The following is a 57671-nucleotide window of genomic DNA, read 5'->3' on the forward strand; positions in this document are numbered from 1 at the left end:
GGTCATTGTCGAATGCGAGCGGATGATCATAGTTCGTAAGCAGACGCTCTTCAAATGGCATATGACTTTGATTTTTGTAATATAAATCTTGCTGAAGCATGAGGATGGAATGTCCTTTAAATTTTTCATAGATTGAATTGGTGACGCTCGTTTTACCTGAACCTGAGCCGCCAGCAATCCCAATGACAACTGGTTTACTCCTCATGTGCCTGTTATTTCCCCTTTCTCATCATGTTGCTTGGGTATACTTTTTGATCTAGCTTGAATTTGACGATTTGTAGCGGATGACGAGCGGCATCTAGTTCATTTCCTTTTTCATCCCAAATCGTCTCAATTTTGCATGTGAAATTCTCAATTTCTGGTCCGAAAAATTCGACTTCGTCACCAGCTTTAAAGAAGTTACGCTGCTGCAATGTGACGATTTGTTCTTTTTCATCATAATGAAGAACGAGACCTGCGAAATCAAAAGTCGTTTTCTTTCCATGAATGCCAAACATTTGCTCATCCGTTCCTGGTACACCTTCAAAAAAGGCTGGTGCTGTGTCACGGTTTGCACATTTATCTAATTCATCTAACCATTCCTGCTCAATGACAAAATTGTCCGGGTCCGCACAATAGGCGTCGATGACTTTGCGATACACACTCACGACAGTTGCCACATAATGAATTGATTTCATTCGCCCTTCGATTTTCAAGCTGTCAATTCCCATTTCGATCATTTGAGGAATGGATTCGACAAGCTTTAAGTCTTTTGGACTCATCGCAAATGATGCGTCTTCCTCTCCAAATAATGGCGCTTCCTCAGAACCTTCTAGTTTATAAAGATCATAATCCCAGCGGCAGGACTGGCAGCAGCCCCCGCGGTTAGAATCTCTTGCCGTCATATGGTTACTGAGCACGCAGCGGCCAGAGTAAGCAATACACATCGCACCGTGAATGAACGTTTCAATTTCAATATCGACCTTTTCTTTCATTTCTCTAATTTCAAGCGCACTTGTCTCGCGAGCCAGCACCACACGCTCAAGCCCTTCTTCTTTCCAAAACTGAACAGCTTTCCAGTTCGAAAGAGATTGCTGTGTGCTTAAATGGACTTCAAGCTTCGGTGCGACACGTTTACACGTTTCAATGATCAGCGGGTCAGCCACAATAATGCCCGCTACTCCAGCGCCTTCAATCCCTTGAAGGTATTCCTCCAGCCCGTCCATGTTTTCGTTGTGGGCAAAGATATTTGTCGTCACATAAATTCGTGCACCGTATTTTTTTGCAAATGCAACACCTTCAGCCATTTCTTCAATTGAAAAGTTATCGGCATTTGAGCGAAGCCCAAATTCTTTTCCGCCAATAAAGACCGCGTCTGCTCCGTAATGTACAGCAATTTTCAGTTTTTCCAAGTTTCCTGCTGGTGCAAGCAGTTCTGGTTTTTTTGTAATGACACGTTTCCCGTCAATCATTTCAGAAATATCATCTTTCAATAGTGCCATTTCCTCTGCCTCCTCTTATATTAATAAACCGTTTCTTTAAAGAAGAACCCTGTATCAATCGAACGATTCACTGGCTGAATCTCTTCAATCCGCTCCACCCAGTCCTCTTTCTGATCTTCATACGCGTCTTTGTCAGTCGCTAATAAATCAATTGCTTTTCTATATAGAGACGTCACCTCTGTCATATAAGAAAGTGACTTTAAAATTCCGTCAATTTTAAATGAGTCAATGCCTGCATCAACAAATTCCTCTAATTCATCAATCATACACACATCATTTGGACTCATAATATGAGTGCCGTTTGCATCCTCGAAAATAGGGTATTTGTTTTGACGCTCTTGATCATGAAGGAATAGTCCTTCCTCCATATTTCTGCCTTCGACGTCCATTTGTTTGCCCTGATATTCAAAGTAGTTGCCAATGAGCGTACGTTTTGATTGGAACATACATGTCATGCCATGGACTTGAATTTCGATTTCCACCTCGGCATTTTCTTTGATGTCTATGACACTGTCCATATTCAGTTCTTTGGCAAGAACAGCACGCGTTGCACCTTTTCTGCCCCAGTAGTTACAAGTGTAGTAGTTTGTCCCAGTCGTTTCTGTACTCCAGTGGAGATTCAGGCTTACCCCTGCTTCTTTGGCGGCCATGATCACAGCTGGGTCTCCAAAGACGACGCCGTCTACGTTTAATGCGTCGAGAAAGGTTAAGTAATCTCCAAGCAGCTGCACACGATCATTATGAAAAATCGCATTCATCGCCACATACACTTTTTTGTGATGCGCATGTGCAAGCTCAACTGTCTGTTTCACATCTTCTCTTGAAAACTCGCCTGCAAGACGAATACCGTATGTTTGTTCGCCTATTAAGAATGCATCAGCTCCCGCCTCGATTAATGGCAGTACATCTGACACCTTGCTTGGCGTCACAAGCAATTCTGGTTTTTTCATGATTGGTCACCTCTTTTTGTACTAATGGCGATCCCGTCTCCCACTGGAATAATGCACGTTTGGAAATCGGGGTTTGACATAAGCCATTGATTGTATCGATCAATTTTTCCAATTAATTGTTTTTTTCTTTTATCTTCTATTTCTTCTTCATAGTTCGTTGCCACTAAGCCTTTAAATAATACGTTGTCTGTAATAATCATTCCGTCATGAGCAAGCATCGGTTCAAACAGCTCAAAAAAACGTTTGTACTGCCCTTTTGCGGCATCAATAAAGATCACATCATAGGGCGCCATCGTTTGGACTGTTTTAGCCGATTCCATGGCATCACCAAAGAACACGTGTATTCTTTCTTTTAACTTTAATTCCTCAATGTTCCGTGTCGCTTCTTCATAGCGTTTCGCATTTCGCTCAATCGTAAAAATTTCAGCAGCTGGTAGAGCTGTCGCCATTCGAATGGCGGAGTAGCCTATCGCTGTCCCAACCTCAAGAATTTTCTTCGACTTTTTCATCGACAGCAGCTGCAGTAAAAGTTCAATGCTCACCTTTTCCATAATTGGCACATGATGCTCTTTTGCATATGCCTCTAATTGAGCGATTGCATCAGGACTTGGGTGAATTAAATGTTCAATATAATCATTCATTTGATCATCTTCGATAGTCATTATTTGTCTAGCTCCTTCATGACCTGAAAAAGAAGAGTCCTGCCTGTTGCAGCTCTCTTTCTCGTCAATCTTTCGTTCATCTAAGTAAAACAACCCGATATATTTTACCACAAAGAAGTGGTAATTGCGAACCTATAAAATGGATATTCCAACGAAAAAAACTGCAGGCAATCTTGTATTGTCTACAGTCTTTTTCGATTCACATGTACATTAATTGCTGCCTGTGATGTATTTGGCTTTCGCTTTGTTGTGCTCATTTAACGTTTTTGTAAAGACGACTTCTCCATTTTTCTTCGCAAGGAAGTACACATAATCTGTTTTATCTGGATGCAGTGCAGCTTTCCATGAAGATTCGCCAGCATTTGCAATAGGTCCAGGCGGCAGTCCCTTGTTGTTATACGTATTATAAGGCGATTTCACCTTAAGGTCTTTGTAATAAACACGGGATTTATGCTCACCTAGTGCATAGAGAACGGTTGGATCGGTTTGAAGCGGCATGTCCTTTTTCAACCGGTTATAAAAAACACTGGAGATTTTTGCACGATCCGTCTTTTCCGTTGCTTCCATTTCAATCAGTGATGCCATCGTTAACACATCATGTATGGACATGTTTCTCTTTTTCATGTCTTTTTCATACGTTTTCACGTATTGATCTGTTTGTTTAATCATTGTTTCAATGATCGTTTCGAGTGATTCATCCTCACGATAAAATGGATACGTCGCAGGGAATAAATAACCTTCTAACGGATGTTTCACCTGTTTGCCATTTACCTGTGAAGTCACCGTTTTCGGATATTTTTTCATTAACGTTTGAATAAACGCTGGATCATCTAGCTTCGCTTCCACTTCCTTCGCTGAAAAATTCGTCTGGTTTGCAATAACTGCCGCAATATCAGACAGCTGTTTTCCTTCTGGAATCACAAGCTGAAAGGCGTAGTCTGTCCCTCCAGATGTCAGCTTTTGAATCAGCGTGTCTGCGTCCATCGTTTGTTTCAAATGAAAGTATCCTGCTTTAAAGCCGGACGCATTTTTGTATTTTGCATAATAAGTAAAAATCGTGTCATTCGAAATGAGCCCATTTTCTTTTAAAATGCCCGCAATCTCACGGACTGATGTCCCATTAGGAATATGAATATTAATCGTTTGTTTGCTTTTTTGATCGACCGGTCCAAGTGCTGATTTAACATATAAAAAGCCTGATAATGCTGCAATGATGATGACAGCAAGGACAGATAACAGGACGATCCCCATTTTCCTTTTGAAAAATGGTCGTTTCTTTTGTTCTGAAAACATGCATGGCCCTCCTCACATCTAGCTTTTATAGTACATGATTCGACGGAGTTCGGCAATTACTTGCTCATGCATGTCATGACAGAACTTGACATAATACGGCTAAACCAACGCCGCCACCGCTCCCAATAGCAGCTATGACATAGCTTCCAATCGGTAAGGTGCGCGCTTCGTAAAATAGTCTCACCATCATCGCAGCGCCCGATGCGCTATATGGATGCCCAAGACAAAGTGCACCGCCTCTTTTATTGATTCGGTCATAAGGAATATCCAGCGTACGAGCAATCAGCGCTATTTTCAGAGCAAAAGCTTCATTGATTTCAAACAGTGCGACATCCTCTGCCTTGATTTTCTCTTGATCTAGAAGTTTTTTGATCGCATCAATCGGTGCAGCAGCTGGAAAATCGGGATGCATCGCCGCAACAGCACTTCCGGCATATCGCAGCATTCGCTGAAATCCATTCGCCTCCGCTAGCGCTCTTTCCATCACAACGACCGCTGCTGCACCATCTGCTTCTTTGCAGCTATTGGCGGCAGTCACAGATCCTTTTCCCGGTGAAAATATAGGCTTTGCCCGCTGGATCAGTTTCGCCATCGGTCTTATTTTCGCGGCCGCTTCATCTATGCTCAGTCCGTCAATCGAAACGATTTCTTCAGAATATGTACCACGTTTGATTGCGTCTATACTTCTTTCCCAGCTTAAAAGTGCATAGTCATCTTGTTCTTTTCTTGTGACGGAAAATCTAGAAGCCGTTAGCTCTGCTGCTTCTCCCATAGACGGATCTCCTATCCACTCCGGAGAAAAGCGTGCTCTTTCTTTCATTGGTGATCTGGATATGCTCTCAGTCCCGCCAGCGATATACATTGAGCCTTCCCCTGATCGAACCATGACGCAAGCTGTTCGGATTGCTTCTAGACCAGAGGCACACTGCCTATCAACCGTCATACCGGGCACTCCTAAAGAAAGCCCTGCTTCTAATGAGGACAGACGGGCCATATTTCCGCCGCCTCCTACAACATTTCCTAATATGATGTCGTCCGGTGTCATCCCTTTAGACAAATACTGAATAAGAGGCGCAGCTAATTGCTCTGGACGATAATCCTTCAGCATCCCGTTTTTATCACCGAAGGGTGTCCGTTTTGCTTGTACGATTACTGCTTGCATGACAATTGTTCCTCCGCCCACTTTTTCATGCTGGCACGTGCTATTTTTCCGCCGGATGTTTCAATTATTTGATCAATGACAAGCCATTTTTTAGGCACCTTGTAGGCCGCAAGTTTTTCTTTGACAGCTTGCCGAACCGTCTTTGTGTGCTGTCCTTGTTCAATAATGGCAACAGGGATTTCACCCCAATATGGGTCAGGAACGCCAACTACAACCGATCGCTTCACCTCTGGCTGTTCATTTAGCACACGCTCAATTTCCTCTGGAAAAATATTCAGCCCTCCATAGACGATCATGCCATTTTCACGGCCGCTCATATACAAATAGCCGTCTTCATCCAGCCAGCCCATATCATAAACGGTTATCCACTCTTCCGGCGGTTTCACTTCATGTAAGTAGCCTGCAAAAGACATCGGGCTCTTCACATAAATTCTTCCTGTCTCATTTGGCTGGCAGACAGTTTGATCAGCTCGCCTCACTTCAATTTGAATGGGAGAGAAAAGCCGTCCGACAGAAGAAGGCTTTTGTAGAAAGTCATTTGAAGATAAGTAGGAAACAAAGCTTAGCTCTGATGTGCCGTAAAAATCAAAAAATGTCACATGCGGATAGTTGGTCACGAGTTGTTTCTTTGAAGGAATGCCCCAATCTGCTCCAGATGATATGACAAGAAGCGAATTGTCTCTCGCAAAAGCGTCTATTTCCAGCAACGATTCTGTCATTGTCGGGACAGTATACATCACAGTAATGTCTCCTGTCTGTAAGGTTTTTTTCGCTTTCACTGGCGTAAATTTTTCTAAAAGCGTCACTGTGCCGCCAAAGTATAATGTACTGATGGCACCATATAAAAAGTGAGAGGATAAGAGTGTACCTGCTATCAGAACATGATCTTGATGAGTGATTCCAAATGTACCGGCTGTCGTTCGAAAGCTTTCGATCCATGACTGCTGACGCCTGATAAAGGCCTTAGGTGAACCCGTTGATCCTGACGTAAATCCCATATAAAAGATAGGGTCGATCTCGCTGTCGCATTTGTTAAATGGACCTTGTGTGATGAGGCTCATTTTTTCCTTCCATTCAGATAAAGAAAGAACCTGCATGTCTTCGCTGTACTTTTCAAATCTATTTAAATATCGATCCTCGATAATGACGAGAGCTGCCTCACTTAACAAAAGCTTTTCAACACACTCCTCACGGCTCCATCTCGTATCAAGCGGGATAGCTGTCCACCCTGCAGAAGCAGCGCCAGCAAATATTTGGAGAAAAGAAGCACCATTTGATAATAAAAAAGCGACTCTTTTTTGCTCATGAGCCGTTTGTTGTAACCATTGCGCCGATAGCCGGACACGCTCATACCAATCTTGATAAGTGATCCTTTCTTGTCCATCAATGATGGCGATATGATCTGGGTTCATTTCTGCATGTGATGCATAGCATTCCGTTATTCTATTCAAACTGCACGCCTCCCTTTATGCACATCCCTTTTTCGATATGACATGGCCGAAATGATTTTCACCGTGAGAACGGCACATATGCCCGATTTGATGAGATCACCTGGAATATAAATCAGACTAAGAAGAGCTGCCTGAGTGACCTTGATATCCATCATCATCGCTTGAAAAGGAATGCCGCATACATACAAAATTCCGATACTGCATACCGCAAAGATCATAAAAAGACGCAGAGCGGTTATTTTTTTCAGTCGGTTGATCCACAAACTAATCATGAAGGCAGCCACTGGATAAGCAAGTAAAAATCCACCGCTTGGACCAAAAAAGACCCCTATTCCGCCTCTGCCACCTGACAAAAGAGGTGCGCCTGCTGCCACAACCAAGAGAAACAGAAGTAAACTGATCAATGCCTGTTTTGGCTTTAACAGACCCCCAGCAAGCAAAAGACCTGCCGTTTGCAATGTGATGGGTACAGGTGTAAACGTAAGTAAAATCGGCGGGATCAATCCTAACATCCCGATAACCGCAGTCATTAGCGCCATTTGCATCATATCTTGAATTTTCAATTTCCATACCCCTCACTCAATACATTGTTAAAAATAGAGTAAAAGGTACAGTTTATTATGTCAACATAAAATAAAATAAAGTTAACATATTGATCGCAAAAAAAGACCTGTGAAGAAAGATCACTAAGATCCGTTCACAGGCCTTTTATTCGTTCTATTCTTCGTCTTCTTCTTGATCTAAGAACGTATTTAACGTTTCTTCAATCATGTCCCACTCTTCATCCGTTTCAATAGGCTCTAGCTCGCCATCTTCACCGTTTTCGTTCGGCGTGAAGCTTGATGCATGAATTTCAATTTCTTCATTGTCTTGCTCAGAAATTGGGTAGTAAAGAACATATGATTTGTTAAAATGGTCGCTTTCAAAAGTAAATAGTACTTCGCAAAGCTGTTCATTTCCATTATCATCAACGATTGTAATTTGCTTTTCTCCGTGTTCCATTTGATTCACCTCATTTTAATTTAAGCTGTCTAAGTACCCTTGCAGGATCATAACAGCCGCCATTTTATCAATGACTTTTTTACGCTTTTGTCTGCTCACATCTGCAGAGATGAGCATTTTTTCCGCTGCCATTGTCGACAGGCGCTCGTCCCAAAGCACAACAGGAACATTGTACGTGTTTTCTAACACTTTCGCAAATGATTGGCTGGCTTCGCCTCTAGGACCGACCGTACCGTTCATATTTTTCGGAAAACCAAGTACAATTTTATCCGTTCCATATTGCGAGACGATCTCGGACAGGCGGCTGAGACCGAAGTCTCCGCCTGCTTCATCAATTTTAATTGTTTCAATCCCTTGCGCTGTCCAGCCCATTTCATCACTGATCGCAACACCAAGGGTTTTCGTGCCTAAATCTAAGCCTAAAATTCTCATGTTTTACGCCTCTTTATGTGTCTCTAAGTACGATTTAACCAATTCCTCAATTAATTCGTCTCGTTCTAGTTTACGAATTAGGTTGCGAGCATCCTGATGTCTTGGAATATAAGCAGGGTCGCCTGACAGCAAGTATCCGACAATTTGATTGATCGGGTTGTATCCTTTTTCTTGGAGTGCGTCATGTACTTTAATGAGCACTTCATTCACATTGGTTTCAGCTGAATCATCAGAGAAGTTAAACTTCATTGTCTTATCAAATGAACTCACTGCTTCTTGCACCTCTCTTCCAACATTCTACTAGCAAGCTTTTTTCTAACCGCTCATCTAATACCATTATTCTACACTACATCGCCTGATTATAAAACGGATTTGACAGATTCTTCGACAATTGCCAGTGCTTCTTCTAGCTTTTCCGGTTGTTTTCCGCCTGCTTGTGCCATGTCTGGGCGTCCGCCTCCGCCTCCGCCGCAGATTTCAGCTGCCTGTTTCACAAGTTTCCCTGCATGCAGACCTTTTTCGATGACGTCTTTTGTCACTCCTGCTGAAATGTTTACTTTTCCGTTTTGAACGGCTCCGAGCACAATGACAGCTGATCCTAATTTGGCTTTTAAGTCATCAACCATTGTTCTTAAATGGTTCATGTCTTTCGCGTTTACTTTTTCAGTTAACACTTTCACTCCGCCGATTTCTGTCACTTTTTCTAAAATAGAGCCTGCTTCAGCCTGGCTTAATTTTGCAAGAAGAGATTCGTTTTCTCTTTGAACCTCTTTTAAATCTGCCTGCAATGAAGCGATACGTTTTGGTACATCCTTCGTATTTGACTTCAGCTCACTCGCTGCCTGCTCTAAAATCGTCAGCTGGTCATTTAATTCTTCGTATGCCCCTTTACCAGTCACCGCCTCAATCCGTCGTGTTCCAGCACCAATACCCGATTCAGATGCAATTTTAAACAACCCGATTTCCGCAGTATTTTGCACATGACAGCCGCCGCATAGCTCGATGCTGTAATCGCCTACTTGGACAACTCGGACAATATCACCATACTTCTCGCCAAAGAGCGCCATTGCACCCATTTCTTTTGCTTCAGCAATCGGCTTCAGGTCAATAGCAACAGAGATGCCTTCCCAGATCTTTTCGTTCACAATTTTTTCAATCTGAGACAATTCTTCTTTTGTGACTTGTCCAAAGTGAGAGAAGTCAAAGCGAAGTCTATTTTCATTCACCAATGATCCTGCCTGGTTCACGTGGCTGCCCAAAACGTCTTTTAGCGCCTGATGCAAAAGATGTGTCGCTGTATGGTTTTTCACAATGCCTTTTCGAAGAGCTGATTCCACTTCCGCAGTGACTTCAAGTCCTTTTTTGGCTGTACCGCTTACGACTACTCCCTCATGAACATGCTGACCATTTGGCGCCTTTTTCACATCTTTGATGTCAATGTTCACTTCAGCGCTTTTCAATGTCCCTTTATCAGCCACTTGTCCGCCGCTTTCCGCATAGAAAGGTGTTTCATCTAACAAAATTTGCACTGTATCGCCTTCATGTGCTTCTGTGACAATTTCACCGTTTTGAAGCAATTCGACAATATGGGCATCTGCCGTTAGATTTTCGTAGCCAACAAATGTGCTTTCTACTTTAATATCTCCTAAAGCGCCACCTTGAACCTGCATACTGCCGACATCTTGTCTCGCATTTCTTGCACGTTCACGCTGCTTCTCCATCTCAGCCTGGAAGCCTTCTCGATCCACTGTCATGTTCTCATCTTCTGCGTATTCTTCTGTGAGCTCGACAGGGAATCCATACGTGTCATACAGCTTAAATACATCTTCACCTGAAATCTGTGTGCTGCCTTTGTCTCTTTCTTTTTTGATGACTTCTGACAAAATAGCTAAGCCTTCGTTCAGTGTTTCATGGAAGCGTTCTTCTTCATTCTTGATGACTTTCGCAATAAATTCTTCTTTCGCTTGTACATCTGGGTAGAAATCCTTCATGATTTCCGCCACAACTGGAACTAGGTCAAACATAAACGGGCGATGGATGTGAATGGTTTTTGCATAACGCACGGCACGGCGAAGCAAACGTCTTAACACATACCCGCGGCCTTCATTGGAAGGAAGCGCTCCATCACTTACAGCAAAGGCAACCGTTCGGATGTGGTCCGCAATGACTTTGAATGCTGTATCCTTTTCCTTTGTCTCGCCATAGCTTTCTCCAGAAATGGTCTCAACTGCACGAATAATTGGCATGAATAGATCTGTATCAAAATTCGTTGGCACGTTTTGAATGACAGATACCATTCGTTCAAGACCCATCCCTGTATCAATGTTTTTTTTCGGCAGCGGCGTGTATGACCCATCTGGATTATGGTTAAATTCAGAGAACACTAGGTTCCACACTTCTAGATAACGCTCATTTTCTCCACCAGGATATAATTCTGGATCGTTCATGTCGTCACCGTACGATTCACCGCGGTCATAGAAAATTTCTGTATTCGGTCCACTTGGGCCCTCGCCAATATCCCAGAAGTTGCCTTCAAGGCGAATAATACGTTCTTCAGGTACACCGATTTTATCTCTCCATAGAACATACGCTTCTTCATCCTCTGGATGGACAGTGACAGATAACAAATTCGGGTCAAAGCCAATCCACTCGTCACTTGTGAGGAATTCCCACGCCCATTCGATCGCTTCTTCTTTAAAATAATCACCAATAGAGAAGTTGCCGAGCATTTCAAAGAACGTATGATGGCGTGCCGTTTTTCCTACGTTTTCAATATCATTTGTACGTATCGATTTTTGCGCGTTGCAAATACGCGGATTTTCAGGTACGACGCGGCCATCAAAGTATTTCTTTAATGTTGCCACGCCGCTGTTGATCCACAAAAGTGTCGGATCATCATGCGGTACGAGTGATGCACTCAGTTCTACAGCATGTCCTTTTTCTTTAAAAAAGTCTAAAAACATTTGGCGTACTTGAGCTGAAGTTAAAGTTTTCATTCAAAAAATCCTCCCTTATCATTCATCAATCTCCACACAAACGAAAAAACATCCCGCCCTATGCAAGCACAAAACGACTTACACAGGGACGAGATGCTCTCGCGGTACCACCCTGATTATAGACCTATTCCGTCTATCACCTTCACATCCGATAACGCCGGAAGAGAGCGGCAGTGTTTATCTGCACTCGGGACTAGCTTCCGTTAAAGGTCTGATAAGGCTTTTCTCAGCAAAATAAAGCCTCTCTCTGCAACAGCTTTTTAACGTACTCGGGTCCGTCATTGAATTCAGTATGTAGTATGAATCGAAATTATTATAGACAACTCGGCTTCTCTTGTCAATGAACGCTTCGTCTCATGAGGATATATTGCACAATGATCACTCTGATGATAGCGGCAGTTGGTACGGCTAAAATCATGCCTATTAAACCAAATAACTCTCCTCCTGCTAGCAAGACAAGCATAATGACGACAGGATGCATATGAAGACTTCTTCCTACGATGATCGGGCTGAGGACGTTGCTTTCTAAAAATTGCAGCACCGCTACTGTAATCAGCACAATAATAACCGATTTAACCGAGATGGTAAACGCAATAAAGACAGCGGGAACCGCACCGATAATCGGTCCAAAATACGGAATGACATTCGTTGCGCCAATCAGCATACCTAGGACAAGCGGATACGGGATATGAAACAGCCAAAGCACAATGGCTGCTGCACCTCCAATTAATGAACAGACAAGCAGCTGCCCTCTAATATAATTACCAAGCGATTCATCAACTGCCTTCACAAACGCATGTCCCCTCTTCCGAAATGATGGCGGCGTCAAATACCATGCAACCCGCTTCATCGTATTCATGTCCTTCACCATATAAAAAACAAGAAAAGGAATGAGCGCTGCAACTAATGCGTAATCAAGTAATACTTTACAGCTAAGAATCATTCGCTCCGCGCCGTTAGCTGCATATGTCTCCGATTGAACAATTAAGCGATCCAAGCGGTCGTGAAGTCCGTCGGGCCAATGGCTTGTATGATGATGAATATGTGATAAAGCGCCATTATACGTTTCCGCAAGCACAGGAATTTGTTCTGACAACTCATTTAACTGCTTGATCATGACAGGCGCCCCTTTATAAACCGCAAGCCCAATCCCGCCAAAAAACAGTACATAAATCAATAAGAGACTAACAGTCCTTGGTAAGCCCCCCGCGTGCAATTTTTCCACTATCGGATAAAGCAGATAAGAAATAAAAATGGCAATGAGCAGCGGAATTAGAACCGCCTTTAACAACAAAAAAATAGGCCTCCATAACTCGTCGAGCTGCAGTAAAATGAGCAAGGATGCAAGGACAAGCAGGACCCCTGCGGCATATATCAGAAATTGGATCGGACGTTTCTTCACCTTTTTCACCTCTTTTCTTATTGTTTATCCATCTTCTGTAATTATCCATGTAAATAAAATTTGTCCTAACTTTGTTAAAAATGAATACACATGAAACATACAGCTCCATCCAAAGTCACTAAAATGTCTACACTGAATATTCCATCATGTACAAGAGGAGGTTCTTCATGATCACATTCGAAGAAGTCAACAAGCATTATGGCCAGTTCCATGTACTAAAAGACATTAACCTACATATTCAAAAAGGTGAGGTTGTCGTGATCATCGGTCCTTCAGGATCAGGTAAAAGCACGATGCTCAGATGCATCAATCGTCTTGAAAGCATTGATGAGGGAAAGGTACTCGTCAATGAAGTGCCTGTTCAGCATCCGAAGACCAACATCAATCTTGTCAGGCAAAATATTGGGATGGTGTTTCAGCATTTTCACCTCTACCCGCATAAGACGGTGCTTGAAAACATTATGCTTGCCCCAATGAAGGTGAAAAAGGTGAGTAAGGAAGAAGCGAGGGAAACAGCCGAATTTTATTTACATAAAGTCGGCATTCCTGATAAAGCTGACGCCTACCCTTCAAGACTCTCAGGCGGACAGCAGCAGCGTGTTGCGATTGCAAGAGGGCTTGCGATGAAGCCAGAGGTCATGCTGTTCGACGAACCGACATCGGCTCTTGACCCAGAGATGATCGGAGAGGTACTAGATGTGATGAAGCAGCTCGCCCGAGAAGGAATGACCATGGTTGTCGTCACACATGAGATGGGATTTGCCCGAGAGGTCGCCGACCGTATTGTCTTTATTGATGAAGGCAGAATTCTTGAAGAGTCAACACCGGCTGCATTTTATGAGAAACCGCGTGAGAAACGCGCTCAGCTCTTTTTAAGCCGTATTTTAAATCACTAGGGGGAATGATTTGATGAAAAAAATGAAACGCTTTGGCCTACTACTCTTTATGACTTGCTGTATTGCTGCATTGGCTGCTTGCGGATCTGCTGAAAAAGGCTCGACTGATGCAAAAAAAGGAAGCTCTTTAGAAGCCATTCAAAAAGACAAAAAAATCATATTCGGGGTCAAGAATGATACACGTCTCTTCGGTCTAAAAAATCCTAGCAACGGAGATATCGAAGGGTTTGATATCGATATTGCAAAAGCCATCGCAAAGGAAATGCTCGGCGATGAAGGAAAAGCAGAATTCAAAGAAGTGACATCAAAAACGAGAATTCCTCTACTGCAAAAAGGAGATATTCATGCGATCGTCGCAACTATGACGATTACCGAAGAGCGTAAAAAAGAAGTCAATTTCTCAGATGTTTACTTTGAAGCAGGACAATCATTGCTTGTGAAAAAAGGAAGCGACATTCAATCGATTGATGATCTTAAAAAAGGGACGAAAGTGCTTGCAGTGAAAGGATCTACTTCTTCTCAAAATATCCGCGAAAAAGCACCTGAAGCGTCTGTATTAGAATTTGAGAACTATCAGGAGGCTTTTACAGCTTTAAAATCAAACCAAGGGCAAGTGCTGACAACAGATAATGCGATCTTATTTGGTATGGCAGATGAGGATTCAAATTACGAAGTCGTCGGCGGCACCTTTACAGATGAGCCTTATGGTATTGCTGTAAAAAAAGGTGATCAGAAATTAACAGCTGCGATCAATAAAGCCCTAAAAACCTTAAAAGACAATGGAGAGTATGACAAGATTCATCAAAAATGGATCAAAGAATGACCGTTTGACGTGTGAAGAATGATTCTCTCAGGGTGAGCCGCTCATTGGCTCACCTGTTGATCAGGAAGGAAGTGAACTGATTGCTACGGTTTTCCATTCTTATTGAAAATTTTCATCTTTATGTAGAAGGCTTTAAATATACCATTGGTGCAAGTGTCATTGCTTTGATTGGAAGCTTTTTGATCGGTACACTCATTGCCATTATGAGAATTGCGCCACTTAGGCCGCTCAACTGGTTAGGAACGGCTTACGTGGAGTTTGTTCGGAATATTCCGTTATTATTGATTACATTTGTCTTCTTCTTTGGATTACCCGTGCTAGGCATTGTAGCAGATGGCTTCACCGCTGGCACAATTGCCCTTGCCATTTATACCTCTGCCTTTATTGCTGAAGCCATTCGCGCAGGGATACAAGCTGTACCGCTTGGACAAATGGAAGCAGCCCGTGCTTCAGGTCTATCCTATGGCGGGACGATGCGGTATATTATTCTGCCGCAAGCGATTAAAATTGTCATTCCCCCTCTTGGGAATCAATTTATTAACCTTGTCAAAAACTCCTCTATTTTAGGTGTCATTGCAGGGTTTGATCTCATGTATCAAGGAGACCTCATCGCTTCTAGAACATTTGTGACATTTGATGTCTACATCTTTGTTGCCATGTTCTATCTACTATTAACGATTCCGCTCAGTTTAGGCGTTGGTTATTTAGAAAAAAGATTAGCAAGAAGCCACTAGAAAGGAGGAAACATCATGGATTTTCTAGGTGCCTACCAGCCTGATCATCTCGCCTTTTTACTTGAAGGATTTGCTGTCACCTTAAAAGTGGCTTTTATCTCCATCATTTTGAGCTTTCTCATTGGATTAGTCATTGGCACATTGCGGTTCGCTCAGATTCCGGTTTTATCAAAGATACTTGCAGTCGTCGTCGAAACCATTCGAAACCTGCCGCTCTTATTGATCATCTTTTTCACATATTTTGCACTGCCCGAAATCGGCATTAAGCTGAGCATTACAGCCTCGGCTATCGCAGCTTTAACCGTATTTGAATCAGCGATGCTGTCAGAAATTATTCGGAGCGGTTTAAAATCAATTGATAAGGGGCAGATCGAAGCAGCCAGGTCTTCAGGTTTAACCTATATCCAAACGTTAAAAATGATTATTATGCCGCAGGCTTTACGCCGTATGGTACCGCCAATTGTTAGTCAGTTCATCTCTCTTTTAAAAGATACGTCACTAGCTGTTGTCATTGCCCTTCCAGAGCTATTGCATCACGCTCAAATATTAAACGGTCAGAGCCAATCTTACTTACTGCCCATTTTCCTATTAGCAGCGATGATGTATTTTGTCGTCAATTTCAGCTTATCATTACTCGCGCGCCGATTAGAATATAGGCAGGCATAAAAAAGGACATCCGCTTTTGGCGGATGTCTTTTTGTTTACATCATTCTCATAACGCGTTTTCTTAGCTTTTTCATATCCCGCTTTGATGGCATATCATATCGGCTTGCAAAGTGATATGCGAGTGCACCTGCACCAAGCGTTAATAGTGAAGAAGTCATTTTGCCCATTCGAAATTCCCCCTTAACACTTATAGTTGAATTGAACGTTCATCATCACTAAACAGATCATCTAAGCTGCTTAGTGTTCCGTCTTCTTCCACTTGGTGTGTAGATATTTTGCCTTTTGACAGCGTCAATTCAATAAAACAGCCCCAGCAATAATATTGATTGACCCCAATTTTTCCGATGTCTTTACATTTGCAATTTGGGCAAATGAGCATAATCAGCACCTCTTTACGTTCGGTTTAGAACAAGTGCTTCCTTTTGAACGTTGATCAAGGTTCCGGCAGCCTGAAGCTGTTTTCGAATCCCTGATAGCTCTGTAAAGAAGCCGTCCGAGAGTTCATATGCTACGATTGTGCCCGAATTTGTGCAAAAGTATACATCTTCCAAAATGCCTAAATTTTCACCATCAGGCGACTGCATCATTTTCTTTTTCAATTTCGAAAATAAGAAGGATGGGGCGGAGGAATCCATGCCTATTCCCTCCAGGCAGCTCACATATAAGCCTTTGTCTGTCAGCTGATCCCCAGCCGAGAATGGAACGAGTGCACAGTCTTTCTTTTTCCCATCTAACACATATCCTCCGCAGCTGCCTCCGGCTAATAAGCAAATATCTTTTATCGAACCAAGTGAATGAGACGTTTCACCTGTATAGATTGACATTCCTTCAAGCTCTCGACATGTTCTCAAAATGTGCTCAACCACCTTTTGCGGAACAGTCTTATCGTGTGCGTTTACTGCAAGACTCATACGAAGAAATGGCTTCCATGAACCAAATATGAGGATTTCTTTTCATGCTAAAAAAGGCTCCCATCTGGAAGCCTTTTATTCATACATAAAATCAAATGGAGTGATTCCCTCCATACCGATATTTGCATCATGCACGCTAAACGGCAGTTCTTTTTGAAGTGCTGCAAGCTCCGCATCCATAACCTCTTCGGTTTGCACGAGCCGCATCGTTAAGGACGTTTGTCTGAGCGAATCCTCATTGTTTTTCACGCCCCACTCCAGTGCTGATTCCTCGCCGCACAGAATTAAAAACTTTTTACTTCGTGTAATGGCTGTGTACAGCAGATTTCGCCGAAGCATTCTGTAGTAGCTTCTCACGACTGGAAGCACAACGATGGGGAATTCACTGCCTTGTGATTTGTGGATGGAGCAGCAATAGGCATGTGTAAATTGATGAAAATCCTTTTTTGTAAAGGTAATTTCATTCCCATCAAAGGAGATCACAGCCATGTCTTCTTTTTCCGTGTTTTCTTTCGCATAAAAAATCGAGACAATTTCGCCAATATCACCGTTAAAAATATTGTTCTCCGGCTGATTCACAAGCTGAAGCACTTTATCACCGGTCCGGTACACCACATCACCAAACGGGATTTCTCTGCCCTTTGGTTTTTTAGGATTTAAAATGTGCTGCAGCATTTTATTGAGCTCATTAATGCCTGCTTTTCCTTTATACATGGGCGCAAGCACTTGAATGTCTTTAGCTGAATAGCCTTTTTGAGCAGCATTGCTGACGACTTTCTCAATCACTTCTTTCATTTGATCAACTGAGCATTTTATGAAAGATCGATCCTTTGAACGTGCGGTAATATCCTTTGGCAGGACGCCATTTTTCATATCATGTGCAAGCTCAACAATGCTGGAGCCGTCTGCCTGACGGTAAATATCTGTCAGGGTAACAGCTGGCACAGCTTGTGATGCAAGCAAGTCTCTTAACACTTGGCCTGGTCCGACAGACGGAAGCTGATGTTCATCCCCCACCATGATCACTTGGATATGGTCAGGAATGGCCTTAAACAAGTGATTCGCAAGCCAAATATCTAGCATACTTGATTCATCAATAATGACAAGCTTTCCTTCAATCGGCTGTTCTTCATCATGCGAGAATCCCTCTGACCCATTCCAACCAAGCAGCCGGTGAATCGTCACAGCTGGAAGCCCTGTTGATTCTGTCATTCGTTTAGCTGCTCGTCCAGTTGGCGCCGCAAGCACAAATGGAAAGGATTCATCTTTTTTGTAATCACTCGGATCAAGAGATACACCGTGAAGATCGCTGTAAAGCTCAACAATCCCTTTAATGACTGTTGTCTTCCCAGTCCCAGGTCCGCCTGTTAAAAGCAGCATTGGGGACATGAGCGCCTTTTGAATCGCTTCTTTTTGTGTCGGTGCATACTGGACACCCAGCCGTTCCTCTAGCTCACCAAGGGCTAGAAGGAATTCTGATTCAGGGAATTGGTCTGCATATTCCGTTTGGGAGACGATTTTTTGTATACGTTTGGCGACACTCTGCTCGGCATAAAATAAGGACGGATGATAGCAGCGCTCATCTTCAATGATCATCTCTTTCCCTTCGCCAAGTGCAATGATCTGATTGGCGACGTCCATTTCCGTCACTTTGTACTCATTGCCTGTCTGATTGAGCAGTTTTCGGGTTTCGACGATCAAATCCTTTGTTTGTATGTACGTATGACCGTCCTGAAGGCTGGCTGTCTCCACTGTATAAAGCAAGGCTGCACGGATTCGCTCTGGATCATTTCCTGAGATGCCGGTTCTAGCGCCAAGTTCATCCGCCTTAATAAATCCGATCCCTTCGACATCCTTGACGAGCTGATAAGGGTTTTCTTCAATCTTCTGCAGCGTTTCACTCTCGTACACTTGATATATCTTCATGCTGAGCTGTGGACCAAAGCCATATTGATTCAGGCTGATCATGATTTGTTCCAATCCTTGATGCTCCTGGAGCGCTGCGGCCAGCTTATCTGCCTTCTTTTTTGATAAGCGCGGAACGTCATACAAAACAGCTGGGTCACGCATAATTTTATGAAGCGTCTGACTGCCAAGCTGCCCCACAATTTCTTCCGCCGTCTTTTTCCCTATCCCTTCGAATAAATCACTTGAGAGATAATGAATGATTCCTTGCTTTGTTGTCGGTACTTCCTTTTGAAAATGAGTCGCCTGAAACTGTTCACCAAATTTCGGGTGACTTGTGACTTTGCCATAGAAGGTGTAAGTTTCTTCCTCATGAAGTGCTGGGAAGTAGCCTGTGACAGATGCTGTTTTTTCCTCTAAGTTTTCCGATGTTTCAATGACTTTCACCTTTAACACCGAGTATAAATTACTTTCATTATGGAAAATAACGGCTTGAACTGTCCCCTTTAAAAATGGTTCGTCCTCAAGCTTCATTTGATCTGGATGTTCCTGCACAGGTCTTCCCTCCTTCCGTCTATTCTGCCTCTTGAATTAGCTTTTGCGCATGTAGTGCCAGCATATGGTCAGGCTGCACGTCAATCGCTTTTCCTAGCATCTCAAGTGCTTCGTCTTTTTTCTCTAAGTATGCATACGCAACCCCTAAATTATAAAAGGCATCTGCATGCTGCGGATCACGCGCGATCACCTCGGTAAAGGTCGTCACCGCTTCTTCCAGCAATTGTTCATTGGCTAAGCACATGCCAAATTGAAATCTTGCTTCATTATCATCTTCATTCAGTTCGATGGCACGCTGAAGATAAGGCATCGCAAGCTTCGGCTGCTCTAATTTGATGAGCGTTTGCCCCAGCATATAAAATAAATCACTATTTTCCATCCCAGCTTGAAGTGCTTGTTCAAAATAGTCTTTTGCTTTCATAAAGTCTTCTTTTAATGTGTATACATTTCCTGCCCCGTAATAGGCTGCAGCTGCGGCGTGATCTAGTTCTATTGCTTTTTGAAAGAAGTTTAACGCACGTTCAAATTCATTGATGCTTGAAAGCAAGTTCGCAAAGTTAATATATGGAACCGGGTCTTTCGGGCTTTCTTCAATGGCTTTCGTAAAAGCTTCTGCTGCTTTTTCGATGTTCCCCTGATTTAAGGCTTCTATGCCGATTTCGTTATGATTCATTCGCTCTCTCATCCTTTCATTAAAAAACCTCAACAGCGACGTTGAGGTTTTGAAAACATGTTACACGTACGACAGCTTTTGGCCGTCCTTAAAGACATCGTCAATTGTTCCGCCGCCGAGACATTCGTCGCCATCATAAAAGACAACCGCTTGTCCTGGTGTGACAGCACGAACGGGTTCATCAAAGATGACCATCGCTTCTTGCTCACCTGTCATCTTCACCTTCACATGGTGATCTTCTTGACGGTATCTGAATTTAGCTGTGCAGGTTAATTCACCGTTTTCACCGACAATATGAGGACGAGTCCAGCTAATATTGACGGCTGAAATGCTTTCAGAATATAAAAGTGGATTATGGAAACCTTGTTCGACAAACAGGATATTTTGTTCCAAGTCTTTTCCAACGACAAACCAAGGATCACCGCTACCGCCAATGCCAAGACCTTGGCGCTGACCGATCGTGTAATACATCAGTCCATCGTGCTCCCCTTTAACTTCTCCGTCCATCGTCTGCATCACGCCAGGCTGTGCAGGCAAATATTGACTGAGGAACGTTTTAAAGTTTCTTTCTCCAATAAAGCAAATACCCGTTGAATCTTTTTTCGTTGCTGTTGCGAGCTCTGCTTCTTTTGCCAATTCACGAACCCTTTTTTTCTCTAGATCACCGATTGGAAACATGACTTTATCAAGCTGTTCCTGAGTCAGCTGATTTAAGAAATACGTTTGGTCTTTGTTGGCATCAAGACCTCTTAGCATTTTAACTTCATCGCCAGTTCTGTCGACGCGCGCATAGTGACCTGTTGCTAAATAATCCGCACCGAGTGACAATGCGTGCTCAAGGAACGCTTTGAACTTAATTTCTTTGTTGCACATGACATCTGGGTTTGGCGTTCTGCCCGCTTTATATTCATCAAGGAAATATTGAAACACTTTGTCCCAATATTGCTTCTCGAAATTCACTGCATAATAAGGGATTCCAATTTGGTTGCATACGCGGATGACATCCTCATAGTCCTCCGTTGCTGTACATACACCATTTTCATCTGTGTCATCCCAGTTTTTCATAAATATGCCGATTACATCATAGCCTTGCTCCTTTAACATAAGAGCAGCAACTGATGAATCGACTCCACCGGACATACCGACCACAACTCTTGTGTCTTCTGGTCTTTTTGTCATCTTCATCAACTCCATTTTCAATGAAACAGCATGTGCGTTTCGTTCTTCAGGTGCCTGGCTGTTTCATTTTTCACACACGAACAAAAGAGGAACGTTTATTTGGCTAATCGTTTGACAACAGCTACTATCTTGCGCGCCGCCTGCTTCACATGATCCTCTTCATTCCCAAGACCGAAGCTTATTCTGACTGAGGACGTCAGCTTGTCTGCTTCTTCGCCATACATGGCGCTTAACACGTGTGAAGGAAGGACGGATCCAGCCGTACATGCAGACCCACTTGAAACAGCAATTCCTTCCATATCTAAATTCACAAGTAACGATTCGATAGAAACGCCCGGGAAATGAACATTTAAAATGTGCGGCAATGTCTCTTCCGGGTGCCCATTGATAGAGAAGTCGAGTGATTCCTCTTCGAATACTTGTAGCATGATTTCTTTGAGCTTACCATAATGCATGGCTTTTTCTCTTCTATTTTGCTTCGTTAATTGAACAGCTTCTGCAAGTCCGACGATCCCTGCCACATTTTCAGTGCCAGCACGGCGTTTTCTTTCTTGTTCTCCTCCGAAAATTTGCGGAGAAAGTTTCACGCCTTCGTTTACATATAAAAAGCCCGTTCCCATTGGACCATTTAGCTTATGGCCAGAAGCAGATAAGAGATCAATATGAAGGTCTGCTACATCGATTGGCATTGTTCCAAACGCCTGCACGGCGTCTGTATGAAAATGAGCAGTGTGATTGTGTAAAAGCTCACCAATGTCTTTGATTGGCTGAATCACACCTGTTTCATTATTGCCGTACATGATGGTCACAAGAATCGTATCACCTCTTAGTGCTTGTTTTAGTTGTTCAAGATGAATCAATCCAGTTTCATCCACATCTAAATATGTCACGTCAAATCCTAGCTTCTCTAGGCGTTCACATGTGTGCAGCACCGCATGATGCTCTGTTTTTGCTGTGATGATATGTTTTCCTTCATGCTGTCTTGCCATTGCCACACCTGTAATCGCCAGGTTGTCCGCCTCTGTTCCTCCACTTGTGAGGATGATCTCCTGTGGTTTACAGTGTAATTCTCCTGCAATCACTTCTCTTGCTTCATCGAGCCACTTTCTTGCCTCGCGCCCATATGAATGAATGCTAGAGGGATTGCCAAATATCTCTGTAAAGTAAGGCATCATCTTGTCCACAATACGCTGATCCATCGGCGTTGTGGCTGCATGATCTAAATAGATACGTTCCATTCCCGGTACACCTCTGATCTAAATATAGAACATATACGCCTCTTGATCCTCGTCATCTTTATAGCTTGCCAAGTCTTCAAGAGTTGTATTGTCCAGTACGTCTTTTACTGCATCACGAATCCGAATCCAAAGTGCACGCTTTGCTGGTTCTTCGTTTTCAATGACTTCGACAGGACTAATCGGTCCTTCTAATACACGAATAATATCACCGGCTGTGATCTCGTTTGGTTCATGTGCAAGAACATAGCCGCCGTATGCACCGCGAATACTTTTCACAAGACGGGCATTCCGAAGTGGTGATACAAGCTGCTCTAAATAATGCTCAGACAAATTATTGTTTTGAGCGATTGATTTTAATGATGTAGGGCCTTCGCCATGTTTTTTGGCTAATTCGATCATGATCGTCAGACCATATCTGCCTTTAGTAGAAATTTTCAAGTTAAACACCTCTGCGTTTTCTATTTCTATGTCATCAATTATTTTTCTGATTTCATATACGCTTATATAGACCAAAAGCAATTATATCATACTTTTAGCCAACTTTCATTTGCCGGTTCTGAGCGCTATAAGAGGACGCATCCCTTTTCTATTTGAAGAAATTTCGGTACTCTATACAAACAAGACATTGCTTTAGGAGAGATAATCATGAAACCTTTAGCGTACCGGATGCGCCCAAGTCATATTGAAGACATCATTGGGCAGGAGCATCTCGTTGGAGAAGGTCAAATTATTAGACGAATGGTCGAGGCAAAACATTTATCCTCGATGATTTTATACGGACCGCCGGGCATCGGAAAAACATCGATTGCGACGGCGATCGCTGGCAGTACAAGCATTGCGTTTCGGACGTTGAATGCGGTCATTCATAACAAAAAGGATATGGAAGCTGTCGCCGCTGAAGCGAAAATGAGCGGCCAGGTCATCCTCATTTTAGATGAGGTTCACAGGCTTGATAAAGGAAAGCAGGATTTTCTTCTTCCTTATTTAGAAAATGGCATGATCATTTTAATTGGCGCAACGACAGCTAACCCCTATCATGCGATCAACCCTGCCATCCGAAGCCGGACACAAATATTTGAGCTAAAACCGCTTGAAACAGAGCAAATCAAAGCTGCATTAACAAGAGCGTTACAGGATGAACATCGCGGACTTGGCGGTTATGAGGTGACAGTGGACGATGAAGCGATGAATCATTTTTCCAATGGATGCGGCGGGGACGTACGCTCTGCTTTAAATGCTTTAGAACTAGCTGTTTTATCGACAAAAGCAGATGATGCTGGGCATATTATGATCACTCTTGCCGCAGCAGAAGAATGTTTACAAAAAAAGAGCTTCTCACATGATAAGAATGGTGATGCTCATTACGATGTCCTCTCGGCTTTTCAAAAATCCATTAGAGGCTCTGACGCAGATGCGGCGCTGCATTACCTTGCCAGACTGATTGAAGCAGGAGACCTTGAAAGCATTTCAAGGAGATTACTCGTGATGGCTTACGAAGATATTGGCTTAGCTAGTCCGCAGGCAGGCCCTCGTGTGTTAAGCGCTGTTCAAACAGCAGAAAGAGTCGGCTTCCCGGAAGCACGAATTCCGCTGGCTAACGCAGTCATTGAACTGTGTCTTTCTCCTAAGTCCAACTCAGCATATAAGGCGATCGATGCGGCACTTGGTGACATTCGTTCAGGGAAAATTGGTGAAATCCCTGTTCATTTAAAGGATGCTCACTACAAAGGAGCCACAGCACTTGGCAGAGGCGTCGATTACTTATACCCACACGATTATGAAAACGGCTGGGTGAAGCAGCAATACTTACCTGATCCTCTGAAAAACAAGCAATACTATGAACCAAAGCAAACAGGTAAATTTGAAGGCGCACTAAAACAGGTATATGAGAATTTAAAACGCCAAAAATAAAAAAGCCCACCTGCCTATTAGCAGGTGGGCTGTCAGATTGTTGACAAAGGGCTAAAATGATCTTGATTTTAGCCCTTTGTCTTCTTTTCAGCGTAATAGAAAACCTTTGCAGTCTAGGAAGGACGAGCATCGGAGCGGAGCGAATTTAACATTCGTGAGCACCGAAGCGCAGATCTGACACCGAATGCAAGGGTTTGTCTACACGCTGGCCCCTGCCTATTAGCAGGTGGGCTGTTTATTTATCCTTCACACGTGTAATTGGAATATCTTTTAAAAGCTGCATAATGACATGACCACCCATGATCAGTCCTGCAACAGATGGGACGAATGCGTTGGATGATGGCGGCATTTGTGCCTTGCGAATCTTCGCTTCATCATTTCCAACTTCTTTTCTGACATCTTCGCGGATGACAATCGGACTTTCATCAGAGAAAATGACTTCAATTCCTTTACGAATCCCTTCTTTGCGTAGACGCGTTCTCACGACTTTTGCAATTGGGTCGGTATGTGTTTTTGAAATGTCATCAATTTTGAAGCGGGTCGGATCTGTTTTGTTTGCAGCTCCCATACTCGAAATGATGTTCACACCTCGTTTCAGACACTCTTTCATTAAATGAATTTTATAGTGAATCGTATCTGACGCATCGATGACATAATCAAGTGGATATTCAAAAAATTGCTCATATGTTTCCTCTGTATAAAACATCTTGAGTGCAACAACTTCACATTCTGGATTAATATCAGCGATTCTCGCCTGCATTAAGTCAACCTTTGGCTGACCAACTGTTGAAAGCAATGCTGGCAGCTGACGATTTACATTTGTAATATCAATATCATCTTTATCAACAAGAACAATACGGCCAACGCCTGAACGAGCGAGTGCCTCAACTGCAAATGAACCAACGCCGCCCACACCAAGCACTGCAACTGTACTGTTTTTTAATATATCTAAGCCTTCCTTGCCAATGGCAAGCTCGTTTCTTGAAAACTGATGTAACAAGTGCCTCACTCCACCTTTATTTAAAATGAATCGAAAGAATCATATCATATTCAACCTTCTTCGTCATCCTTCTGAAAAAGAAAAAAACACAAAAAAGTCCCGACAACGCCGCCAGCTTTTCCTTCGTTTTGAACCCCGCACCATGCAGGTGGGTGCTTTCTTCCTGACTTTATAAGTCCTCTAAAGAGGCATTTATGCAGAAAGGAAAGGCAAGCTCCCGTATAAAAAAATGTTCGGTCAAAACTAGGTAACCACCGTACGTATCAGGACTTTATTTATTGATTGAAGAAAGCATATCATAGGCATGCCGCTTTTTCAAGCGTTTACATGCCTATATCCATGCGTCTATTTTACTGTTTTGCTTTTGTTTTAATGGCTAAACTTAACTCATCCAGCTGCGCTTCGCTCACATGACCTGGAGCATCTGTTAGCACGCAGCTCGCACTTGCCGTTTTCGGGAATGCAATCGTGTCTCTTAGGTTAGAGCGGCCGGCAAGCAGCATCACTAAGCGGTCAAGACCAAGCGCAATTCCGCCGTGCGGAGGAACACCGTGCTCAAAAGCATCTAGAAGGAAGCCGAATTGTTCATAAGCCTCTTCTTTTGAAAACCCAAGTAAGCTAAACATTTTTTCTTGAATGTCCTTTTCAAAAATACGAATCGAACCTCCGCCAAGCTCATAGCCATTCAGGACAAGATCGTATGCCTGTGCCTTCATGTCTTCTGGGCTTGTCTCAATTAATTCAAGATCGTCGCGTACTGGCATTGTGAAAGGATGATGGGCAGCATAGAAGCGTCCTTCTTCTTCATCTTTTTCAAGCAGCGGCCAATCCACAACCCATAAGAAGTTGAATACAGACTCATCGATGAGTTCAAGCTCTTTGCCGAGTTTTAAGCGAAGGGCACCAAGTGCGTCATGGACAACAGACGTCTTATCTGCAACAAAGAGTAAAAGGTCGCCTTCTTCGACTTGAAGCTGCTCTTTTAATTCTGCTTGCTTTGCTTCGTCAAAGAATTTAGCAATCGGCCCTTTTAATTCTGTCCCTTCTGCTTTAAGCCAAGCTAGACCTTTTGCACCGTAGTTCGCAGCAAATGCACCAAGGGCATCAATGTCTTTTCTTGAGTAATTCGCTGCAGCCCCTTTGACATTGATGGCTTTCACAGCTCCACCATTTTTTACAGCTCCGCTAAAGACTTTGAAATCAGAGTCTTTTACCGTGTCTGAAATGTTGACAAGCTTCATCTCAAAACGTGTATCTGGTTTATCAGATCCATAAGAGTTCATCGCTTCATCATAAGTCATGCGAGGTAATGGCAATGTTAACTCTACGCCTTTGACATCTTTCATCACCTTTGCCATCATCTCTTCTGCAAGCGTCATAATGTCCTCTTGACTCATAAAGGACATTTCGATATCGACTTGTGTGAATTCCGGCTGACGGTCAGCACGCAAGTCTTCATCTCTAAAGCAGCGGGCAATTTGATAGTAACGATCCATTCCTGAGACCATCAGCAATTGTTTAAATAATTGCGGGGACTGAGGCAAGGCATAGAACTCTCCTTCGTGTACACGGCTTGGAACAAGATAGTCACGTGCACCCTCTGGCGTACTTTTTGTTAAAATTGGTGTTTCAATATCTAGAAAGCCGTTGTCATCTAAGAAATGGCGGAATGCTCTTGTAACCTCGTGTCGCATTTTCATCGTTTCAAACATAGCAGGACGGCGAAGGTCTAAGTAACGGTATTTAAGGCGCACATCTTCTGATACCTCGTCCGCTTGATCTGAAATCACAAAAGGAGGGGTCTTCGCTTCATTTAACACGCTGACGGTTTCGACTTGTATTTCAATTTTCCCTGTTTTTAGATTTGGATTAATTGTTGCTTCTTCTCTTGCGACAACCGTTCCTTTAATATCAAGGACATATTCATTACGAATCGATTCTGCTGTCTCAAGTGCCTCTTTTGAAAGGTCTGGATTGAAGACAGCTTGTACAATTCCTGTACGGTCACGCAGATCAATAAAGATTAATCCACCAAGGTCACGTCTTTTTTGAACCCATCCTTTTAATACAACGGTTTGACCGATTTGGTCTTCTGTTACTTCTCCACAATAAAAAGTTCTACCAAACACAAACATTCCACTCCTTCTTTACGCCTTCTTGTGGGCCTTCATCATTTGAATCAGCTCATCAAGCTTCACTTCAATTTGTTCACCCGTTGTCGTATCTTTTACATTCACAATGTGCTGCGCCAGCTCATCTTCACCAAGGACAGCAATAAACTTGGCTTTTAATCGATCAGCCGCTTTAAATTGTCCTTTTAATTTCTTCCCTGTATAGTCCATTTCACTTGAAATGCCTTCTTTTCTTAGACGATTTAATAATGAAACAGCGTAATCTTTCGCATCATCACCGAGTGCAGCAATGTATAGATCAATGCCATCTTGCAATGGAAGATCAATCCCTTCAGCATCGATTGCTGATAGGAAACGCTCAATACTCATAGCAAAACCGATTCCTGGTGATTCAGGACCGCCAATTCCTTCAACAAGTCCATCATATCGGCCTCCGCCGGCTAATGTGGTAATCGCACCAAAGCCTTCAGCATTACTCATGATTTCAAATGCCGTGTGATTGTAGTAATCAAGGCCGCGCACTAAGTTCGGATCGACGACATATTCAACGCCTATATCTGTTAAGTATTGTTTGACCTTTTCAAAATAAGTCCGTGATTCATCATTTAAGTAATCTTGAATGGATGGAGCCGTTGCCATCAATTCGTGGTCACGATCCTTTTTGCAATCAAGAATTCGCAGCGGATTTTGATGTAAACGGGTTTGACAGTCATGACAGAATTCATCGATTCTTGGCTCAAAGTGCTCAACAAGTGCCTTGCGGTAGTCTGCACGGCTCTCTTTGTCACCAAGGCTGTTAATGACGAGCTTTAAGTTTGAAAGACCTGCTTTCTCATAAACACTCATCGCAAGGGAAATAACTTCTGCATCAATGGCTGGGTCCTTTGAACCGATCGCTTCAATCCCAAACTGATAAAATTGACGATATCTTCCCGTTTGCGGACGTTCATAGCGGAACATTGGTCCGATGTAATACAGCTTTGTTGGCTGCGCCGGCTGTGCAAATAATTTATTTTCAACATAAGAACGTACGGTTGATGCCGTTCCCTCTGGACGAAGGGTGATGCTGCGTCCCTTTTTATCTTCAAATGTATACATCTCTTTTTGAACGATATCGGTTGATTCGCCTACTCCCCGTGCAAACAGCTCTGTATGCTCAAAAATCGGTGTGCGGATTTCTTTGTATTGAAAGGCCGCACATGTATCTCTTGCAATTTGTTCAACATACTGCCAGCGTTCTGACTCTCCAGGTAAAATATCCTGTGTGCCTCTTGGAATATTAAAACTCATTTTTCGTCCTCCTACGACCATCATTCATTTTTTTATGTGGACATATAAAAAACCCCCGCCTCTACTATGTGTATAGTAGGGACGAGAGTTATACCCGTGGTGCCACCCTAGTTGGAACATGATCTAGCCATGTTCCCGCTCAAATCCTTAACGCAGATTCACGTTCTCCGCCTATTGACTCATTTTTAGAGCGTTCAGCAGGAAACCTACAGAGTGTTCTTTCGTGATAAATGCCATGCGGATTCGCTTTCAGCCTAAGGCGATTCCTCTCTGCTCACGCAATTTACCCTACTATTCTCTATCATCAGTTCCACATTTTAAATTTTCAAGTGTGTTGATTTATATTATAATAAGGTCGGTGCTGCCACTCTGTCAACCCTTGCCGTGCCTCTTTTTCTTTTCCAGCTCTTCTTTTGACGTACATCCGTATTCAGATGCGGTTTCTTCAAGGAAGCCTGGTTGATCCATTTCGTCGTGCTGCCAGCGATCGATATCACGATGTCCATTATATTGCACTCGTCCTAATTTTCTGCTTAATCTCATGTTTGTACATCCTTTTATCACGTTTTTATTTAGTATAAACAGATTGATTCAATTTTATTAGGGAAACTGCAAGGAATTAGTCCATTACATAACGAATTTACATTCATCGGTTTTACAAGGGAGGGGAAAACACCGTTTTGAATCTAAAAAAACACAATCAAATGATGATGCTTCTTACCTGTTTTGTTCTAATCGCAAGTACTTTGCCTATGGCACATGCTACAGCACAAACAGATCAAGCTGTGGTCGCTACAGATGAAATCAATGTGAGAACGGGTCCTGGTTTAAGCTATGGAATCGCAGCTGTTGTGAAGCGCGGAGAAAGCTATCCCATTCTCACGAAACAAGGAGAATGGGTGCAGATCGGGCTATCGAACGGTCAAAAAGGCTGGGTCGTCTCATGGCTGATTACAACATCATCTGGCAGCCAAAAGTCTGCTAAGCCGAAGACACAAAATCAAAGCTCAGCAGAGAGCAGTTCCATTACATCGACAGCCTCTGATCTTCGCATACGGACGGGCCCAGGGACTTCCTATCAAGTCGTCGGAACTTTCCCGCAAGGCGCTTCGGCTAAAAAGCTGCAGACAAGCGGCGAATGGACAAAAATTTCGTATAAACAAGCAGTAGGCTGGGTTCACTCTGATTATGTGTCAGGCGGCCAAAAAGCTTCTCAATCAAGCGCTGGCGAGTCCTCTCGCTCTAAACAGACAGGCACAGTTGGCGTATCGAGCTTGAATGTAAGGCAATCGGCGGCACCAAATGCACAAGTCGTCGCTTCACTTGCCCGCAACACACAGATCACCATTTTGCGCGAGCAGAACGGCTGGTATGAAATTGAGGCAAAAGGCGTGAAAGGCTGGGCAGCAAGCTATTACATCGTCACAAGCAATGGAGCGAGTTCGGAGGGTGAAAAGAACTCATCTTCATCGGCTTCCCAAAAGAAAGCGTACATTGTTTACGATGGCACCAACATTCGAAAAAGTGCTTCTACCTCTGCTCAGATTGCAGAAAGAGCCACAAAAGGTGCTGCCTATCAAATTGTTCGCACGCAAGGTGACTGGTACGAGGTGACATTATCAAACGGCGGAACTGGTTATGTGGCAAGCTGGGTCGTTCAAACGAATAAAAATAGCAGCGAGGCACCAAGACCACAGCAGGATTCATCGTCAGGAACTGGTTCTTTAAAAGGAAAAACGATTGTTCTTGATCCAGGTCATGGCGGAAAAGACAGCGGTACGATTGGCGCAGATGGTGCGTTTGAGAAGAACATTACCATCAAAACCGCTAATTTACTGGCAGGCAAATTAAGGGCTTCTGGAGCAAATGTTTATTTAACTAGAAGTGAAGATACTTTTATCAGCCTTCAATCGAGGGTCGCGACATCTCATTACAGAAATGCAGATGCATTTATTAGTCTTCATTATGATAGTTTTATGGACCCAAGTGTCAGAGGAAGTACGGCGTATTATTATCAAGCAGCAAAAGACCAGCAATTAGCGACAAACGTTCATACAGAAGTCGCTAAACGCTCTCAAATCCCTGATAAGGGTGTCAAATTCGGAGATTATTTTGTGTTAAGAGAAAACAAACGTCCTTCTCTTTTATATGAACTCGGCTATTTAAGCAATCCTCAGGAGGAAGCCATCATTTATAGCGCCTCTTACCAAGAACGAGTCACAGAAGGAATGACAGAAGGATTAAAACAATATTTCCGCTAGAAAAAAGAGGCCACCGTGCCTCTTTTTTGTTTTGTCGCAAAAGAAAAAGACTCTAAACAAACTCCTGCATGAGTTTATCTACAGTCTAAAATAAATCTATTCTTTGCTATCCATCCAGATGGTGACAGGTCCTGAATTGGTCAATGACACATCCATCATCGCGCCAAAGCGACCAGTTTCTACATGAATGCCTTTTTCTCTAAGGGCTTTATTGAAACATTCGTAAAGGGCGTTCGCAGCATCTGGCTTGGCTGCTTTCATAAAATTTGGCCTTCTGCCCTTTCTCGTATCACCATAAAGGGTAAACTGAGAAACAGACAGCACGCTTCCTTTTACATCCAATAACGAATGATTCATTTTCCCGTTTTCATCCTCAAAAATACGTAAATGTGCAAGCTTATCAGCTAAATAATGCACATCTTCTTCTGTATCTTCGTGTGTGACACCAACGAGTACCATATATCCTTCATTGATGGCTCCTGTGATCTCTTCTTCTACCTTCACAGATGCACTTGTCACACGCTGCACAACAAGCCTCATAGACGATATACTTCCTTTCTAATTCATGAATCGGCGAACAGAGTAGATGTCTTTGATTTGTTTAATGCGTTCTACCACTTTGTGCAAATGGTTAATGTTTTGGATAAAGATCGCCATATGGATCGTCGCCACTTTGTTACGGTCAGACTTACCAGAAACCGACGAGATGTTCGTTTTTGTTTCGTTGACTGCTTGAAGCACCTCATTGAGTAAGCCGCGTCTATCATATCCTAGTATTTCAATTTCCACATTGTATTCTTTACGGTTTCGAGCAGGCTGTTCGTGCTCCCACTCTACCGGAATTAACCGTTCTTGCGCTTCTCCTGTCTTCACGTTCGGACAGTCATCACGGTGAACAGATACGCCTCGGCCTTTCGTAATAAAACCAACAATGCTATCACCGGGAACAGGATTACAGCACTTAGATAAGCGGACAAGCAGGTTATCTATCCCTTTGACTCTTACACCTGCTTCTCGTTTCTTCCCGTGATATGTCTTTGGCTCTACTGTCACTTCTTGAACCGTTTTTTCTTGTTCTTCTTGATCTCTTTGTTTTCTTTCTTTTTCAGTTAAACGATTGGCGACTTGGAGTGCAGTAATTCCGTTATAACCAACCGCTGCATACATGTCCTCTTCGTTTGAAAAATTAAATTTGTCAGCCACTTTTTGCAGGTTTTCAGCTGTCAGGATGTCTTTGACATCAAACTCAAGGTTTTTGATTTCTTTCTCCACGAGTTCTCGGCCTTTTTCGACATTTTCTTCACGGCGCTGTTTTTTGAAAAACTGTCTGATCTTGTGCTTCGCTTGGGAGGTTTGGGCAAGTTTGACCCAATCCTGACTTGGTCCATAGCTGTGCTTTGATGTCAGAATTTCAATAATGTCACCTGTTTTCAATTTATGATCGAGCGTGACCATCTTTCCGTTGACCTTCGCACCGATCGTTTTGTTCCCAATTTCCGAGTGAATCCGGTAAGAGAAGTCAATCGGCACGGAACCCGATGGCAGTTCAATGACGTCTCCTTTTGGAGTAAAGACAAACACCATATCAGAGAAGAGATCGATCTTTAACGATTCCATAAACTCTTCTGCATCTGTCGATTCATTTTGGAATTCAAGGATTTCTCTAAACCAAGAGAGCTTCTTCTGGAAGACAGCTTCCTCCGTTGATTCTGCTGACTCTTTTCCTTCTTTGTATGCCCAGTGCGCAGCAATTCCGTACTCTGCAATTTCATGCATTTCCACTGTTCGGATTTGAACTTCAAGCGGGTCACCTTTTGGCCCAATCACTGTTGTATGAAGCGATTGGTACATGTTCGGCTTTGGCATTGCAATATAATCCTTAAACCTGCCTGGCATCGGCTTCCAGCATGTATGGATAATCCCGAGCACGGCATAGCAGTCTTTAATGCTGTCAACCAAAATACGAACGGCCAGCAGATCATAAATTTCATTAAACTGCTTATTTTGCAGGACCATTTTGCGATAAATACTATAAATATGCTTTGGTCTTCCGGAAAATTCAGCCTTGATGTTTACCTCTGACACACGATCTTTTACTTCATTGACAACCTCGTCCAAGTATTCCTCACGTTCCGCTCGTTTACGCTTCATGAGATTCACGATCCGGTAATATTGCTGCGGATTTAAGTAACGGAGCGCTGTATCTTCAAGCTCCCACTTAATCTTTGAAATCCCTAATCTGTGCGCAAGCGGTGCAAAGATTTCAAGGGTTTCATTTGAAATTCTACGCTGCTTTTCCTGAGGAAGGTGTTTGAGCGTTCTCATATTGTGCAGACGGTCTGCCAGTTTAATCAAGATGACGCGTATATCCTGCGCCATTGCCACAAACATTTTTCGATGGTTTTCGGCCTGCTGTTCTTCTTGTGATTTATATTTAATCTTCCCGAGCTTTGTTACACCATCAACAAGCATCGCAACTTCTTCGTTAAAATGCTCTTTTAAATCCTGTAATGTCACATCTGTATCCTCGACAACATCGTGCAGGAAACCTCCTGCAATGGTCGATGGGTCCATTTCAAGGTCAACAAGAATCCCCGCCACTTGAATTGGATGGATAATATAAGGCTCACCAGACTTCCGGTATTGCTCCTTATGTGCATTTTCAGCATATTCATATGCTCGCTCTATAAATTGAATATGTTCAGCGGACAGGTATTCTCTTGCCTTGTCAATGACCTGCTGCGCCGTTAAAACTTGTTCGTTCGCCATGGAATCACCTTTTTAAATGAAAACTGTATTGTAGTTTATTATCAAGAAAAATTCGATAGATGTAAAGAGAAGAAGTCCGCTAAAAGATTTTTGATAGGAAAAAAGCACCCTTCTTACCGAGTGCTTTTTTCGTAAAACTCCATTAGTATTGCATTAACGTCAAGATGTCGTAACCGTCAAGCTTCTTTCTGCCGTCCAGATACGTCAGCTCAATCAAGAATGCAATTCCTGCCACAACGCCGCCCAATTCCTCTACAAGCTTGATGGACGCTTCAATTGTTCCACCAGTCGCAAGTAAGTCATCTGTAATCAATACACGTTGACCAGGACGAATCGCATCTTTATGAATCGTTAATACATCTTTCCCATATTCTAAGCCGTATTCGACTTTAACGACTTCACGAGGAAGCTTTCCTTCTTTACGAACCGGTGCAAAACCTACACCAAGTGCGTATGCTACAGGGCAGCCAATAATGAATCCACGCGCTTCAGGTCCAACAATGAGATCAATGTCTCTTTCCTTCGCGTATTCAACGATTTGATCCGTTGCATAACGGTACACTTCGCCTTTATCCATTAACGTTGTAATATCTTTAAATTGTACACCTTCCTTTGGGTAGTCAGGTACAACTGTCACATATTGTTTTAAATCCATCTTTTCCTTTTCCTCCTCGTACGTCAAAGCACAGGTGAGACTTCGCTCATCATGCTATTCAGCCATTCCTTCAGCTCTTTGGCTGAGGAATATGTTAGTGTTTGATCGAGTTCCATCAATCGTTGTTTTGCTGTATAGGATGCTGATGCTGTTAAATCTTTTTTAGGGGCATCACGTACTATTGACAGCACACCATTCTCTATTTTAACAAAACCGAGTTCAAAAAACACCTTTGTCATAAAAATCATTGTATCTTTTGTCCAGCCTCTATGTTTCGCAAGCTCCATTCCTTGCTCCTTGAGAGGGAAACTTCCTCGCTTTAACAAGAATCCATAAAACCATTTGAATTGATCACGGCTAGGGAAAGAGGACATGAAATGATCTTCTTTTCTTTGGAAAACCGTATAAACTCTAGCTGGCTTTTGGTTTTCTAACAGCTGCCTTAGTAAGTGTTCATCTGCTGGAACATCTGCAAAGACAACATACTTGCCTTCTACATCGAATGTTGAAACATTTTCTGCATGGACATGATGAATCGGGATTTTGACTTCCTGTTTTGTTTCTTCGTCAAAACAGACCACCACATATTTTTCTGGGTCAAGCGTGGAGATTGTCTTTTCCCAATCCTTTTTGCCGCGCAAATCAAACAGCTGCCACTCATCTACTCGGGCATCTTTTAGCATGAGCTGTGGTTTCTTCCGGTTATTCCATTCATTGATGGACATTTCACCAATGACGGAAATGCGGCTACCTGTGACAACTTCTTCTTTTAATTGACCTTGATGAAAACCGACACAGTCAAGCAGCTTCTCTTCGTCTTTCAGAGACATTTTAATATGATTCTGATTTGCTCCAATTGTTCGGATTTCTTCAAGTCTCACATCTTCAATCATGATGAACGGCTTTGGATTCTGCATGCCAAATGGTGACAGCATCCCCACTTCTTCAATTGCTTCAACCGTCAACTCGTCTACCTTGCATACAGCATCAACCCGCTGAATCGGAATAAAATCTTCTTCTGTCAACGTTTCATTCGCATATTGATTTAATCTTTCCCTTAGTAAAGGAACATCATCCGCTCGAAGTGTCATACCCGCAGCCATCGGGTGCCCGCCAAAATGCGGCAGAATGTCACGGCATTTGCTTAAATGGAAAAATAGATCGAAGCCAGGAATACTCCGCGCTGATCCTTTTGCCATTTGCGTCTCTTCATCTATTCCAAGCACAATCGCCGGACGAGAAAATTTATCCGTCAATTTAGAGGCAACAATTCCGACAACACCCGGATTCCAGCCAGCTTTCGCTACTACGATTGCAGACTGGTCATCACCTGTCTCTTCCACCATTTGAATGGCTTCTTCTGTGATCGTACTCACAATTTTTTGACGTTCTTTATTCAGTTCTTGTACAAAACGAGCGAGTTCTTCTGCTTCATCCTTATCCTCTGTCATGAGAAGATGAACAGCTGGATCGGCCTGTTCAATTCGTCCTACAGCATTCAGCCTTGGCGCAATTTGAAAGCCGACCGTTTCCTCATTTGCTTCTTCAAGAGTAGCACCTGCTTCTTTCAATAACGCCTTCAGCCCTGGTCTATTCGACTGCCTAAGCTGCATAAGCCCTTTTTTAGCGAGCCATCTATTCTCATCATGAAGCGGCACAAGATCCGCTATTGTCCCAATTGCCGCAAGATCTAACAGCTGAGTTGGCAGCTTTCCAAGAAGTGCATGCGCCACTTTAAATGCTACGCCTACACCGGCAAGTTCTTTAAAGGGATACTCACAGCCTGGCTGCTTAGGATGAACAATCGCAAGTGCCTCAGGCAGTTCCTCACTTGGTTCATGGTGATCTGTAATGATCAGGTCTAACCCTATTTCTTTTGCAATACGTGCTTCATTTACAGCTGCAATGCCTGTATCGACGGTGATGACAAGCGATGCGCCTTGCTCTTTGATATATCGGAAAGCCTGTTCATTAGGCCCATAGCCTTCTTTAAATCGATCTGGAATATAAAAGTCTACTTTCGCAGACAACTCTTTTAATGTATGTAAAAGCACAGACGTACTTGTCACACCATCCGCATCATAGTCTCCGAAGATCACAATCGATTCCTGCTCTTCGATCGCTTTGTTGATGCGCTCTACTGCCTCTTTCATTCCTTTTAATAGAAATGGATCATGAAATTCGGCTTTTTGATCAAATAAAAAAGACCTCGCTTCTTCTACTTCTTCAAGTCCTCTTTTTACAAGAAGCGATGCAGTCAGCGCTGAAATATTCAGATTTTCAGAGAGTGATTTCACTTTTTCTTCGCTTGGATGTTCATATTCCCAGCGCATTTTGGATAATAACATAAATTCACCCCTCAACCACACTATTATACTAGAGTGGCCTGAGGGGTTTCAATTTTTATTTTATGAAATTGTGCTGGAAGATTATTTTTCCTTCCGGTTAAATGATGCTGGCTGTTCTTTTAAAGGCGTCACATTCGGTTTCTTTTGAACGTCTTTGTCGATCTTTTTATTCGAAACAGCAGGTGCAGGTGCGGCTGCACGCTCAGCTTTTAATGCCTTTAGTTCACGTTTTAGTTTCATAATTTGGAAAATCCCTGCAAAAGCCACAATGAGTCCGCCCATGAGCACAGAACCAATAATGACAAGGATCAGCGGCCATTCAGCCGATCCAAATAAGTAGTCAACTTGCACCGGCCGCACATTGATTACGGCAAATACTGAGACAATTAATACGAAAATAAATGCGAGTATGATGGTCCATTGTTGTTTGTTCATCTACATATCCCCCAAGCTTTTTCTTTTATTCTTCCCTTTTCATAGTCCTTTTTAAACACAGAAAGAAAAGTGCGGAAGAAAATCTAACAGCATGGGCATGAATTAGCTGCTGAGTTTTTTTAAAATGAGATTCTTTTTTTCTTGTCTTTCTCCAGAAATAACAAGGGTATCCCCTTCTTCAATGACCGTTTCAGGTCCTGGATTCATTTTCTCATATGATTTTCTCACGATAGCGATGACTGTTACTTGATCATATTGGCGGACACTCAGGTCACCGATTGTTTGCTGAACAGCTGGTGCATTCTTTTCAATCTTAAACCATTCAATCATCAGTTTATCAATGGCTACTTCTACAGTTTCAAGCGCTTTCGGCTTATATACCATGCCGCCTAAGATTGCTGCAATTTGTCTTGCTTCTTCATCGTTTAGCAAGATACCTGAAATAGATTCTTCATGATCGTCCTCTTGAAAATGATACATTTCTCTCTCCTGCCGTCATCGTGTGTAATGATGGCAAGCTTCTCATTATTTCTTGTGATCATTTCGGCTTTGTGACCGGTACCTGGCAGTTCAGTTTCCCGAACCTTCATAACAGCCCTCCAAAGCCAAATGCCTCAAACGGACACTTGCTTTCTATACTGGTCTAAACGTATGTCATTATAGCAAAAGACCATTTCAAGATCAATGATACCCGAAATGTTTTTTCGAATCGTCTGATTTCCGGAAAAACTAAAGAAAAAAGACTGCCGCTTGGGCAGTCTCACTCAATTAAATATCTTGCTCAGTATCAATCTTCGCCGGTTTTTTCATCTCACGGCCTTTCCACATGAGCCAAATTTGCGCTGCGATATATAGAGATGAGTACACCCCTGTTAACAGACCGACAAGTAAGGCGATGGAGAAGTTTGTAATTGACGCTGATCCAAAGATAAGGAGTGCAATTACAACGACAAGTACGGTTAATACCGTGTTGACAGATCGCGTAAAGGTTTGCTGTAAACTTAAGTTCACAATGTACGATAGATCTTCAATGGTTTTTGGTTTGCGCTTCTTCATTTGTTCACGAACCCTGTCAAAGGTGACAATCGTGTCGTTGATCGAATATCCGATGACTGTGAGGATCGCCGCAATGAAGGTGACATCCACCTCTAAACGCGTAATACTAAAGAAGGCCACGATAAAGAACGCGTCATACAGCAGTGAAATAATCGCTGCAATGGCCATTTTATATTCAAATCGAACGGATACATATAAAATGATCCCGATTGAAGCAATGATGACAGCATATAATGCATTTCGGGCAAGTTCTTTCCCAACAGTCGGAGACACTGTACTTACGTTCGGCTCCGTTCCGTATTTATCTTTGAAGTAATCTTTCACTTCAGCAATCTTTTCTTTGTTCGGCACACCGACAAATCTCGCTGCTGCCTGATTTTCTTTTTGACCCGATAACACGACACTGTCTGTCTCAAGGTCCAGCTTTTTAAAGTCTTGCTCGACTTGTTCAGTTGACAGCTTGTGATCACTTTGGATATCAATTCTAGTTCCACTTGTAAAGTCAATTCCCGCATTCAGCTTGAAGATGGAAAGAACAATGATTCCCGCAATGGTGATAGTAGCTGAGAAAATCATAAATCCTTTACGTTTGCTGACGAAATCCCACTTATCAAATGGTGTTTTTGGCTCGGTGGTTTCTGTTGTTTCATGAATGTTCATAATGTCTTTTTGACGAACACCAAACCAGCCTTTTCTACGGTCAAGATAGCGGCTTTCAACAAGAAGACCAAGAAGGAATCTTGATAGGAAGACAGCTGTGATAAAGCTAGTTAAAATCGATAGGATGAGCATCGTTGCAAATCCTTTTACCGAGCTTGTCCCGAAGAAGAACAGCACGCCGCCGGCAATAATACTTGTTAAGTTTGCATCAAAGATGGTTGCAAATGATCGGCGGTTCCCTGATCTGAAAGCAGAACGGACTGATTTGCCGAGCTTGAGCTCTTCTTTGATCCGCTCATAAGTAATAATGTTGGCATCAACAGCCATCCCTACCCCTAGAATCAATGCCGCAATTCCAGGCAGCGTCATGACTGCACCCATCCAATCAAACACTTGAAGCGTAATGTAAATATAAGCTGAAAGTGTGATGACAGCGATAAGACCAGGTAATCGGTAATAAAGCAGCATGAATAAGAAGATAAATGCGATTCCTACAATTCCTGCGAACACTGTTTCGTCCAGTGCTTGTTCACCAAACTGTGCACTCACAGATGTTGAATATTTTTCTGTTAATTTCACTGGCAATGCCCCGGCATTTAAAATACTTGCAAGGTCCTTTGCCTCTTGGACAGTAAATTTCCCTTCAATTTGCACGTCACTGCTGTTAATTTCTTGATTCACATTCGGTGCAGAGACATACTTATGGTTTGATTTTGAGACTTCTTTTTTGAAGGAATCTCCTTTGTGGTAATCAAGCCAAATGACAAGCTGGTTATTCGGCGCCATCGCCGCTACTTTTCTTGTGACGTCACCAAATTTTTTCGCATCCTTTAGTTTAACCGTCACAATTGGCTCATTCGTTTGACTGAATGTTTGTTTTGCACTGTTTTCGACCAGGTCAGCCCCGTTAAGGAGTTCTTTATCATTCGTATCTCTGAAGGATAGCTGTGCTTCAGTGGAAAGAATCTCCCTAGCTCTGTTTTGATCTTTTACTCCCGCAAGCTGCACACGGATACGATTGTTGCCTTCAATCGAGATGTTCGGCTCACTTACACCTAGCACATTGGCTCTTCGGTTTAAAGCCTCCACTGTACTGACGAGGACACTATTTGTGATTTTATCCTCTTTTTTCACTGGATGTACATCATACAGGACCTCAAATCCACCCTGTAAATCCAGCCCTAGCGTCATATCTTTCGCAACAGGCTTTGTTAGTAAGCCTACGCCAGTTCCGATTAACAGAACCACTAAGAAAAACGCAAGAATGCGCCCTTTTTTCATTATGTATTTCCTCCTTAAACACCTGAATCCATTAAGATGGCTTATTTCAACAGTTCATCTAGCATATTCTTGCCATCTTCACTGTCCAAAAAAGCAGACGTTTTAAACGACTGAACGGTTGCATAGTTCATAAATTCGCCAATTTTCACAGATAAAATATCTGCAACCATTTCATGAATCGGATACTCTTGTTTTTTCTTCCACTTCTTATTCTCTAAGTATGACCATAATTCCTCTAAATCTACATCTTTATAGCCCAAAACGATGAATTCTTCAAGCTTACTGAACAGAAAAGGCTTTAAATGGTCTTTGTAAATTGCAGCCGGATGTTGTGTCAATGGGACGCTCCCCCTTTTCAGTTTTTATCGAGAGACTTGTCATGCTTGGACGATATACACGCATATCTTATTGTATATGATTCTATGTCGTTTGAGAAGGCAGGTGATCTTTGATTTGACGAAGCAAACGTTTTTAAAGGGCACGATTATTTTAATTTTAGCAGGTTTTATCACGAGAATATTGGGTTTTGTCAATCGAATTGTCATTGCAAGGTTCATTGGCGAAGAAGGAGTCGGGCTTTATATGATGGCTGCTCCTACCTTTTTTCTCGCTGTGACGCTAACACAATTCGGACTGCCTGTCGCTATCAGCAAGCTTGTCGCAGAAGCAGAAGCCCGGGGTGACAAACAGAAAACAAAACGAATTCTTGTCATGTCTCTTGCGATAACAGGGACTCTCAGCCTGATATTCACGCCGCTCTTTTTATGGTTTGCACCCATCATGGCAGAAAATATGCTGACAGATCCTAGAACGGTCTATCCACTGCTTGCCATTACGCCCGTTGTCCCAGTCATCGCCATTTCCAGTGTGCTAAGAGGATATTTTCAAGGCAGACAGCAAATGAGCCCGCTTGCCATATCTCAAGTACTGGAACAGGTTGCAAGAATTTCTCTAGTGGCAGTATGTACAACGGCTTTCCTTCCTTATGGGATTGAATATGCGGCAGCAGGTGCGATGATTTCATCTGTTATTGGAGAGATGATTTCACTTGCTTATTTACTGATTGCCTTTCGTTATAAAAAGACCATTCGTATTCGAAAACGATTTTTTAAGGCGATTCATGACGGTAAGGACACGTTTAAGCAGCTGATGAGTATTGCCCTGCCAACAACAGGCAGCCGTTTTATCGGGAATATTTCGTGGTTTTTAGAGCCGATAGTTGTCGCGCAAAGTCTTGCTATTGCTGGATATGCGGCCGTCGAGGCGACAAGACAATACGGGGAATTGACTGGTCTTGCGCTGACCCTTTTGACACTGCCTAGCTTTATTACGTATTCTCTCTCCACTGCACTGGTCCCAGCAATCAGTGAAGGAATGGAGCAGAACAAACGCAAAACGGTCGAATACAGGCTGAAGCAGGCGATGCGTCTTTGTCTACTCAGCGGAGGTATTTCCTGTATTATTCTTTTCGTTTACGCAGAAGATTTAACGCTCTTTATGTATGGTTCATCGCATGCGGCTATTTATGTAAAATTCATGGCACCATTTTTTCTTCTATATTATTTTCAAGGGCCGCTTCAAGCCGTCTTGCAAGCACTCAATTTAGCTGGTGCGGCGATGACGAATAGTCTGATAGGTGCTGTTGTGAAAACAGGAATGATCTTTGTTCTTGCTTCACAGCCGGGCTTTGGCATTATGGGGGCAGCACTTGCAATATTAATCGGCATCGTCCTTGTCACGCTGCTTCATGCGGCAACTGTCGGTAAAGTACTGCCTATTCATTTACCAATGAAGGAATATGGGATATGCGTTCTTGTGATCATCGGCACTGGGGCCGTGAGCCTTTGGCTGAAATCTCAAGTAAACGGGCTCTTTTCTGCCCCGATTGAGCTTGTGATGCTGATCTTTGTTACGTGCGCGCTGTATGTCATTCTATTAATCTGTCTAGGGCTAGTGAAGCGTGAAGAGCTTCGCCGTATCCCGTTTATAGGGAAACTGCTTTAGCTCATTTCTTCTTGATCACTTCATCTTTCAAATCAATATAAAATGTCTTTTGATTAAAGCTGCAGTAGGAAATCTGATCAATTTCATGATAGCCCCTTTTGGCAAGCTCATCTTTCAGCCACTGTTCATTTTGATTAATTTGCTTCAAATGATCGTGCTGTACAACGCCATCAGCAATAAGTGGCAGCTCAAGCGCTCCGTGTGTGTGCTTGTTTTCTTTTTCGACAACCGCAAGCTTTCCGGATGGCTCTAAAATGGCGTAAGACACATCCTGAATGCTATCGATGTTGTTTTCTCTTAATTGAATGAGCAGGTCATCAAAATTGTATCGCTGTTTTCTCATCGCACCCTCGTCAATTTTCCCATTAATGATGAGCAGGACCGGTTTGCCGTCAAGAAAGCGCCGGACACCTTGGAATTTCAATGAGAGATAGGCAAGTGTGATTTGAATGAAGGTTAACAGCAGGATCGGCCATACCGTATGTAACATGTGATCCTCGACTTCTTCTATAGCGAGAACCGCAATTTCTGCGATCATCATAAAAATGACAAGATCTAAAATACTCAATTCGCCAATTTCTCTCTTTCCCATTAACCGAAAAATAAACCAAATAAGAAAATATAAAATGATTGTTCTCATGGAGATAATCAAGATGTCCTGCATGTGATGTAAACCCTCCTTCTCCACCATAGCTTGTGTCAAAACCCTTTATTTATGTAGAAAAGAAAGCCTCTGTTTTTATCGTGAGAAACATGTCTATTTTTTCTTCTATGTGAATACATTTTAGTAAAAGACAAGCTTCGGTCAATTGGAGAGGAGACGAATCACATGCAGGAAACGAAACAAATAGGAAAAGGGATTTTATCCGGCTTAATGGCCATTTTTATCGTCATGATTGTCACAAGCTTACTTGTATCGCTCATGCTTACCTTCACAAGTATGCAGGAATCATCGTTTAAATGGATGATTATGATTTTGTCCTTTGTGGCACTTTTATTAGGGGGGATCATTTCTGGAGGAAAGGCAAAGGAGCGCGGCTGGTTCATTGGTGCGATTACTTCGCTGATCTTTTCCCTCACTGTATTTTTGTTTCAATATTTAGGGTTTGGAGAAACCTTTTCACCAGAGCAGTTCATCTATCATGGGGCATTTCTAGGGATTTGTATGCTCGGCGGAATGATTGGCGTCAATCTTCGAGGCAAATAAAAAAAGAGCGGATCTATATCGCTCTTTTTTTTATGGCTATGTATCGGAGGATTAGCCTTTGTCAGCTAATTCTCTAATAGCACGACGATCGAAAGTTAAACGGTTGTTTTCGCTTGTTTTGATGACCACTTTTGATTCATCAATGTAGTCGATTTCACCGTGTAAACCACCGATTGTGACGATTTTATCGCCTTTTGATAAAGATTGCTGCATCTGACGCACAGCTTTTTGTTGCTTTTGCTGTGGACGGATTAATAAGAAGTAAAGCACAGCAAACATGACAACAATCATAATGATTGAACCCATACCACCATCCATTCTATTTCACCCCTTTCTAAAGCATTGTAAAGCCTTTTCGTTTATGCGTTAAAAGTTTTTCGCATTCGGTTCGTTAAAGCCGTAACGCTCAAAAAACTCTTCTTTAAAATCACCTAAACGATCCTCACGGATAGCTTCTCTCACTTGCTCCATTAATTTTAACAGAAAATGAAGATTATGATAAGTTGTTAATCGAATTCCGAACGTTTCATTTGTTTTGATCAAATGTCTAATATAAGCGCGTGTGTAGTTTTTACATGTGTAGCAGTCACAATTTTCATCGATTGGTCTGAAATCACGCTCATATTTTGCATTTTTCACAACTAGACGTCCTTCGCTTGTCATCAACGTACCGTTTCTAGCAATTCGTGTTGGCAATACGCAGTCAAACATATCTACACCGCGAATGGCGCCGTCAATTAAGGAATCTGGTGAGCCGACACCCATTAAGTACCTTGGCTTGTCTGCTGGTAACAATGGCGTTGTGAACTCGAGTACACGGTTCATCACATCTTTTGGTTCCCCAACAGATAAGCCTCCGATGGCGTAGCCTGGGAAATCAAGTGACACGAGATCTTTTGCACTTTGTTTACGAAGCTCTTCGTATTCTCCGCCTTGGATGATTCCAAACAGCCCTTGATCCTCTGGACGCTGATGTGCTTCTAGACAGCGTTCTGCCCATCTGCTTGTCCGCTCTACAGAACGTTTCATGTAATCGTATTCTGCTGGATATGGCGGGCATTCATCAAATGCCATCATAATATCAGAGCCAAGCGCATTTTGAATGTCCATGGCCTTCTCAGGAGAAAGGAACAACTTATCTCCATTTAAGTGATTACGGAAGTGGACGCCTTCTTCTTCAATTTTTCTAAATTCACTCAAAGAGAAGACTTGGAATCCGCCTGAGTCGGTCAAAATCGCTCGATCCCAGTTCATAAATTTATGCAGGCCGCCTGCTTCTTTCACAATGTCATGACCCGGACGGAGCCATAGGTGGTACGTATTGCTTAAGATGATGCCTGCTTCCATTGCCTTTAGTTCTTCAGGCGCCATCGTTTTGACTGTAGCCAGTGTACCTACCGGCATAAATACAGGTGTGTCAAAGGAGCCGTGCGGTGTATGAACGCGTCCTAGTCGTGCACCTGTTTGTTTGCATGATTTAATGAACTCATAACGTATCGGTAATTGCGACAAAAATGAGCCCTCCTGTCTTTGTTGTATGATGTTATTGAATCAGCATGGCATCGCCAAAGCTGAAGAATCGGTATTCCTCTTTTACAGCCTCATTGTACGCTTTTAGGACATGCTCTCGTCCAGCTAATGCGCTGACAAGCATGATTAACGAGGATTTTGGCAGATGGAAATTCGTGATCATGCCATCAATTGCCTTGAATGTGTAGCCGGGGTAAATAAAGATTGACGTCCAGCCGCTTGACGCTTTGAATTCACCGTCATGCGCACTTGCAATGGTTTCTAGCGTTCTCGTTGACGTTGTCCCCACTGAAATAATCCGCCCGCCTTCTTTGCGAACGCGATTAAGCTCTGCCGCTGTTTCTTCATTCATTTCGTAAAATTCCGCGTGCATTTCGTGTTCTTCAATACGATCTGCACTGACCGGACGAAAAGTACCAAGCCCCACGTGCAGTGTAATGAATGCGATGTGCACACCCTTTTCTTTCAGCGCATCCAGCAGCTCGTTTGTAAAGTGAAGACCAGCAGTCGGAGCAGCAGCGGAGCCGACCTCTTTCGAATACACCGTTTGATAACGTTCACGATCGTCAAGCTGCTCTTTAATATAAGGAGGCAGCGGCATTTCACCAAGGGATTCAAGTACTTCATAAAAAATGCCGGTATACTGAAACTCAACTTTTCTTCCGCCATGTTCTAATTCTTCTGTACATACCGCTTGAAGCCGTCCATCACCAAATGTGATCACTGTTCCTTTTTTCACCCGTTTGGCTGGTTTTACAAGTGTCTCCCATTTGTCGCCTTCCTCTTGTTTTAAGAGAAGAAGTTCAACTTTTGCACCTGTATCCTCTTTCATTCCAAACAAACGTGCCGGGAGAACGCGCGTATTATTTAAAACGAGACAATCACCCGTTTGAAAATAATCGGTGATTTGTGAGAATGTATCGTGTTTGATTGCCCCCGTTTGTTTATTTAAGACCATCAGTCTTGATGCGTCTCGTTTTTCAAGCGGTACTTGTGCAATCAATCTTTCTGGTAAATCAAAATCAAATAGTTCTAGCTTCATTTCCTTCACCTATTCTGTAGTTAACTAGTTAACGTTATTTCATCCGTCCAAAGATATTCAGTAATATGGTTAGCACGATGCTAATGACAATGCATGTGATCACAGGAAAAAAGAACGTCACATTTCCTTTTTTTACAAAAATATCACCTGGAAGCTTACCAACCAATTGAAAACCTAATCCTGCGGCAAAAAGGACACCACCTAAAATCATCAATATTTTAGGGAATTCAGTCACGAATCGGAACCTCCATTTGAAAATGTTCATACGCTTCTCTTGTGACGACCCGTCCTCTTGGTGTTCTTTGCAGGAAACCAATTTGCAGTAAATACGGTTCGTACACATCTTCAATCGTATGTGATTCTTCTCCAATTGTCGCTGAGATCGTATCAAGCCCAACAGGCCCGCCTCTAAATTTTTCAATCATACTTAAAAGCAGCTTATGGTCGATATGATCAAGACCAAGCTTGTCGACTTGAAGGCGCTCAAGGGCATCTTCCGCAATGTCCTCGGTAATCGCGTGATTCCCAAGCACCTGCGCAAAATCTCTTACTCTTCTGAGTAGACGATTGGCAACCCTCGGCGTACCGCGGGAACGTCTTGCAATCTCTTCGGCTGAGCGAAGATCGATCCCAATCTCGAACAGCTCTGCTGTTCTTGAAACAATGTGAGCCAAATCTCTTTGCTCATAGTATTCCAATCTTGCATGTACCCCAAACCTGTCACGAAGCGGCGCTGTTAAAAGCCCGACGCGGGTCGTGGCACCTACAAGTGTAAATGGCGGTAAATCAAGCCGTACAGAGCGCGCTGTATCTCCTTTGCCAATGACGATATCTAAACAAAAATCCTCCATTGCTGGATAAAGCACTTCCTCAATTGAGCGCTGCAAGCGATGAATTTCATCTATAAACAACACATCACCTGGCTCAAGAGACGTTAAAATCGCCGCCAAATCACCAGGACGTTCAATCGCTGGTCCAGATGTTGTACGCAGCTGAACATTCATTTCATTGGCAATAATCGACGCGAGCGTTGTTTTCCCGAGTCCGGGCGGTCCGTATAAAAGGACATGATCGAGTGTTTCCTGCCTCATACGGGCAGCTTCAATAAACACGCTGAGGTTATCCTTTACTTTTTGCTGACCGATATATTGGCTAAGTGTCTGAGGCCGCAGACTTTGCTCAATGGCTGATTCATGGTTGTCTGCTTCAGTTGAGACGAGCCGTTCATCCATGAGACATCACCCTATTTCAACATTTTTTGTAAAGCTTTTTTCACATATTGATCGGTTGTGAGATTCTTTTCTTCTTTTAATAATGGAAGAACCTTTTTAATTTCGCGATCACCGTATCCGAGAACACTTAAGGCTTCAAGCGCTTCGTCTAATGCCGTTTGCTGCGTTTCGACCTGAATATGGTCCTCGTGATTAAATAGATTGCCAATCATTTCAGGCACAACATCAGCTAGCTTTCCTTTTAGATCGAGAATGATTTGGCGAGCTGTCTTTTTGCCAACACCAGGGAACTTAATCAGGAACGCTTCATCTTCACGTTCTATCGCTGAAATGACAGCGCCTGGATCACCTGAAGCAAGAATCGCTAGAGCCCCCTTCGGCCCAATCCCTGTGACATTTAACAGTTTTGTGAACAGCGCTTTTTCTTCTCGTGTTTGAAATCCATATAACGAAAAAGCGTCTTCCTTTATGTAATGATACGTATAAATCGTTTCATGTTTATTGATTTGATAGATAAACGGGTTTGGGCTATAGACTTGATATCCCACTCCGCCGTTTTCTATGACAACATATTGCGGGCACACATAATCAATGGTCCCTTTTACAAACTCTATCACCGTTTTCACCTCTTTGACTGTTCTTCATTGTAACATAAATCGAGAAGAAAACCGCAATAAAAGTTAACATACGTTCGCTCAATGCATTTTTACGATGACACTACGAAAAACAGCTTGCGGCCTTCACACCAGCAAGCTGTTATACGCTTTAAAACGATATTTCATTTCGGTAAGGCTTCATGACTTCAAGCACATGCTCAAATTCATCCTTTGTTCGAAAAGGAATGCCTTGCTCAAGCTGCTCCTCCACATGACTTTCTAAACGGGACGTATCAATTTGAAAAAAGAGATGAATGGGCTCCGCCCAGCCGTCAGGCCTTCCATGAAACGTAGAAATCACACCGTCCTCTGATAATCCGATATATCCATTTGCTTTACTTAATGGAGAGATATCATCAATTTGCTTTCTAAAAAGCGCAAAATCCTCTTTCTGCTCTACTAGCGTCCAGCCTTTATACTGCGACCAGAATGTGTCTTTGTCTTCTAATGATGCCCGGTGTCTTTCAATACTCACATCTCCGTCTAGATAGACTTTTTCAAGCTGCACGGTGATCGAGTTTGACTGCTTTTGCAAGTGTTCTTTTCCTTCCATATCCGCAGCGAAAAAAAGCACACTTGTCATGATAAGTCCTGTAACGAAACATTTCATCTTCACTTTCACTATTTACACCTCTTTAAAACATGAGATCGATGCATGACATATGTAGTTTGACCCATTTTTCTAAACATTAACCAAATCGATGACATGAATATATGGGAAGAGTCTTTCGTTGTATCCTTCATTCGTAAATGGTATGTTTTATACAATCCATTGCTTTATCGAATGCTCGGTTTTTTCATCATTCGTTTTTCAGCCGCATAAACTGAAACCAAAGAAGGTGAAGTCAATGTCAGAAGTCAAAAGATTAGCCGAATCGATTCAGTATCATGAGGATAAACGTCTTCATAAGCTTGCCTTTAAACCGGCAGAGCTTGAGCTGTGCGGCAAAGGAAGAAGTGCCTATGTCTTTTCATACAAAAAAAACGGCAAGAAAATGGCGTTAAAAGTCTTTTTCCCTTCTTATCAGCATATTGCCCGCAAAGAAGCCGCCATTTATGAAAAACTCTCTGGTTCGTCTTACTACCCTGAGATTTATGAATCTGGGGATCAGTATATTTTAATGGAATATATTAAAGGATATACATTCTATGAATGCCTCACAAAGGGGATTCCTATTAAAAAACAAATGATTGAACAAGTCGATGATGCGCTAGAAGAAGCACGCGAGAAAGGATTGAACCCTTCTGATATCCACCTAAGGAATCTGATCTTAACGAAGGAAGGACAGGTCAGGGTCATCGACGTTGCCCGTTTCACACAAACAAAAGCATGCCACCAATGGGATGACTTAAAAGCCGCTTACGATTATTATCAAAAACCTTTTTTCCCGAAAAAAGCACCGCGTCTTTGGCTTGAAGTGATTGCTTATTTGTATAAAAAGAACTGGCTGTCTCGCGGCCAGCTTAATAATCGGAATGATTTCTCTGCATAATGAAAGCCGCTCTCACTGAGCGGCTTTCAGCGTGTAGACAAACCCTCGCATTCTTTGTCAGTCCTGCGCGCTGGTGCTCACGAATGTCAAATTCGCTCCGCGCCAGTGCTCGTCCTTCCTAGACTTCAAAGGTTTTCTATCACGCTGAAAAGAAGACAAAGGGCTAAAATAAAGATCATTTTAGCCCTTTGTCAACAATCTGAAAGCCGCTCTCACTGAGCGGCTTTTCTGTGTCAATCTGTTTCAACATGGATGCTATTCACATTTAATAAGTTAATGATTTCATTATTCAGCTTAAACCAATGATTGGCTTCTTCAATTTTCTTATACACATCATAGGTAGCTGGACGTTTTAGCTCGAAATCAAGCACTTCCCCATTGTTCATATGAAATGTTACCTTAAATACTTTCATCATAAGATCACCTTCCACTCTCTCTTGTTAGCTGGCCAAATAGATCGGCTCTTTTCATTCATTCTCTACTCAACTCGTTTCCCCTCCTTCTTTCCTGTCAAACACAAGAAGTTTAAATTTTGTTTAAATTCAAACAACATCTCTATCCCTCTTCTTTGCAAAGAAGTATATTATTTTAAAAAGGAGGTTTTCTTTATGAAACGGAAAAAGAAACGAACATCTCCAGAAAGACAAACAGTCGTGTTTCATTTAACAGATGCCCTCATTCCGAGTCTGGACATGATAGGGGTTGCATTAAAGGCATTTTTCCACCTCTTAAGAAAAGCCTTATCCGCGATCTGATAAAACCCCGCACAACATGCGTGCGAGGTTCTTTTTTAGGATGAATATATTTGACTTCCTTGGCTGATAAACTCCTTCGCCTTCTTCTCCATCTCTTTTTTCACTTCTTCTGATTGATTGCGAATATCATGGGAAATTTTCATGCTGCAAAACTTCGGTCCGCACATCGAGCAAAAATGGGCAGTCTTAGCGCCTTCAGCAGGCAATGTTTCATCATGGAACGCCATCGCTCTTTCTGGGTCAAGTGACAGGTTGAATTGGTCCCGCCATCTAAATTCAAACCTTGCTTTCGATAAAGCATCATCGCGCTTTTGAGCAGCAGGATGTCCTTTTGCTAGATCAGCAGCATGTGCAGCAATTTTATAGGCAATCACACCTTCTCTTACATCTTCTTTGTTCGGCAGACCTAAATGCTCTTTTGGCGTCACATAGCATAGCATCGCTGTCCCATACCAGCCGATCATAGCTGCGCCGATAGCAGATGTAATATGATCATATCCCGGAGCAATATCTGTTGTAAGAGGTCCTAATGTATAAAATGGTGCCTCTTTGCAAATCTCCATTTGTTTGTCTACATTCTCTTTGATTTTATCCATCGGAACATGTCCAGGCCCTTCAATCATCACCTGTACATCATGTTTCCAAGCGATCTCTGTCAATTCACCTAACGTTTCCAGCTCTGCAAACTGCGCTTCATCATTGGCATCAGCAATCGAGCCTGGTCTGAGTCCGTCTCCAAGTGAAAAAGCAATATCATACGTTTTCATAATCTCACAAATGTCTTCGAAGTGGGTATAAAGGAAATTTTCTTGATGATGGGCAAGACACCATCTTGCCATAATGGCACCGCCTCTTGAAACAATTCCGGTCACCCGATCGACTGTCAGCGGAATATACCTTAATCGCACGCCCGCATGAATCGTGAAGTAGTCTACTCCTTGCTCTGCTTGTTCAATTAACGTGTCTCTGTACACTTCCCACGTCAAATCTTCTGCCACGCCATTCACTTTTTCAAGCGCCTGATAAATGGGAACGGTGCCTACTGGGACTGGGCAATTGCGTATGATCCATTCTCTCGTTGTATGAATGTCCTTTCCTGTAGACAGATCCATCATAGTGTCTGCACCCCATCTGATGGCCCATGTCATCTTTTCTACCTCTTCATCAATGGATGATGTCACAGCTGAATTACCAATGTTCGCATTGATTTTGACATGAAAATTCCTTCCGATAATCATCGGTTCACTTTCAGGATGGTTAATATTCGCTGGAATGACCGCTCTTCCGCTGGCTACTTCCTCTCTCACGAACTCAGGGCTTAGCTCTTCTCTTAACGCGATGAACTCCATTTCAGGCGTTACAATACCTTTTTTTGCATAATGCATTTGCGTCACACAGGCACCTTGTTTTGCGCGAAGCGGCTCATGATGAAAATCAGTAAGAACATGCTGATGTGACGATTTCTCTTTGGAGCGATATCCGTTATCTTCAGGTTTTACATGACGTCCTTCATAGCTTTCTGTATCCCCTCTTTCTTCGATCCATGCCGCTCTCAGACGATGAAGCCCCTTTGTAACATCGATATGGGCACGCTCATCGGTGTAAGGTCCACTCGTATCGTACACACGAATCGGTTCATTTTGAATGTTTCCTGCCTGCGTCACCGTTTGTGAGAGGGCAATCTCTCTTTTTGGCACTAAAATGTCAGGTCTTGACCCTTTCTCATACACCTTTCGGCTGCCATCAAAGCTTGATAATAACGATTGAGTTGTTAGGGTATTTTTCTTTTCTTTCATTTGCTGTTCTCTCCTTCTCTTCTTGTCACAGGACAGGACGGAATCAGCACCAGCAAAAAAACCAGGCTCTATGAACAGAACCTGGTTTCGTCGTTAGAAATAAACATGAATCTCATTTATAAGACACATGTATCATCTTCAACTTCCCCACGCTGGTACGAGCCAGATCAGGTCCAAAGGGTTAAGAAGCATACACTTCTCTCTCAGCCCAGCCGCGGGCACCCCTAGTCACATTTATTCATTTCCACAACAGTGTAGCATAGAGATGCCATGAAAAAAAGGAGTTTTAGGAAAATAGTTCCTTTTCACTACAAAAGAGATAAAGCCAGCTTGATATACACCTTTATATACATCATCCTCCTCAAACATTTAGATAAAATCTGAAATAATCATTGATCCTTTTCTCCTATTATGTATAATTAATCTAAACGGAGAATTTTTATACAGACTTTTTTAAAGGAAGTTCTAGTCGATTGCAAACATTTCTCACATTTATCGTCATAGGATTCTCAATCGCTCTACCAGTTGGAGCGATCACGGTTGAAATGACTAAACAAGGATTAAAAAACGGCTTCTTTCATGGTTTAACTGTAGGAGCAGGCGGCATGACCATTGATCTCTTACTAATCTTGGCTTTGTATGCTGGATTTGCTCAGTTTTTATCACTGCCATTTGTCCAAATCCCGCTCTGGCTGATCGGAGCTATCTTCTTAATGATGCTCGCATACGATTCCATTAAACATGCGGATCAAGACATCCATTTAGCTGGCGAAAAAGTCAATAAATCTTTCGCAAAAACGTACAGAAACGGCTTGCTTGTCGCGGTGTCTCCTGGAAACCTTGTGTTCTGGGTTTCTGTATTTGGAGCTGTACTGGCAGATGCATATACAAAAACAGATTCATCTGAATTTATACTGGCATCAGGCGGTATTTTGGCAGGGATTCTCCTTCATGACATCGGTCTTCTCACCCTTGTATCCTTAACAAGAAAAGTGATGAATCGAACGATGATCAAATGGACATCCATTATTGCTGGTATTTTATTACTTGGATTTGGCTGTTATTTCTTTTACGAATTCTATATAGGCATTAAGGTTTATTTTTAAGAAAAGGCTAAAGTTCTTGAGGAACTTTAGCCTTTTTTATGCTTCAACTTATCGAGTCATGCCTGTTTGACCTGTTTCAAATTGTGTTCTTCTCATATCTCTAAAGCGTGTGAAAGCTCCCTCGTCTTTAATGACTTGGACAGCTCTTCCATCCGCATAACGAGTCGCTGCTTCTTCCACTTGTGATACGCCCTCTGACGTCAGACGTCCATCTGATTTAATGGCAATATACACATTTTCATCTGTTACCATCACCTGTGAGTCTGCAACGTGGTTCATTTTATTGACGCGATTGGCAATTTTTCTTGAACGCTGCACATTCTCTTGTTTATCGTAGCCAGAGAACGACATTTGGTTATGATAGTTCATATCTCCATGACTGTAGCGTCCATCACCACCTGCGAGAGGCGTTCGATCATCTGCTTGAGGGCGGGTGCGATAATCAACATTCGTTGTATTCCCACCGTTCATTCCCTCCATGAGTTCAGAAACTGGCCCTTGATGATCTTGGTTATTGTCATCCGCACGGTTATTCGAATGATATCCGACTGGCTGACCTGATTGATTATGACGTGTATCTACACCTGCATTGTCATTTGTACCACATGCCGTTAACCCAATAGGAAGAAGCACTAATGCGATCGTTTTTTGCCATTTTTGTCTCAAACGAAAAACCCCCTGTACAAATTCAATCTCATGAGCGCGAAACAGGCTCTGTTTTAGCATGTACAGTTTGGGGAAAAATCAAGCTGTCAGTTATAAACAAAAAAAGGAACGATTGAGATCGTTCCCTCCAGTTTGCTAAAATGATCTTTATTTTAGCCCTTTTTCTTCTTTTCAGCGTGATAGAAAACCTTTGCAGTCTAGGAAGGGTGAGCACAGGAGCGGAGCGAATTTGACATTCGTGAGCACCGGAGCACAGCCCTGACAAAGAATGCGAGGGTTTGTCTACACGCTGAAAGGAACGATTGAGATCGCTCCTTCTGTTATTACTCTTCTTCGTCTTCCTCTGGTCTTGCAAAAACAGATTGACCTGGATATGGCTGCATATAAGGCTGAGCTGGATAAGCCCCCATTTGGCCATAAGGTACAGGATTCGGGTAATGTCCTGGCCATGGCTGATGCTGCTTCATGCCATCATCACATCCGCAGTCTTCCTTGCCATAAGCTTCATTTGAAACATTTGGATAAAAGCCTTGATTCACGTTCGCATTGACATTGGCGTTGGCATTGGCATTTGGATGCATATGGTGGTGCCAGTGATGCCCATCGTTTGCATGATGTTCATAATGTTCTCCGTAATAAGCTGGCGCTTGATACGCAGGATAATACGGCTGCGCTGGGTATGGATATGGCATCATGTGATGGTGATAATATGGCTGGACAGGATAGCAAAGACCTGACCCTGGTAAAATTGGCGATGCTGGCACCATTTGCTGCGGATATGGATACATTGCCGGCATGTAATGACCATGACCATAATAAGGATCATATGCGTCATGATGCTGGTGATGGTGATGATGTTCCTTATTCTCAGCCATTCCCCCTACCGCTGCGCCTCCTACATTCGGCATTTGCGGGAAATTAGGAAGGTTTGGGTAATTGCTGTGCTCCATATCTTTTCCCTCCTCCTTTTGATGCGGAATATGAATAAACGGATCATACCCCTTTGCCACTTCATCTTTTAAATGACCTTTATTTTCATGATGGAAATGGTCCTTGTTGTCTTTATGCTCCTTATTCTCATGATGGAAATGGTCCTTGTTGTCTTTATGCTCCTTATTCTCATAATGAACATGATCTTTATGATCCTTTTTGTCATGAACATGATCTTTCTTTTCATGAACGTGATCTTTTTTCTCATGATGTTCTTTTTTGGGAGGAGGCGTGAATGGCTGGTACAGATTGGTCTGATAATAATTCACATCGACTTGTGGAAAAGCTGGCTGCTCGATCTTTGGCACTGGCGGTACATAAGGTACAGGTTCGTTTGGCTTTTCTTTCGGCTTCGTATCTTGCACTTGCACGACATCTTTTGGCTTTTCTTTCACATACGGATGTTCTTTCGGCTTTGGCATTTCTTTTGCTTTCTGATGATCTGTTTTTACAGGAACACCACTAGATGGAATCTTGATCTTCATACCCGGCATGATCAAATCTGGGTTACTGAGCTGTGAATTTAGTTTTTTCAATTCTTGAAAGTCGACTCCGTATTTCTTTGAAATTTTCCAAAGGGAGTCTCCTTTTTGCACAATATGAATTTTCAACGTTTTCCCCTCCTATGCAAAACGTGAACGTAACGGTTATGTCAGAAGTACAATATGTTTCACCATAAATTTATGCCTATTTACAAGCCGATATGATAAAAACTTGCTTTCTGATAGGAGGGGCTGATTCATTATTTAATGGCGAGCATTTTATTCAGTGCAAGTAAAGCGTCTTTTGTCGTGTCTTCATTGACTTGAATCAAACCGACCGGATCACCTTTCTCTATGCTTTCTAGTGACCATAACAAATGAGGGAGATCGATCCGATTCATCGTCAAACATGGACACATATCCGGATTGAGGGATTCGATTTGTTTATCTGGATGCTGATCTATGATCCGCTTGACCAAATTCATCTCTGTTCCAATCGCCCACTTGCTTCCTGCTGGTGCTTCCTTGATCGTATCAATAATAAATTTCGTTGAACCGGCAAGATCAGAAGCCGTGACGACTTCATGCGTGCACTCTGGATGGACAAGAATTTGAATGTCACGGTCTCTTTTTCTCGTTTCTTCAATATTCCGCACCGTAAATTTCTCATGGACAGAGCAATGGCCTTTCCATAAAATCATCTTGATGCGGGAAAGCGGCTGATCGGTGATGAGCCTTTCTTCTATTTGATCCCAGACAGCCATTTCTTCAAGTGAAATGCCTAAATCAAAGGCCGTATTACGCCCTAAATGCTGATCAGGGAGAAACAGAATGCGCTCTTTTTGTGTGAGCGCCCACTCCAGCACTTTTTTAGCGTTTGATGATGTCACAGTGGCCCCGCCATGCTTTCCGACAAATGCTTTAATATCAGCTGTTGAGTTGACATACGTAAGGGGAAGAATTGTCTCCCCAAACAGACCAGTGAGCTGCTCCCATGCTCTATCCGTTTGTTTCATGTTTGCCATATCTGCCATTGAACAGCCTGCTCTCATATCTGGCAATAGAACCTTTTGATTCTTATTTGACAGCATGTCTGCTGTTTCAGCCATGAAGTGAACACCGCAGAACACAATGTACTCCGCTTCCTTGTTGTCCGCGGCTATTTGTGCGAGCTGCAATGAATCTCCTGTTGCATCTGCAAATTGGATGACTTCATCCTTTTGATAATGATGCCCTGGTATAAAAAGCTTTGATCCAAAGGCTCGTTTAATGTCTAACACACGCTGCTTCATCTCATCAACAGAGCGGTGTTTATAGTCTTCTGGCATCATGGCTGCATGTTGATTCGCAAGTACATCAAGCAGTGACATGAGTTGTTCCCCCTTTATGACTGAATTCCATATTCATACTAAAATCAAATGCTGGGGCAGAATGTGTCAGAAAACCAAGTGAAATAAGATCGACACCTGTCCCTCTGTAACTTGGCAATGTCTCTAGTGTGATGCCTCCTGAAGCCTCGGTCAGAATTGTCTCAGGCGTCATTTGTTTAAAACGTTTGACTTCGTCCGGAGAGCAGTTGTCAAACATGATGACATCGGCCTTTGCATCTATGGCTTCCTTTAGCTGCGTTTCTGATTCAATTTCCACTTCAATTTTCACCATATGACCGGCATATGCTCTTGCTTTCTCTACTGCTTCATGAATAGAGCCGCATGCAGCGATATGATTATCTTTAATCATTACCCCATCTGATAAGCCGAAGCGATGATTCTTTCCCCCACCTGTCTTCACAGCGTATTTCTCTAACATACGCAAGCCGGGCGTCGTTTTTCTCGTATCACAAATCGTAATCGACGGGTCCGCTAATCGCTGCACTGCTTCATGTGTTAAAGTGGCGATACCTGTCATGCGCTGCAATACATTTAAAATGACCCGTTCTCCTTTTAATAAGTCGCTGACTGGTCCCTTTATTTTCGCCAGCACTGCCCCTGAATGAATCCAATCACCTTCTTTAAAGAACAACTCAGTCTGAATCTGTTCATTCAGCAGGCGGTACCCTATGTCAATGACTTGAGAACCTGCCAATACACCCGATTGTTTTGCGATGATATAGGCTGTTCCTTTCTTTTCTCCAAAAATGCCATCAGCTGATACATCTCCAAAACCAATATCTTCTGTGAAAAAATGAGTCAGCATTTGTTTTAACTGTAAACGTTCCATTTGGCACCGATCCTTTCATTTTTCATCATGTGAATGTGGCCTTTTTCATGGACAATTTGCACGCCCCGCCATAATGCATCATTCCGATTTGGATAATCCAATCGATAATGACCGCCTCTACTTTCTGTACGAAGTAATGCAGACTTCACAAGGCAAATCGCTAATGCCCATTGATTGCTTAATTCGATCTGTTCACTTGTGATATTCTTCACATTCATTTGCTGATAAGGGACTTGCTGTAATGTTTGAAGCAAGGTCTTTAGCCCTTTTTCTTCTCTTACAA

Annotated in this window: 58 protein-coding genes, 1 other RNA gene, 1 pseudogene, 1 riboswitch and 2 other annotated features (2 of these 63 only partly in view); of the genes and pseudogenes, 11 read left to right on the top strand and 49 right to left on the bottom strand. The window is 42.7% G+C overall.

All coding sequences use genetic code 11. The annotated features are described in order from the left end of the window. From udk to MHH54_RS12290, 13 genes are all read right to left on the bottom strand, one after another. On the bottom strand, nucleotides 1-205 hold the 5' portion of the coding sequence (udk, locus tag MHH54_RS12230) for a uridine kinase (RefSeq protein WP_003216283.1). It extends 422 nt beyond the left edge of the window; the window shows 205 of its 627 coding nt (coding positions 1-205); it begins with the start codon at nucleotides 203-205; its stop codon lies off the left edge, out of view. Between the two features lie 7 nt (nucleotides 206-212). Then, nucleotides 213-1481: a U32 family peptidase gene (locus tag MHH54_RS12235; protein WP_342500288.1), complete on the bottom strand. Its 1269-nt coding sequence runs from the start codon at nucleotides 1479-1481 to the stop codon at nucleotides 213-215. Between the two features lie 20 nt (nucleotides 1482-1501). Beyond that, nucleotides 1502-2431, bottom strand: coding sequence for a peptidase U32 family protein (locus tag MHH54_RS12240; RefSeq protein WP_113387177.1), 930 nt, complete (start codon nucleotides 2429-2431; stop codon nucleotides 1502-1504). Continuing rightward, nucleotides 2428-3093 carry an O-methyltransferase gene (locus tag MHH54_RS12245; RefSeq protein ID WP_342500289.1) on the bottom strand — a complete coding sequence of 222 codons (666 nt, stop codon included), beginning with the start codon at nucleotides 3091-3093 and terminating at the stop codon, nucleotides 2428-2430. The genes MHH54_RS12240 and MHH54_RS12245 overlap by 4 nt, the downstream gene beginning before the upstream one ends. 210 nt (nucleotides 3094-3303) lie before the next feature. Beyond that, on the bottom strand, nucleotides 3304-4386 hold the full coding sequence (gene mltG, locus MHH54_RS12250; RefSeq protein WP_003216614.1) for an endolytic transglycosylase MltG: 1083 nt from the start codon (nucleotides 4384-4386) through the stop codon (nucleotides 3304-3306). Between the two features lie 73 nt (nucleotides 4387-4459). Continuing rightward, a complete protein-coding gene (locus MHH54_RS12255; protein WP_342500290.1) occupies nucleotides 4460-5548 on the bottom strand; it encodes an acetyl-CoA C-acyltransferase in 1089 nt (362 codons plus the stop codon). Then, on the bottom strand, nucleotides 5536-6999 hold the full coding sequence (locus tag MHH54_RS12260) for an acyl-CoA synthetase (RefSeq protein ID WP_106032667.1): 1464 nt from the start codon (nucleotides 6997-6999) through the stop codon (nucleotides 5536-5538). Before MHH54_RS12260 ends, MHH54_RS12255 begins: the two co-directional genes overlap by 13 nt. Then, entirely contained in the window at nucleotides 6996-7562 is a 567-nt protein-coding gene (locus MHH54_RS12265) for a biotin transporter BioY (RefSeq protein ID WP_342500291.1), read from the bottom strand. The genes MHH54_RS12260 and MHH54_RS12265 overlap by 4 nt, the downstream gene beginning before the upstream one ends. A 154-nt stretch (nucleotides 7563-7716) precedes the next feature. Next, nucleotides 7717-8001, bottom strand: coding sequence for a DUF1292 domain-containing protein (locus MHH54_RS12270; RefSeq protein WP_003216483.1), 285 nt, complete (start codon nucleotides 7999-8001; stop codon nucleotides 7717-7719). A 15-nt stretch (nucleotides 8002-8016) separates the two neighbouring features. Further along, nucleotides 8017-8433 (bottom strand): Holliday junction resolvase RuvX, encoded by a 417-nt coding sequence (ruvX, locus tag MHH54_RS12275; protein WP_003216519.1) that lies wholly within the window; start codon nucleotides 8431-8433, stop codon nucleotides 8017-8019. 3 nt (nucleotides 8434-8436) lie between these two features. Next, nucleotides 8437-8703, bottom strand: coding sequence for an IreB family regulatory phosphoprotein (locus tag MHH54_RS12280; protein WP_034620648.1), 267 nt, complete (start codon nucleotides 8701-8703; stop codon nucleotides 8437-8439). Between the two features lie 89 nt (nucleotides 8704-8792). Beyond that, nucleotides 8793-11429, bottom strand: coding sequence for an alanine--tRNA ligase (alaS, locus tag MHH54_RS12285; protein ID WP_342500292.1), 2637 nt, complete (start codon nucleotides 11427-11429; stop codon nucleotides 8793-8795). 81 nt (nucleotides 11430-11510) lie between these two features. Continuing rightward, nucleotides 11511-11720: a binding site (T-box leader), on the bottom strand. Between the two features lie 46 nt (nucleotides 11721-11766). Beyond that, on the bottom strand, nucleotides 11767-12831 hold the full coding sequence (locus MHH54_RS12290; RefSeq protein WP_003216223.1) for an AI-2E family transporter: 1065 nt from the start codon (nucleotides 12829-12831) through the stop codon (nucleotides 11767-11769). 167 nt (nucleotides 12832-12998) lie between these two features. Here MHH54_RS12290 and MHH54_RS12295 point away from each other — a divergent pair, with 167 nt between their 5' ends. The 4 genes from MHH54_RS12295 (at nucleotide 12999) to MHH54_RS12310 (ending at nucleotide 15950) form a co-directional block, all read left to right on the top strand. Further along, nucleotides 12999-13727 (top strand): amino acid ABC transporter ATP-binding protein, encoded by a 729-nt coding sequence (locus MHH54_RS12295; RefSeq protein WP_003216774.1) that lies wholly within the window; start codon nucleotides 12999-13001, stop codon nucleotides 13725-13727. A 13-nt stretch (nucleotides 13728-13740) separates the two neighbouring features. Then, nucleotides 13741-14550 carry a transporter substrate-binding domain-containing protein gene (locus MHH54_RS12300; RefSeq protein WP_050943676.1) on the top strand — a complete coding sequence of 270 codons (810 nt, stop codon included), beginning with the start codon at nucleotides 13741-13743 and terminating at the stop codon, nucleotides 14548-14550. Nucleotides 14551-14630: 80 nt separating this feature from the next. Continuing rightward, complete coding sequence (locus MHH54_RS12305; RefSeq protein WP_003216507.1) at nucleotides 14631-15284, top strand: amino acid ABC transporter permease; 654 nt, start codon at nucleotides 14631-14633, stop codon at nucleotides 15282-15284. Between the two features lie 15 nt (nucleotides 15285-15299). Then, a complete protein-coding gene (locus tag MHH54_RS12310) occupies nucleotides 15300-15950 on the top strand; it encodes an amino acid ABC transporter permease (RefSeq protein WP_003216394.1) in 651 nt (216 codons plus the stop codon). Nucleotides 15951-15985: 35 nt separating this feature from the next. Here MHH54_RS12310 and MHH54_RS12315 read toward each other — a convergent pair whose 3' ends face one another. The 8 genes from MHH54_RS12315 to MHH54_RS12350 form a co-directional block, all read right to left on the bottom strand. Next, nucleotides 15986-16117: a YrzQ family protein gene (locus tag MHH54_RS12315; RefSeq protein WP_003216198.1), complete on the bottom strand. Its 132-nt coding sequence runs from the start codon at nucleotides 16115-16117 to the stop codon at nucleotides 15986-15988. A gap of 20 nt (nucleotides 16118-16137) precedes the next feature. After that, nucleotides 16138-16329, bottom strand: coding sequence for a hypothetical protein (locus MHH54_RS12320; RefSeq protein ID WP_003216308.1), 192 nt, complete (start codon nucleotides 16327-16329; stop codon nucleotides 16138-16140). A gap of 13 nt (nucleotides 16330-16342) precedes the next feature. Next, nucleotides 16343-16801, bottom strand: a complete 459-nt coding sequence (locus MHH54_RS12325; RefSeq protein WP_342500293.1) for a prc-barrel domain-containing protein — start codon at nucleotides 16799-16801, stop codon at nucleotides 16343-16345. 135 nt (nucleotides 16802-16936) lie between these two features. Continuing rightward, nucleotides 16937-19321: an ATP-dependent RecD-like DNA helicase gene (locus MHH54_RS12330; protein ID WP_342500294.1), complete on the bottom strand. Its 2385-nt coding sequence runs from the start codon at nucleotides 19319-19321 to the stop codon at nucleotides 16937-16939. Nucleotides 19322-19340: 19 nt separating this feature from the next. Then, complete coding sequence (locus MHH54_RS12335; RefSeq protein WP_003216571.1) at nucleotides 19341-19994, bottom strand: tetratricopeptide repeat protein; 654 nt, start codon at nucleotides 19992-19994, stop codon at nucleotides 19341-19343. Nucleotides 19995-20054: 60 nt separating this feature from the next. Beyond that, on the bottom strand, nucleotides 20055-21173 hold the full coding sequence (gene mnmA, locus MHH54_RS12340; protein WP_003216305.1) for a tRNA 2-thiouridine(34) synthase MnmA: 1119 nt from the start codon (nucleotides 21171-21173) through the stop codon (nucleotides 20055-20057). Between the two features lie 95 nt (nucleotides 21174-21268). After that, on the bottom strand, nucleotides 21269-22411 hold the full coding sequence (locus MHH54_RS12345; RefSeq protein ID WP_106029090.1) for a cysteine desulfurase family protein: 1143 nt from the start codon (nucleotides 22409-22411) through the stop codon (nucleotides 21269-21271). A gap of 18 nt (nucleotides 22412-22429) precedes the next feature. Beyond that, complete coding sequence (locus tag MHH54_RS12350; RefSeq protein WP_034620651.1) at nucleotides 22430-22849, bottom strand: Rrf2 family transcriptional regulator; 420 nt, start codon at nucleotides 22847-22849, stop codon at nucleotides 22430-22432. Between the two features lie 207 nt (nucleotides 22850-23056). Between MHH54_RS12350 and MHH54_RS12355 the strand changes: the two genes are divergently transcribed. Continuing rightward, nucleotides 23057-24322, top strand: a complete 1266-nt coding sequence (locus tag MHH54_RS12355) for a replication-associated recombination protein A (RefSeq protein ID WP_106029089.1) — start codon at nucleotides 23057-23059, stop codon at nucleotides 24320-24322. 235 nt (nucleotides 24323-24557) lie between these two features. On the opposite strand, the gene MHH54_RS12360 is transcribed toward MHH54_RS12355, so the two are convergent. The 5 genes from MHH54_RS12360 to MHH54_RS12380 form a co-directional block, all read right to left on the bottom strand. After that, nucleotides 24558-25322, bottom strand: a complete 765-nt coding sequence (locus tag MHH54_RS12360; RefSeq protein WP_003216704.1) for a tRNA threonylcarbamoyladenosine dehydratase — start codon at nucleotides 25320-25322, stop codon at nucleotides 24558-24560. A gap of 92 nt (nucleotides 25323-25414) precedes the next feature. Next, a non-coding RNA gene (ssrS, locus tag MHH54_RS12365) (6S RNA) lies at nucleotides 25415-25595 on the bottom strand. A gap of 77 nt (nucleotides 25596-25672) precedes the next feature. After that, nucleotides 25673-27451: an aspartate--tRNA ligase gene (aspS, locus tag MHH54_RS12370; protein ID WP_212046166.1), complete on the bottom strand. Its 1779-nt coding sequence runs from the start codon at nucleotides 27449-27451 to the stop codon at nucleotides 25673-25675. Between the two features lie 18 nt (nucleotides 27452-27469). Next, the gene (gene hisS / locus MHH54_RS12375) at nucleotides 27470-28744 is read right to left on the bottom strand and encodes a histidine--tRNA ligase (protein WP_003216423.1); all 1275 of its coding nucleotides are present in this window, start codon (nucleotides 28742-28744) and stop codon (nucleotides 27470-27472) included. Between the two features lie 74 nt (nucleotides 28745-28818). After that, nucleotides 28819-29058, bottom strand: a binding site (T-box leader). 58 nt (nucleotides 29059-29116) lie between these two features. Further along, complete coding sequence (locus MHH54_RS12380; RefSeq protein ID WP_003216250.1) at nucleotides 29117-29287, bottom strand: YrzK family protein; 171 nt, start codon at nucleotides 29285-29287, stop codon at nucleotides 29117-29119. Between the two features lie 137 nt (nucleotides 29288-29424). On the opposite strand from MHH54_RS12380, the gene MHH54_RS12385 reads away from it, so the two are divergent. Continuing rightward, a complete protein-coding gene (locus MHH54_RS12385) occupies nucleotides 29425-31005 on the top strand; it encodes an SH3 domain-containing protein (protein ID WP_342500295.1) in 1581 nt (526 codons plus the stop codon). Nucleotides 31006-31101: 96 nt separating this feature from the next. Here the strand turns inward: MHH54_RS12385 and dtd are convergent, their stop codons facing one another. The 8 genes and pseudogenes from dtd to MHH54_RS12425 all read right to left on the bottom strand — a co-directional run bounded on the left by dtd (nucleotide 31102) and on the right by MHH54_RS12425 (nucleotide 40547). After that, nucleotides 31102-31545 (bottom strand): D-aminoacyl-tRNA deacylase, encoded by a 444-nt coding sequence (gene dtd / locus MHH54_RS12390; RefSeq protein WP_003216527.1) that lies wholly within the window; start codon nucleotides 31543-31545, stop codon nucleotides 31102-31104. Nucleotides 31546-31563: 18 nt separating this feature from the next. Next, nucleotides 31564-33774: a bifunctional (p)ppGpp synthetase/guanosine-3',5'-bis(diphosphate) 3'-pyrophosphohydrolase gene (locus MHH54_RS12395; protein ID WP_012010732.1), complete on the bottom strand. Its 2211-nt coding sequence runs from the start codon at nucleotides 33772-33774 to the stop codon at nucleotides 31564-31566. 142 nt (nucleotides 33775-33916) lie between these two features. Next, the gene (locus MHH54_RS12400; RefSeq protein WP_003216770.1) at nucleotides 33917-34429 is read right to left on the bottom strand and encodes an adenine phosphoribosyltransferase; all 513 of its coding nucleotides are present in this window, start codon (nucleotides 34427-34429) and stop codon (nucleotides 33917-33919) included. A gap of 23 nt (nucleotides 34430-34452) precedes the next feature. Beyond that, the gene (recJ, locus tag MHH54_RS12405) at nucleotides 34453-36777 is read right to left on the bottom strand and encodes a single-stranded-DNA-specific exonuclease RecJ (protein ID WP_342500296.1); all 2325 of its coding nucleotides are present in this window, start codon (nucleotides 36775-36777) and stop codon (nucleotides 34453-34455) included. 81 nt (nucleotides 36778-36858) lie between these two features. Continuing rightward, nucleotides 36859-37212, bottom strand: a complete 354-nt coding sequence (locus tag MHH54_RS12410) for a lipopolysaccharide assembly LapA domain-containing protein (RefSeq protein WP_003216178.1) — start codon at nucleotides 37210-37212, stop codon at nucleotides 36859-36861. A gap of 102 nt (nucleotides 37213-37314) precedes the next feature. Then, nucleotides 37315-37802, bottom strand: a pseudogene (locus MHH54_RS12415) (cation:proton antiporter regulatory subunit). A 178-nt stretch (nucleotides 37803-37980) separates the two neighbouring features. Beyond that, complete coding sequence (secDF, locus tag MHH54_RS12420) at nucleotides 37981-40209, bottom strand: protein translocase subunit SecDF (RefSeq protein WP_003216337.1); 2229 nt, start codon at nucleotides 40207-40209, stop codon at nucleotides 37981-37983. Nucleotides 40210-40250: 41 nt separating this feature from the next. Continuing rightward, nucleotides 40251-40547 carry a post-transcriptional regulator gene (locus MHH54_RS12425; protein WP_003216788.1) on the bottom strand — a complete coding sequence of 99 codons (297 nt, stop codon included), beginning with the start codon at nucleotides 40545-40547 and terminating at the stop codon, nucleotides 40251-40253. Nucleotides 40548-40662: 115 nt separating this feature from the next. On the opposite strand from MHH54_RS12425, the gene spoVB reads away from it, so the two are divergent. Beyond that, nucleotides 40663-42213 (top strand): stage V sporulation protein B, encoded by a 1551-nt coding sequence (spoVB, locus tag MHH54_RS12430; RefSeq protein ID WP_034620578.1) that lies wholly within the window; start codon nucleotides 40663-40665, stop codon nucleotides 42211-42213. A 1-nt stretch (nucleotide 42214) separates the two neighbouring features. On the opposite strand, the gene MHH54_RS12435 is transcribed toward spoVB, so the two are convergent. Beyond that, on the bottom strand, nucleotides 42215-42877 hold the full coding sequence (locus MHH54_RS12435; RefSeq protein ID WP_003216185.1) for a DUF421 domain-containing protein: 663 nt from the start codon (nucleotides 42875-42877) through the stop codon (nucleotides 42215-42217). A 165-nt stretch (nucleotides 42878-43042) separates the two neighbouring features. Between MHH54_RS12435 and MHH54_RS12440 the strand changes: the two genes are divergently transcribed. Continuing rightward, nucleotides 43043-43420: a TIGR04086 family membrane protein gene (locus MHH54_RS12440; protein WP_003216839.1), complete on the top strand. Its 378-nt coding sequence runs from the start codon at nucleotides 43043-43045 to the stop codon at nucleotides 43418-43420. A gap of 51 nt (nucleotides 43421-43471) precedes the next feature. Here MHH54_RS12440 and yajC read toward each other — a convergent pair whose 3' ends face one another. The 7 genes from yajC to MHH54_RS12475 form a co-directional block, all read right to left on the bottom strand. Beyond that, nucleotides 43472-43738, bottom strand: coding sequence for a preprotein translocase subunit YajC (yajC, locus tag MHH54_RS12445; protein ID WP_003216659.1), 267 nt, complete (start codon nucleotides 43736-43738; stop codon nucleotides 43472-43474). A gap of 48 nt (nucleotides 43739-43786) precedes the next feature. After that, nucleotides 43787-44932, bottom strand: coding sequence for a tRNA guanosine(34) transglycosylase Tgt (tgt, locus tag MHH54_RS12450; RefSeq protein ID WP_003216540.1), 1146 nt, complete (start codon nucleotides 44930-44932; stop codon nucleotides 43787-43789). Nucleotides 44933-44963: 31 nt separating this feature from the next. Then, nucleotides 44964-45992 (bottom strand): tRNA preQ1(34) S-adenosylmethionine ribosyltransferase-isomerase QueA, encoded by a 1029-nt coding sequence (queA, locus tag MHH54_RS12455; protein WP_003216830.1) that lies wholly within the window; start codon nucleotides 45990-45992, stop codon nucleotides 44964-44966. Between the two features lie 34 nt (nucleotides 45993-46026). Next, nucleotides 46027-46227 (bottom strand): DUF2905 domain-containing protein, encoded by a 201-nt coding sequence (locus MHH54_RS12460; RefSeq protein WP_003216361.1) that lies wholly within the window; start codon nucleotides 46225-46227, stop codon nucleotides 46027-46029. Continuing rightward, nucleotides 46220-47224 carry a Holliday junction branch migration DNA helicase RuvB gene (gene ruvB / locus MHH54_RS12465; RefSeq protein WP_050943663.1) on the bottom strand — a complete coding sequence of 335 codons (1005 nt, stop codon included), beginning with the start codon at nucleotides 47222-47224 and terminating at the stop codon, nucleotides 46220-46222. Before ruvB ends, MHH54_RS12460 begins: the two co-directional genes overlap by 8 nt. Nucleotides 47225-47235: 11 nt before the next feature. Then, entirely contained in the window at nucleotides 47236-47841 is a 606-nt protein-coding gene (gene ruvA, locus MHH54_RS12470) for a Holliday junction branch migration protein RuvA (protein WP_342500297.1), read from the bottom strand. Nucleotides 47842-47989: 148 nt separating this feature from the next. Next, nucleotides 47990-48490: an intercompartmental signaling factor BofC gene (locus MHH54_RS12475; protein ID WP_176372696.1), complete on the bottom strand. Its 501-nt coding sequence runs from the start codon at nucleotides 48488-48490 to the stop codon at nucleotides 47990-47992. Between the two features lie 238 nt (nucleotides 48491-48728). Between MHH54_RS12475 and MHH54_RS12480 the strand changes: the two genes are divergently transcribed. Then, the gene (locus MHH54_RS12480) at nucleotides 48729-49373 is read left to right on the top strand and encodes a serine/threonine protein kinase (RefSeq protein ID WP_106029084.1); all 645 of its coding nucleotides are present in this window, start codon (nucleotides 48729-48731) and stop codon (nucleotides 49371-49373) included. A gap of 233 nt (nucleotides 49374-49606) precedes the next feature. Here MHH54_RS12480 and MHH54_RS12485 read toward each other — a convergent pair whose 3' ends face one another. Next, the gene (locus MHH54_RS12485; protein WP_034620653.1) at nucleotides 49607-49786 is read right to left on the bottom strand and encodes a hypothetical protein; all 180 of its coding nucleotides are present in this window, start codon (nucleotides 49784-49786) and stop codon (nucleotides 49607-49609) included. A gap of 195 nt (nucleotides 49787-49981) precedes the next feature. On the opposite strand from MHH54_RS12485, the gene MHH54_RS12490 reads away from it, so the two are divergent. Beyond that, nucleotides 49982-50128: a hypothetical protein gene (locus MHH54_RS12490; protein ID WP_003216600.1), complete on the top strand. Its 147-nt coding sequence runs from the start codon at nucleotides 49982-49984 to the stop codon at nucleotides 50126-50128. A 35-nt stretch (nucleotides 50129-50163) separates the two neighbouring features. On the opposite strand, the gene thiC is transcribed toward MHH54_RS12490, so the two are convergent. Continuing rightward, nucleotides 50164-51924: a phosphomethylpyrimidine synthase ThiC gene (thiC, locus tag MHH54_RS12495; RefSeq protein ID WP_003216710.1), complete on the bottom strand. Its 1761-nt coding sequence runs from the start codon at nucleotides 51922-51924 to the stop codon at nucleotides 50164-50166. Between the two features lie 127 nt (nucleotides 51925-52051). Further along, a riboswitch (TPP riboswitch) is annotated at nucleotides 52052-52160 on the bottom strand. A gap of 237 nt (nucleotides 52161-52397) precedes the next feature. Between thiC and MHH54_RS12500 the strand changes: the two genes are divergently transcribed. Continuing rightward, nucleotides 52398-53030, top strand: coding sequence for a LysE family transporter (locus tag MHH54_RS12500; protein WP_003216651.1), 633 nt, complete (start codon nucleotides 52398-52400; stop codon nucleotides 53028-53030). A 48-nt stretch (nucleotides 53031-53078) separates the two neighbouring features. On the opposite strand, the gene MHH54_RS12505 is transcribed toward MHH54_RS12500, so the two are convergent. The 5 genes from MHH54_RS12505 to nadB form a co-directional block, all read right to left on the bottom strand. After that, nucleotides 53079-53696 carry a YhcN/YlaJ family sporulation lipoprotein gene (locus MHH54_RS12505; protein ID WP_003216228.1) on the bottom strand — a complete coding sequence of 206 codons (618 nt, stop codon included), beginning with the start codon at nucleotides 53694-53696 and terminating at the stop codon, nucleotides 53079-53081. 323 nt (nucleotides 53697-54019) lie between these two features. After that, the gene (safA, locus tag MHH54_RS12510) at nucleotides 54020-55297 is read right to left on the bottom strand and encodes a SafA/ExsA family spore coat assembly protein (protein ID WP_268459514.1); all 1278 of its coding nucleotides are present in this window, start codon (nucleotides 55295-55297) and stop codon (nucleotides 54020-54022) included. Nucleotides 55298-55428: 131 nt separating this feature from the next. Beyond that, a complete protein-coding gene (nadA, locus tag MHH54_RS12515; RefSeq protein WP_342500298.1) occupies nucleotides 55429-56538 on the bottom strand; it encodes a quinolinate synthase NadA in 1110 nt (369 codons plus the stop codon). After that, nucleotides 56525-57388 carry a carboxylating nicotinate-nucleotide diphosphorylase gene (gene nadC, locus MHH54_RS12520; protein ID WP_342500299.1) on the bottom strand — a complete coding sequence of 288 codons (864 nt, stop codon included), beginning with the start codon at nucleotides 57386-57388 and terminating at the stop codon, nucleotides 56525-56527. Before nadC ends, nadA begins: the two co-directional genes overlap by 14 nt. Next, a protein-coding gene (gene nadB / locus MHH54_RS12525) for an L-aspartate oxidase (protein WP_106032655.1) crosses the window boundary here: on the bottom strand, nucleotides 57370-57671 show its final stretch. The gene runs 1273 nt beyond the window's last position; 302 of the gene's 1575 nt are visible here — the last part of the coding sequence; the start codon falls outside the window, past its right edge; its stop codon occupies nucleotides 57370-57372. The genes nadC and nadB overlap by 19 nt, the downstream gene beginning before the upstream one ends.

Origin of the sequence: Bacillus sp. FSL K6-4563, from assembly GCF_038630405.1 — a bacterium.
In the GTDB taxonomy this organism is placed as follows: Bacteria; Bacillota; Bacilli; order Bacillales; family Bacillaceae; genus Bacillus; species Bacillus pumilus.

What these genes read in the sequence shown, in the direction of transcription:
- MHH54_RS12310 (WP_003216394.1), top strand. Translation starts at nt 15,300, where the DNA reads ATGGATTTTCTAGGTGCCTACCAGCCTGATCATCTCGCCTTTTTACTT.
- ruvB (WP_050943663.1), bottom strand. Translation starts at nt 47,224, where the DNA reads ATGGATGAACGGCTCGTCTCAACTGAAGCAGACAACCATGAATCAGCC.
- dtd (WP_003216527.1), bottom strand. Translation starts at nt 31,545, where the DNA reads ATGAGGCTTGTTGTGCAGCGTGTGACAAGTGCATCTGTGAAGGTAGAA.
- MHH54_RS12245 (WP_342500289.1), bottom strand. Translation starts at nt 3,093, where the DNA reads ATGACTATCGAAGATGATCAAATGAATGATTATATTGAACATTTAATT.
- MHH54_RS12485 (WP_034620653.1), bottom strand. Translation starts at nt 49,786, where the DNA reads ATGAAAGTATTTAAGGTAACATTTCATATGAACAATGGGGAAGTGCTT.
- ruvX (WP_003216519.1), bottom strand. Translation starts at nt 8,433, where the DNA reads ATGAGAATTTTAGGCTTAGATTTAGGCACGAAAACCCTTGGTGTTGCG.
- MHH54_RS12410 (WP_003216178.1), bottom strand. Translation starts at nt 37,212, where the DNA reads ATGAACAAACAACAATGGACCATCATACTCGCATTTATTTTCGTATTA.
- MHH54_RS12320 (WP_003216308.1), bottom strand. Translation starts at nt 16,329, where the DNA reads ATGCTCATTTGCCCAAATTGCAAATGTAAAGACATCGGAAAAATTGGG.
- MHH54_RS12255 (WP_342500290.1), bottom strand. Translation starts at nt 5,548, where the DNA reads ATGCAAGCAGTAATCGTACAAGCAAAACGGACACCCTTCGGTGATAAA.
- MHH54_RS12335 (WP_003216571.1), bottom strand. Translation starts at nt 19,994, where the DNA reads ATGAATCATAACGAAATCGGCATAGAAGCCTTAAATCAGGGGAACATC.
- MHH54_RS12345 (WP_106029090.1), bottom strand. Translation starts at nt 22,411, where the DNA reads ATGGAACGTATCTATTTAGATCATGCAGCCACAACGCCGATGGATCAG.
- MHH54_RS12400 (WP_003216770.1), bottom strand. Translation starts at nt 34,429, where the DNA reads ATGGATTTAAAACAATATGTGACAGTTGTACCTGACTACCCAAAGGAA.
- MHH54_RS12355 (WP_106029089.1), top strand. Translation starts at nt 23,057, where the DNA reads ATGAAACCTTTAGCGTACCGGATGCGCCCAAGTCATATTGAAGACATC.
- MHH54_RS12440 (WP_003216839.1), top strand. Translation starts at nt 43,043, where the DNA reads ATGCAGGAAACGAAACAAATAGGAAAAGGGATTTTATCCGGCTTAATG.
- secDF (WP_003216337.1), bottom strand. Translation starts at nt 40,209, where the DNA reads ATGAAAAAAGGGCGCATTCTTGCGTTTTTCTTAGTGGTTCTGTTAATC.
- hisS (WP_003216423.1), bottom strand. Translation starts at nt 28,744, where the DNA reads ATGAGTTTTAATATTCCAAGAGGCACACAGGATATTTTACCTGGAGAG.
- MHH54_RS12380 (WP_003216250.1), bottom strand. Translation starts at nt 29,287, where the DNA reads ATGAGATTAAGCAGAAAATTAGGACGAGTGCAATATAATGGACATCGT.
- MHH54_RS12475 (WP_176372696.1), bottom strand. Translation starts at nt 48,490, where the DNA reads ATGAAATGTTTCGTTACAGGACTTATCATGACAAGTGTGCTTTTTTTC.
- MHH54_RS12240 (WP_113387177.1), bottom strand. Translation starts at nt 2,431, where the DNA reads ATGAAAAAACCAGAATTGCTTGTGACGCCAAGCAAGGTGTCAGATGTA.
- MHH54_RS12270 (WP_003216483.1), bottom strand. Translation starts at nt 8,001, where the DNA reads ATGGAACACGGAGAAAAGCAAATTACAATCGTTGATGATAATGGAAAT.
- MHH54_RS12480 (WP_106029084.1), top strand. Translation starts at nt 48,729, where the DNA reads ATGTCAGAAGTCAAAAGATTAGCCGAATCGATTCAGTATCATGAGGAT.
- thiC (WP_003216710.1), bottom strand. Translation starts at nt 51,924, where the DNA reads ATGAAAGAAAAGAAAAATACCCTAACAACTCAATCGTTATTATCAAGC.
- MHH54_RS12300 (WP_050943676.1), top strand. Translation starts at nt 13,741, where the DNA reads ATGAAAAAAATGAAACGCTTTGGCCTACTACTCTTTATGACTTGCTGT.
- recJ (WP_342500296.1), bottom strand. Translation starts at nt 36,777, where the DNA reads ATGTTATTATCCAAAATGCGCTGGGAATATGAACATCCAAGCGAAGAA.
- alaS (WP_342500292.1), bottom strand. Translation starts at nt 11,429, where the DNA reads ATGAAAACTTTAACTTCAGCTCAAGTACGCCAAATGTTTTTAGACTTT.
- MHH54_RS12490 (WP_003216600.1), top strand. Translation starts at nt 49,982, where the DNA reads ATGAAACGGAAAAAGAAACGAACATCTCCAGAAAGACAAACAGTCGTG.
- MHH54_RS12235 (WP_342500288.1), bottom strand. Translation starts at nt 1,481, where the DNA reads ATGGCACTATTGAAAGATGATATTTCTGAAATGATTGACGGGAAACGT.
- yajC (WP_003216659.1), bottom strand. Translation starts at nt 43,738, where the DNA reads ATGGATGGTGGTATGGGTTCAATCATTATGATTGTTGTCATGTTTGCT.
- MHH54_RS12435 (WP_003216185.1), bottom strand. Translation starts at nt 42,877, where the DNA reads ATGCAGGACATCTTGATTATCTCCATGAGAACAATCATTTTATATTTT.
- queA (WP_003216830.1), bottom strand. Translation starts at nt 45,992, where the DNA reads ATGAAGCTAGAACTATTTGATTTTGATTTACCAGAAAGATTGATTGCA.
- MHH54_RS12315 (WP_003216198.1), bottom strand. Translation starts at nt 16,117, where the DNA reads ATGGGCAAAATGACTTCTTCACTATTAACGCTTGGTGCAGGTGCACTC.
- nadA (WP_342500298.1), bottom strand. Translation starts at nt 56,538, where the DNA reads ATGTCACTGCTTGATGTACTTGCGAATCAACATGCAGCCATGATGCCA.
- mltG (WP_003216614.1), bottom strand. Translation starts at nt 4,386, where the DNA reads ATGTTTTCAGAACAAAAGAAACGACCATTTTTCAAAAGGAAAATGGGG.
- MHH54_RS12395 (WP_012010732.1), bottom strand. Translation starts at nt 33,774, where the DNA reads ATGGCGAACGAACAAGTTTTAACGGCGCAGCAGGTCATTGACAAGGCA.
- MHH54_RS12295 (WP_003216774.1), top strand. Translation starts at nt 12,999, where the DNA reads ATGATCACATTCGAAGAAGTCAACAAGCATTATGGCCAGTTCCATGTA.
- nadC (WP_342500299.1), bottom strand. Translation starts at nt 57,388, where the DNA reads ATGGAACGTTTACAGTTAAAACAAATGCTGACTCATTTTTTCACAGAA.
- mnmA (WP_003216305.1), bottom strand. Translation starts at nt 21,173, where the DNA reads ATGACAAAAAGACCAGAAGACACAAGAGTTGTGGTCGGTATGTCCGGT.